Here is a 57,671-nt window from a genome sequence, read left to right on the forward strand (position 1 = left end):
ACGCGATCGTCACCGGCCGACCGAGCGCATCCGCCAGCAGGCGGGCCGTCTTCTGGCAGTGGCAGTGATAGGGGTCGCCCAGCGCCAGCGTCCGCTTCGGCATGCCGTGGAAGCTCGCGATCAGCGTTTCGGGCTCGAAGTCGAGCCGCGCCAGCGACTCCGCGATCGAGGTCTTCAGCGCGCCGATATAGAGAGGATCGTCGTGATAGGGCGGCAGCGTGCGGATCGCCGGTTGCCAGCGCATCGTCGCCAGATGCGCGAACGCCTTGTCGTTGGCGGTCGCAGTCGTCGCCGCGCAATATTGCGGATAGAGCGGCGCGAGCAGGATACGCTCGCACCCGGCATCCTTCATCGCCTGCAACCGCTCGGCGATGGCCGGATTGCCGTACCGCATCGCCCAGTCGACCAGCACGCCCGGCCCGAATGCATCCTTCAGGCGCGCCGCCTGAGCACGCGTGAACGCGGCGAGCGGGGAGCCGTCCTCGCGCCAGACCTGCTGATAGGCGTGCGCAGATTTCTTTGGCCGCGTATTCAGGATGATGCCGCGCAGGATCGGCTGCCACGCGATCGCTGGAATCTCCACGACGCGGCGATCCGACAGGAATTCGCCGAGGTAGCGCTTCACCGACTTGGCGTCCGCCCCGTCGGGCGTCCCGAGGTTCATCAGCAGCACGCCGATGCGCGGCTTCGCGATGGGCGGATGATCGGCGGGCGCGTGGACGGGAGGGTTCATGCTCAGGCTCTTAGCGGCAAGCGGCGGATGCGATAGCCCGTCGCGGCATGCAGCGCGTTGGCGATGGCCGGCGCGACGGGTGGAATGGCGAGTTCGGACACGCCGCCGGGCGCTTCGCCGGAGCGGATCAGCTCCACCGTGATGTCCGGTGTATCGGCCAGTCGCGGCAGCCAGAACCCGTCGAAGCCGCGCGCCGTCGCGAGATTGCGGTCGAAACCGGTCGCCCCGCCCAATGCCTGTGCGAGGCCGACGATCAGCCCGCCCTCGACCTGTTGACGGACGATGTCGGGATTGACCATCCGCCCGCAATCGACCGCCGCCACCAGCCGGTCGACCACCGGGCGGCCGTCGTCCCCCCTATGTGCCTCCGCCATGACGGCGACATAGCTGCCGCGAAACGCGTGCGCGGCGATTCCCTGCCCGCTGCCCTGCACGCCGCCCTCCCACCCGCCGAGGGAGGCGGCGGTCGACAGGCAGCGCGCCAGACGCGGCTCGCCGCCCAGCATCCCGATGCGAAAGGATACCGGTTCGGACCGGCCCGCATGCGCGAGTTCGTCGAGGAAGCATTCGGTGAAGAAGCAGGTCAGCCCATGCGCGCCGCCGCGGAAGTGACCGGTCGGGATGCCGATGTGGGCGGGGTGGTGATCGATGGCGACCACCGGCAGCCGATAGGGTGGCAACGCGCCGCCGACCGCATAGGCGTCCGCCCCGTTCGTCGCCTGTGCGATCCGCGTACCGAGCCCAGGGACGAGACGCCGGGCGAGTTCGACACCGGTCGGGGGCGCGGCGATCTTCGCCTGCCAGCCGAGGATCGCACCGCCCGCGCCGAGCCGCGCCGCCATCCGCGCGACCGCGGGCGGGCGGTATTCGTCGTGCAGCATCGCCTCGCCACGCGACCAGGTCAGGCTGACGGGGCGACCGATCTTCACCGCGAGGACGGCGGCCTGTTCGGCGCATTGCGTATCCAGCCCCTGCCCCACCGACCCGCCGATCTGCATCGGGTGAACTAGCACCGCCTCCTCCGCCAACCCGGCGGCGCGCGCCGCGGCGGCACGGGCGACGCCGGGGGCTTGCGTCGGCAGCCACATCTCCAGCCGGCCATTGTCGTAGTGTGCGGTGGCGGCGGGCGTCTCGATCGCGGCGTGAACGCCTGCTGCGGCACGGTAGGTGGCGGTGAACAGCACCGCGCCCCTGAACACCGCGGACAGGTCTCCGGTCGCGGCCAACCGGTGGCCGTTCCCGTCGAGGGCGGTATCGAGCGCGCGGGCGATCGACGCGTCGTCGATCCGCGGGCCGTGCGTCTCGAACCGGGCGCCGAGCGCCTCCAGCCCCTGGCTTGCGGCCCACCACGTCGTCGCCACGGTGGCAACCCAACGCTGCGTCTCCACCACCGACAGCACCCCGCGCACGCGGTCGGCGGCGGCGCGGTCGACCTTCACCAGCCGGCTGTCGCCCAGCGGTCCCTGACGAATGGCAGCGTGGACCATGTCGGGAAGCCGGATATCCCCCGCGAAGTTGACCGAGCCGTCGACCTTGGCCGGGGCATCGAGCCGGGGCAGGTCCTGCCCCATCAGCTTGCCCGCCCCCTGCACCCCGATCGGCAACGGATCGGGCGGGGTCAGCTTCGCCGCGGCGGCAGCGAGTTCGGCGAAGCGCAGGCGCTGCCGGCCAAGAACGACGAAGCCGGCCGCGGTGCTGCACGCGCGCCAGTCCGCGTCCCAGCGCCGGGCGGCGGCCATGCACAGCAGCGCGCGGGCGGTCGCGGCGGCATCGCGCGCAGGGTCCTCGAAGCGGCGGATCGCGCTGGAGGCGGCGGTGAGCATCGGTGCGGGGTTCGCGGCGGTGACGCCGGTCGGCATCCCCTCCAGCAGGTCGTCCAGCCCCAGCGCGTTGGCGTAGAGCGGGCTGAGCGGTGCGGCCTCCACCGCCACGGTGCGCCAGTCCGCGCCGAGTTCGTCGGCGACGATCTGCGGCAGCGTGGTCCAGATGCCCTGCCCGTGTTCGGCTTGCGGCACGGCAACGGTGATATGGCCGTCCTCGCCGATCTTCAGATACGCACCGAACGGCGTCTCGCCAGCACTGGCGACCAGCGTCGGCGGATAATCGCGCGGCCACAGATTCCACGCGACGATCAGGCCGGTGCCGATGCCGCCGGCGACCAGGAGCTGGCGGCGGTCTATCGGCATGGGGTCGCGGGCGAGGTCATCGGATGGAGTTAGCGGGTTTTCGGGCGCGGCTTAAGTGTTTGCTGCGCCAACTTCACTCCTCCCCTGCAAGGGGAGGTGGCAGGGCGCAGCCCTGACGGAGGGGTGTGCCGCTATCGAGAGGGGTGTCACCCTCCGTCGCTTCGCGCCACCTCCCCTTGCGGGGGAGGAGTGTCACCCCGCCTCCGCCGCCGCGAGGGCGCGGTAGTGGGTTTTGAGGGTGACCTTGTCGATCTTCTCGGTGCCCAGCCGCGGCAGGGGGCCGGCGGCGTACCAGATGCGGGCGGGAATCTTGAACGCCGCGAGGTGCTCGGCGAGGAACTTCGTCAGATCGTCCGGCTCCAGCCCTTCGTCGGCATAGACGACCGCGGCGGGGACTTCGCCGAGACGCGCATCGGGGAGGCCGAACACCGCCGCCTCGTGCACGGCGGGATGGGCGTAGAGCGCCGCCTCGACCTCCTGACAGCTGATATTCTCACCACCGCGGATGATGATGTCCTTCTTGCGGTCGACGATGAACAGGTATCCGTCCTCGTCGAGATAGCCGATGTCGCCCGACCGGAAGAACCCGTCCTGCGTATAGGCCGCCGCGGTCGCCACCGGGTCGCGCCAATATTCGCGGAAATTGGCGATCGAGCGGATTCCGATCTCGCCGCGCTCGCCCTGCGGCAGATGGTGGCCGGCATCGTCGAGGATCGCAAGTTCGACCAAAGGTGGCGAGGCACGACCGGCGGAGGCGGGCTTGGCGACATAGTTCGACCGCCAGTTGCCGGTACCGACGGCGTTGGTTTCGGTCAGGCCGAAGCCGATCAGCGGCGCGGGTCCACCCAGCTCCTCGTCCATGCGGCGGACATGCTCCTCCGGGCGCGGCGCACCACCGGCGGCGAAGTCGGAGACGGTCGACAGGTCGTAGTCCGCACGGTCCGGGTGGTTGAGAATCTCGTAGCTCATCAGCGGCACGCCGACGAAATAGCTGACCTTTTCCTGCTGAATCAGGCGCATCGCCTCGGTCGCGTCCCAGCGCGGCATGATGACCAGCCGGCGGCCGATCGCGAAGCTCTGGAGGAAACAGGGGACTTCCCCCGTGACGTGGAACAGCGGCAGCGTCAGCAGCGTGACATGCTGCGCGGGCGGTGCCTTGCCGTCCTGCGTCGACAGGCCGAGCATGACGACGGCGGAGGCGAGGAAGTTGAAGGTCCCCTGCACCACCGCGCGGTGATCGGACAGCGCGCCCTTCGACCGGCCGGTCGAGCCGGAGGTGAACAGGATCGTCGCGGCGTCGTCCGGCAGCAGATCGGGCAACTCGCCCTCCGCACCCCCGAGCAGCGGCGCGATCGCCTGCGGCAGCGGCAGCGTGTCGTCGAGCACGACGACGGATGTGGTCAGGCCCTGGATCGCGGCGAGGCGCTTGGCGCGCGGCGGATCGGCGAGGATCAGGGCGCAGTCGACGTCGCGGATCGCGACCGCCAGCTCGTCCGCCTGCCACCAGCCGTTGAGCAACGTCGCGACGCCGCCCGCCATGACGATGCCCATGTAGCTGACGATCCACGACGGCGAGTTGCGCGCGGCGATGCCGACCCGGTCGCCCTTGGCGATGCCGCGCCCGGTCAGCGCCTTCGCGACCGATACCGCCGTCTGGAACACCTGCCCGAAGGTCAGCCGCTCCTCGCCCGCGACGATGAAACAGGCGTCGCGGTGCTGTTCGCAGAAATGCGCGAAATAGGCGGCGAGCGTGGGCGGGGCGGCGGCGATCACCGGCAATTGCGTGCCCCAGCGTTCGACCGAGGCCAGCGGCATCATGCCGCCTTCGCCCGTGATCGCCGCGAGCATGCCGTCCATCCGGCCATCCAGCTCCGTCCGCATCGCTCTCTCCACTTGGTCTTGTCGTTTCCGACCTTTATGCAGGCCCGATCCAAGAGGGGGAAGCCTTGATCCTGCCCATTCTCGCCGCGGCCGTCGGCGATCATATCCGTTTCGAATCGTTGGGGCTTCACCCCGATGTCTTCTCGATCGGGTTCTTCACGCTGCGCTGGTACAGCCTGGCCTATATCGCCGGCATCCTGATCGGGTGGTGGTACCTGCTGAAGCTGCTCGCGCAGCCCGGCGCGCCGATGGCGCGGCGGCATGCCGACGATCTCGTCTTCTACGCGACGCTGGGCATCATCCTGGGCGGGCGGATCGGCTACGTGATCTTCTACGCGCCGGAGATGTTCCTGCACCCGCTGCGCATCGTGCGGTTGTGGGATGGCGGCATGTCGTTCCACGGCGGCGTGCTGGGCACGTCGCTGGGGATCATCCTGTTCGCGCGCAAGCACAAGCTCGACTGGCTGCGCATCCACGATTACGTCGCGTGCGTGGTGCCGTTCGGCCTGTTCTTCGGGCGGCTGGCGAACTTCGTGAACGGCGAATTGTGGGGCAAGCCCGCCGACGTGCCGTGGGCGATCATCTTCCCGCACACGGTCCCCTATCCGATGCTCGACCCGGCCCGGCACCCGAGCCAGTTGTACGAGGCCGCGCTGGAGGGCGTGCTGCTGTTCGCGCTGCTCGCCTATGCGTTCTGGCGGACCAGGGCGCGCTATTATCCGGGGCGGCTCGTGGGGCTGTTCCTGGTCGGATACGGCATCGCGCGGTTCACGGTGGAGTTCTTCCGCGAGCCCGACCGGCAACTGGTCGCGTTCGCGGAGGCGACCGGCCTGCACATGGGTCAGTGGCTGTGCGTGCCGATGATCGCGGGCGGCGTGTATCTGGTCATGACATCGACGAAGCGGCGGACGCGGGTCGAGCCGATCGCCGGCGTCGAGAGCGTGGCCTGACGCGTGAGCGAGGACGCCCTGCCCGAACGGCTGGCGCGCGCGATCGCGCTGGCGGGACCGATCCCGGTGTCGCAGTACATGGCCGCCGCCAACGGGCATTATTACGCGACACGCGACCCGCTCGGCACGGACGGCGATTTCGTCACCGCGCCCGAAATCAGCCAGATGTTCGGCGAACTGGTCGGGCTGTGGGGCGCGGACCTGTGGGACCGCGCCGATCGACCCGCCGTGGCGTGGGTCGAGCTGGGACCGGGGCGCGGAACGTTGGCGGTGGATGCGACGCGGGCGATGGCGCGGGCCGGGCTGACGCCGGACGTGCATCTGGTCGAGACCAGTCCGGTGTTGCGGGCGATGCAGGCGGAGCGGCTGCCGAACGCGACCTGGCATGACGCGGTCGAGACGTTGCCGACCGACCGGCCGCTGATCGTCGTCGCCAACGAGTTCTTCGACGCGCTGCCGATCCGGCAACTGGTCAAGGGACCGGATGCGTGGCGCGAGCGGCTGGTCGCGTGTCAGGATATCCTGTTCCTGCCGATCGCGGGCAAGCCGGTGCCGGACGCCGTGATCCCCGAACCGCTGCGCGCGTCGCCGGCGGGGTCGGTGCTGGAGGTGTCGCCCGCAGGCGTAGCGATCATCCGCACCCTGGCGGCGCGGATCGCCAAGCAGGGCGGTGCGCTGCTGGTCGTCGATTACGGGCACGAAGGGCCGGTACTGGGCGAGACGTTGCAGGCGGTGAAGCGGCACGGCTTCGCCAACCCGTATGAGAACCCCGGCGAACACGACCTGACCGCGCATGTCGACTTCACGACGCTGGCCGCCGCCGCGCAGGCGTCGGGAGCGGTCGCTTGGGGACCGGTCGAGCAGGCCGAATGGCTGGTGACGCTGGGTATCGACTCGCGCGCCGCCGCCCTTGCTCGCGCAACGCCCGATCAGGCGGAGCGGATCGCGGCGGACCGGATGCGGCTGGTCGGCGAGATGGGGCGGCTGTTCAAGGTGCTGGCGGTGACCGCGACGAACTGGCCGGTGCCGGCGGCGTTCGACAGAGGATGACATGATCGAATATCGCGATGCCGTGACCGGCGATGCGGCGGCGTTGTCCACGCTGAGCCGACAGAGCTTCACCGACACGTTCGGCCATCTGTACCGTCCGGAAGATCTGGCCGCGTTCCTCGAAACCCTGTCGGAACAGGCCTGGGCAGCACAATTGAGTGATCCCGGTTTCCGCATCCGCATCGCCGAGGACGACGGCGTCGCCGCCGGCTTTGCCAAGCTGGGACCGCCGGCGCTGCCGGTGGAGCGACGCGGACCATCGGCGGAGTTGCGGCAGCTGTATGTGCTGGGGGCGTGGCACGGCACCGGCGTCGCCGCGACGCTGATGGACTGGGCGATCGAAACCTCGCGCGCGGAGGGTGCGCAGGACCTGTACCTGTCGGTGTTCATCGAGAACCACCGGGCGCGACGCTTCTACGAGAAGCGCGGGTTCGAGCGGGTCGGGACCTATACATTCATGGTCGGCGAGCAGGCGGACGAGGACGATCTGATGCGGCTGGCCCTGTGAACGACCGCATGACGGGTGTGGACGTGATCCGGGCGCGGTCGCTGGACGGCGTGGCGCACGGGTTCCTCGGGCGGCGCGGCGGCGTGTCGGCGGGTATCCACGGCGGGCTGAACGTCGGGCTGGGGTCGGAGGACGATCCGGCGGCGGTGGCGGAGAATCGCGCGCGCGCCGTCGCGGCGGTGTTGCCGGGCGCGGCGCTGACCACCTGTTACCAGATCCACTCCGCCGACGCGGTCACCGTCACCGCGCCGCTCGGCGATATCCGGCCGCATGCGGATGCGCTGGTGACGAACCGGCCGGGGCTGCTGCTCGGCATCCTGACCGCGGACTGCGCACCGGTGCTGCTCGCCGACATCGAGGCTGGCGTCGTCGGGGCGGCGCATGCGGGATGGAAGGGCGCGATCGGCGGGGTCACCGACGCGACGATCGCCGCGATGCGCGCGCTGGGCGCGCAGCCGGAGCGGATCGTCGCGGCGATCGGCCCGTGCATCGCCCGGCGCAGCTACGAGGTGGACGACGCCTTCCTGACGCGCTTCGCCGCCGCCGACCGGGCGAACGAGCGCTTCTTTTCGGAGGCGCGGCCGGGGCATTATCGCTTCGACCTGGAGGCGTATGTCGCCCATCGGCTGGCGCAGGCGGGGGTGACGCGGGTCGAGGCGCTGGGGCTGGACACCTATGCCGACGAGGCGCGCTTCTTCTCCTATCGGCGCGCGGCCCACCGCGGCGAGCCCTACTATGGGCGGCAGATCGCCCTTATCGGTTTGTAATTCGGGTTGAACTAGTTTCCCACGATACGGGTTGGCTGATAGCATCCTTCGCAAAGGAGACGGATCGTGCCGAACACCCCTACCCCGCCCTCGACCCCTACCGAAGCCGACCTGACCGGCGTCGAAGCGCGGATCAGCCCCAAGGCCGAGGTCGAGGCGATCGGCGGCCGCAAGCTGAAGCCATCGACGCTGATGATGGGGCATGGCTATGACCCCGCGCTGTCCGAAGGCGCACTGAAGCCGCCGATCTTCCTGACCTCCACCTTCGTCTTCCCCAACGCCGCCGCCGGCAAGCGTCATTTCGAGGGCGTGACCGGCAAGCGGCCGGGCGGTGCCGAGGGGCTGGTCTATTCGCGCTTCAACGGCCCCAACCAGGAAATCCTGGAGGACCGGCTGGGCGTTTGGGAAGAGGCGGAGGACGCGCTGGCGTTTTCCAGCGGCATGTCCGCGATCGCGACGCTGTTTCTGGCCATGACCAAGCCGGGTGACACGATCGTCCATTCCGGGCCGCTGTATGCCGCGACCGAGACGCTGATCGGCCGCATCCTCGGCAAGTTCGGGGTCAAGTGGCTCGACTTCCCGGCAGGCGCGACGCGCGAGGAGATCGACCGCGTGCTGGAGGAGGCCGCGACCGGCAACGTCGCGCTGATCTATCTCGAAAGCCCGGCGAACCCGACCAACGCGCTGGTCGACGTGCAGGCGGTGGCCGCCAGCCGCGATGCGATCTTCGCCGACAAGTCAGAGAAGCCGCCGATCGCGATCGATAATACCTTCCTCGGGCCGCTGTGGCATCAGCCGCTGAAGCACGGCGCGGACATCGTGGTGTATTCTCTCACCAAATATGCCGGCGGCCACAGCGATCTGGTCGCGGGCGGCGTGCTGGGCAAGAAGGAGCAGATCAACACGATCCGCGCGATGCGCAACACGATCGGCACGATCTGCGACCCGAACACCGCCTGGATGCTGCTGCGGTCGCTGGAGACGCTGGAACTGCGGATGAGCCGCGCGGGCGAGAACGCGGCCAAGGTCTGCGCCTTCCTGCGCCAGCATCCGAAGGTCGACAGCATGAGCTATCTCGGCTTCATCGAGGATGCGCGGCAGAAGGATATCTTCGACCGGCATTGCTCGGGTGCGGGATCTACCTTCTCGTTGCTGGTGAAGGGCGGCGAGGCGGAGGCGTTCCGGTTCCTCGACGCGCTCCGGATCGCGAAGCTGGCGGTGTCGCTGGGGGGGACCGAGACGCTGGCGAGCCACCCGGCGGCGATGACGCACCTGTCGGTGCCGGACGCGCGCAAGCAGGCGCTGGGGATCACCGACAACCTCGTCCGCATCTCGATCGGGGTCGAGGACGCGGACGATCTGATCGCCGACTTCGATCAGGCGCTGGCGGCGATCTGATCTGCGCGTCTCCCTTCCCTTGCAGGGGGAGGGAGACGTCCGCGTCACCCCAACAACTGCGGTCGTGTCGTCGCAAGATGCACGATCAACTGCCCGAACAGCCCGTTCGCCCAGGCGAACCAGCTGCGCGTGAAGGTCTTCGGATCGTCCTGATCGAACGATTCGTGCATGAAGCCCGTACCGCCATGCGTCGCCTTCAGCACCGCCAGGCATCGCCGGATCGTCGCATCGTCGGTAGCGGAAAAAGCGCGCATGATGATCGACATGGGCCAGATCTGCCCCTCGCCGACATGCGGCCCGCCGATCCCCTCTCCCGCCTTGCCGCGGAAGAACCACGGGTTCGCGTCGCTCCACGCCGCCGCTGCGGTCGCGCGCCACAGCGGCTCATCGGCGCGGACGCAGCCGAGGAACGCCAGCCCGGACAGCGACGGCACGTTGGCGTCGTCCATGAATGCCGCGTTTCCGAACCCGTCGACCTCGTACGCCCACACCCTGCGCCCGTCGCGCAGCGTCATCGTGCCGTATTCGCGCAGCGCCCGCTCGACCTCGTCCGCCAACGCGCTCGCGTCCGCCGCCAGCCCAGCATCCTGCCGCGCTCCCTGCGCCACCACCGCCAGTTCGCGCAGCGTCGTCACCGCGAACACATTGGACGGGATCAGGAACGGATAGGTGCAGGCGTCGTCGGACGGGCGGAAGCCGGAATGGATCAGCCCGACCTTGCGGGTCGGCGCGCCGTACCCGGCCTGTAGCGTCTCGCTCGGCTGCGGCGCACTGCGCTGGAACCGGTACGGCCCCGGTCCGTCCTTGCGCTGCTGCTCGCGAAACGTGCGGACGATCGCCCGCGCGCTCTGTGCCCAGGTTGCGTCGAAGGGTCGCGGATCGCGCGTCGTCGACCAGTAATCATGCGCCAGCCGCATCGCATAGCAGAGCGAGTCGACCTCCCATTTGCGCTCGCCGACGCCCGGCTTCATGTCGGTCCGGTCCGACTGCGACCATTCCAGATCGCTCTTCGCGGTCGGATCTTCCATGAACGCGTTGGCGTAGGGATCGATCAGGATCGACCGCGCCTGCCGTGCGATCAGGCCGCGGAACAGCTCCTTCAGCTTCGGATCGGTTTTGACGAGGTGCAGATAGGGCCGCACCTGCGCCGCGGAGTCGCGCAGCCACAGGCACGGGATGTCGCCGGTGATGACGAACGCGTCGGGCTTGCCGTCGACGACGACGCCCATCTTCACCGTCGTGTCGAGCGTGTTCGGATAGCAATTCTCGAACATCCAGCGCAGCTCGGGATCGCCGATGCGCCGGCCGACGCGCACGATTTCGCGCTCCACCGCCGGGCTGACGAAGCGGCGGTCCTTCGGTGCCGGGCGCTGGCTCGTCAGCGGCGCGTCGGCCGCCCAGCCCACACGCGGCATCGCGGCCAGCAGCCCGCCCGTCGCCATCACCGCCCGCCGCGTTATCGTCATCGTTACCGCCCTTCGATTGCGAAAGGCTCCATCACCCTTCGCGCCCGAAAAGCCCAGCCCGGTGGAGCGATTCCGTCATTGCGAGCGCCGCGACGGCTTGAGGTCGCCCCCTACCTCACGAACACGGCAGCACCCGGTCCGCGCTCGTCCCCAGCGCGACCCGCGCCAGCGAGAAGGTCATGCGCCCCGTCGTCCGGATCACGAACGGCCGCGTTACGTCGGTCATCGTGCCGAAGCACTTCAACGGAACACCCACCGTCAGCCATTTGCCCACCGGCAGCGTCTTCGGCAGCGCCGCCCCGCCCTTGCACCCACCGCCGCAGTCGGCGACGATCCGCGCGTCGGCGGCGGGGGCGGTGTCGAAGCGGATCGTCGCGACCGTCATCACGTCGCCGTTCGCCTCCCGCGTCAGGTCGCGCGAGCCGGCCGGGCTCAGCGACACTTCCGTCACGCCACCGCCGCGCAGCGCGAACTCGCGGCCACCCTCCTGCACGCGCGCATCGACGGCGCGCACCGTGACGCGTCCGCCAAGCGCCGCCAGCGGCACGCTCGTCACCCGCGTCTGGTCCGCAGCACCGTCGCTGACGTGCAGCGACCAGGCCGCGGACGGGACACCGTCGGCGAAGAACACGCCGCCGTCGTCGACCGCCGCTACCCCGGAGTCCTCGGACACCGGCGTCCACGCGCCCGCTCGCTCACGCCCGGTCATGCCATAGCCGAGCGGGTACAGGACCGGGCCGTCCGCCTTTGCCGACATCGGCCACGGCATCGACAGCCGGCCGGTGAATCCCGCAGAAGACGAGAACAGCCGATCCGCCACGCCCCCGCCCTCGCTGCCCGGCAACCATGCGACGACGAACGCGTCGGCGGTGTTCAGCTCCTCGCCGGTGAACAGCGGTCGGCCGGTCAGCATCACCGCGACCACAGGAATGCCCTGCGCCTTCAGCCGCTTCATCGTCGCGAGGGGTCCGACCTGATCGCTGCGCAACTGCAGCGTCTTCAGGTCGCCCTGAAACTCCGCATAGGGCGTTTCGCCGAATACGACGATCGCAGCATCGGGCCTGGTGGTGAATTTGCCGTCCGGCGCGAGCTGGGCCTTGCCGCCCGCCTTCTTCACCGCGGCGTCGATGCCGCCCCAGATCGACGTCGCACCGGGGAAGTTGGCGTTGGTCAGGCCGGTGCCCTGCCACGTCAGCGTCCACCCGCCCGACTGGCGCGCGATGTCGTCCGCACCGTCGCCCGCGACCAGGATGCTGGCACCCGGCTTCAGCGGCAGCACGCCCTGGTTCTTCAGCAGCACCAGCGACTTGCCGACCGCTTCGCGTGCGATCGCGCGATGCTCCGGCGCGCCGAGCAGCTTATACTGTCCCGACAGTGGCCGCGACGACGGTCTGCCCGCCTCGAACAGCCCCAGCCGCATCTTCACGCGCAAGATGCGCGCGACCGCATCGTCCAGCCGCGCGGCGGGAACGACGCCCGATTTCGCCTGCGCGAGCAGCGAATTGTACAGCGGCTTCCAGCTGTCCGGCGCCATGTACATGTCAACGCCGGCGAGCAGTGCCTGCGGACAACTGGCGTTGGTGCAGCCGGCGACCTGCCCGTGCGCGTTCCAGTCGGTGACGACGAAGCCGCCGAAGCCCATCCGGCCTTTCAGCACGTCGGTGACCAAGCCCTTGTTCCCGGCCATCTTCACGCCCTGCCAGCTCGAGAAGCTGGTCATGACCGTGCCCACGCCGGCGCGGATCACCGGGCCGTAGGGGGCACCGTGGATGTCGCGGAGCTGCGCCTCGGTGATCTTCGCATCGCCCTGATCGCGGCCCTCGAACGTGCCGCCGTCCGCCAGGAAATGCTTGGTGCTGGCGAGCACGTATGGCCCCTTGAGCATCGGCTTGCCGTTCACCGGCCCCTGCAATCCCAGCACCATGCGGTCGGCATAGCGCGCCACCAGCGCCGGGTCGGACGAGTAACCCTCATAGGTGCGCCCCCAGCGTGCGTCCTGCGGCACGGTGATCGTCGGCGCGAAGGTCCACTCCTGCCCGGTGACACGGATTTCCGCCGCGGTCGCCGCCCCGATGCGCTGGATCAGGTCCGGATCGTTCGCCGCGCCCAGCCCGACATTGTGCGGGAACAGCGTCGCGCCGACGATGTTGCTGTGCCCGTGCACCGCATCCGTGCCCCAGATCAGCGGGATGCCGACGCCACCACCGCTACGATCCGTCGACGCGGCGTAGAACGCGTCCGCCAGTTCCAGCCACTTCGGTGCCGGTGCCAGATCGTCGCCATACGGACCGGAATTGCCGCCGTTCAGCACCGAGCCCAAATGATAGCGCTTCACGTCCTCGGGCGTGACGCTGGCGATGTCGGCCTGGATCACCTGCCCGACCTTCTCCTCGACGGTCATCCGGGCGAGCAGGTCGGCGATGCGGCGTTCCGCCGCGGCGTCGGTGCGCACCGGCCAAGCGATCCTGGGCCACGCCTCCGGGTGGACGATGCCGTTCTGCGCCGCCACCAGGCCCGGCGACACGATCGCGGTCGCGCACGCCAGCATTGCAACGATAGGCAACGCGCCTGACCTCATCATCCCCTCCTGTAGCTCTATGGCTCGCGAACGATCCAGCACACCTGTGTCAACGTTGTCAACGTCGGACAGACCGGCGAGCTTCAGGAGCGTGGCGGTGCGGCGGTCGATGCCCGGATCAGCAAGTCGTGGGGATGATCGTGCCGCAGCAGGGGCGGACGATCTTCCAGCTGGGCGATGACCATGTCCGTCGCTTCCCGTGCCATTTCGAAGACCGGCTGGCGAACGGTGGTGAGCGGGGGCCAGCAGATCCGGGAGATTTCGGAATCGTCGAAGCCGACCAGCGTCAGGTCGTCGGGAACCGTCAGCCCCCGCTCGCGCGCCGCGAGCAGTGCTCCGACCGCCATGTCGTCGTTCTGCGCGAGAATGGCCGTTGGCGCTTCGGCCCGCGCCAGCAGGCGTTCGGCCGCGGCATGGCCACTCTCCCGCGTGAAATCGCCCTGCTCGACCAAATCGAGCCGCATCGGCAGTCCCGCTGCGTAGAATGCCTGACTATAGCCCATCGTCCGCGCCTCACTGGCAGCGTGCGACGCATGTCCCTTGATGATGCCGATCGTACGATGACCGAGCTCGATCACATGGGTCGCGATCTCTCGCGCCGCCGTGATGTCGTCGACGATATTGCTCGGTGCCAATTCGATCGCGCGCGACGGCCCGATGCGCGCACACGCGATCCCGGCAGACGCCAGATCGTTCAGGATGCGCAGATCGTCGGCAGCAGGCGGTGCGAGAACGACGCCGTCCAGCCCCGCCGATCGCAGCAATCCCGCGACCTCGCCGCTGCGTTCGATGATCGACGCGATCGGAAACACCACCAGGCGGTAGGGCGTGTCCGCCAGTCGGGTGAGCATGCCGCGCTGAAGTTCGACCACGTAACTCGCCGAAGGATTCTCATAGACGAGCCCGAGCAGCATCGACCGCTGCCGCACCAGGGCACGGGCGAGCATGTTGGGATGGTAATGCAGGCTCGCCGCCGCATCGCGGACACGCTGCTGAACCGCAGGACTGACATGCGGCTCTCCGTTCAGGACACGCGACACCGTCTTGGCGGACACTCCCGCGTGCCGGCCCACATCGATGATCGTTGCCCGTCGGCGCGCCTTTTCCAACACGTGTCCTCGTTAAATGCGGTGGCTGTCGACGATCGGTCGACGGCGGTCAGGGGGTTATCACGGCGTGTCCTGCCGTTGATAACGTACGACAACGGCGCGGGGCTACCGCAGGTGAATAGGAAGGCTGGGTCGAAATTAGTGCCAAGCAGCGGTGCCGCATGGCCAAGTTGAACGATTGCTGCCTCACAATGACAGTTTGCGATCGTCACCGCAAATGTCCGACCAAACCGCGCCCGGCACGGGAATTACGAGCGGCCAAGTCCCGCGCCATTGCCGCCCATGAGGATGTTTGCCGTCGCCGGACCGCCCTAGAAATCACAAAAATACGAGTGCGTTGACCGCGCGCTTCCGAAGGCATATCCATAAGCGAATCATATACGATACGATATGTGATCATAAAGGGGAGTGATATGCGAAAGGGACTGAACCACAGGATCATTGCGTCCGGTGCCGCTCTGGCATTGGCGTTGATGTGGAGCGAAGCCGCACTGGCGCAGGCCGGTGCCCCACAGGCGACCACGCCACCCACACCGGCAGCGGACGAGCAGGCGGAGGAGGATCGCCCCGCCGTCGCGACCCCCGTCGTCAATCCGCAGGACACCGCGGACGGCGGCGGCGCCGACATCATCGTCACCGGCAGCGCCATCCGCGGCGTCGCGCCGATCGGCTCCAACCTCGTCTCGGTCGGGCTGGAAACGATCGAGAAGACAGCACCCGTCAACGCCTCGCAACTCGTCAACACCGTGCCCGCGATCTCGACCGCGGGCTCCGTGTCGCAGGGCGAGAACGGCTTCTCCTACTACGCACCGCAGATCCACAGCCTGGCGGGATCGTCCTCGAACACCACGCTGGTCATCGTCGACGGCTTGCGCCTGCCCGGCGGCGGCACCCAGTTCTCGCAGACCGATCCCAACATCATCCCGATCAGCGCGATCCAGCGTGTCGAGGTGCTCGCGGACGGCGCATCGTCGGTCTACGGATCGGACGCGGTCGCGGGCGTCGTCAACTTCATCACCCGGCGCACTTTCGACGGGCTGGAAGCGAACATCCAGACCAGCTTCGCGGACAATTACCGTGACTTCCAGAGCAACTTCATCTGGGGCAAGACGTGGGAGACGGGCGGCGTCTACGTCGCCGGATCGTACAGCGACCAGTCGAAGCTGCTGAACCGGGATCGCGAATTCGCCAGCCGCGGCGATTACCGCGCGGTCGGCGGCAGCGTGAACCAGAGCTTTCAGTGCAGCCCGGCGACGATCATCGTCCCCGGCGTGTCGGGCGTATTCACCTCTCCCGGCGCCACCACCACGGTCGCCAACACGCCCAGCAACGCGCCGTGCAACAACTCCATCTACGCGACGCTGCTGCCCGCCCAGTTCCGTGCCAATTCGTTCGTGAAGGTCACCAACGACTTCGGCGACCGGCTGACGGTGACCGCGACGATGAACTATAATCGTCAGGAGACGCACGCCCCCAACGGACCAGGCGGGATCAGCAACGCCACGGTGTTCGGTCCGGGATCCGGCCGCGGCGGGCAGATCAATCCGTTCTTCGTCGCCCCCGCCGGCGCGCCGAACGCGACGCAGGAAAGCGTCAGCTTCCTGTTTCCCACCACCGACGGCAATTACGGCGAGACGGAGTCGCAGGCGGACTCGATCTACGCCACCGCCGTCGCCGGCTACAAGCTGACGGAGGACTGGACGATCACGTTCAGCGACGCGTTCGGCTGGAACCGGTCGGCACTGAACACCGTCAACGGCTTCTGCACCTCCTGCGCGCTGCTGGCGCTGAACGGCACCGCGCAGCTCAGCGGCAGCACGACGGCGACCAACATCGCCGGCCAGAACGTCATCGCGCTGAACCTGCCGCTGACCACCGCCAACGCGCTCGACGTGTGGAACGGCCTCGGCACCAATCGCACGCCGGATTCCGTGATCCGGCAGCTGTACCGCGCCAACAGCGAGAACACGAACTACAACACCTTCAACCAGGTGAAGCTGGACCTGCAAGGGTCGCTGTTCGACCTGCCCGGCGGCACGGTGAAGATCGCGGTCGGCGGCGAATATTACTGGCAGGAGCAGACGCAGAAGATCACCGGGTCGAACAACACCGGCCCGACCACCACCGGATCGAACTTCCGCGTCTACAACTACGATCGCGACATCAAGTCGGTGTACGCGGAACTCTACATCCCGGTGATCTCGCCGGAGATGAACATCCCCTTCGCCCACCGGATCGACGTCAGCATTTCCGGCCGGTACGACAGCTACAGCGACGTCGGCGACACCAGCAACCCGAAATTCGCGGCGAACTGGGAACCGTTCGAGGGGTTCAAGCTGCGCGGCAACTATTCGCGCTCGTTCGTGGCGCCGCCGATCGGCGTGATCGGCGATCCGACGCAGGGATACCTCTACGCGTCGGGCAGCGTCGGCGTGAACGGCACGCAGATTTCCGTGCCGATCGCCAACTACCCCGATGTCGCGCAGATCCCGGGGGTGCAGTGCGGCAGCACCACCTGCGTCATCGGCACCTCCGCCATTCAGGGTCTGCGGCGGCAGCTTGGCGGCGGCTTCACCAACGAAGTCCCGCAAAAGGGGCGGAGCTGGTCGGTCGGTGCGGATCTGTCGCCACGTTTCCTGCCGGGCTTCGTCGCGGCGGGTACGTTCTTCCACAATACCTTCATCGGTGGCGTGAGTTCGCCCAGCCCCAGCGCGATCGTCAATTCGGCGGGGCTACGGCCGCTGCTGACGATCTGCCCCACCACCTGCACCGCGGACCAGATCAATAGCTTCGCCAACATCGCGAACGGCGCGTCGATCTCCGGCGCGGTTCCGCCGCAGGTGTATTTCCTGATCGACCAGAGCTCGCGCAATGCCCTGAACCTCGTCGTGGAGGGGATCGACGGCCAGTTCAGCTATCGCACCCCGGCCACCGACATGGGCCGCTTCACGATCGGCAGCGCCTTCACCTACTTCACGAAGTTCAAGCAGAATTTCGGTGGCGGCACGACGTTCAGCATCCTCAACACGTCGGGCTACAACACCACCTTCCCCTCGGTGCAGTTCAAGAACCGTGCGCAACTGGGGTGGGAGTGGAGCGGCTTCTCCGCCGACCTGTTCTGGAACCACACCGGCGGTTATCGCAACTGGATCAGCACCTCGGTCGCGCCGATCACCGTCGATGCGGTGGGCAATCCCACCGGTGGCGGCGACAAGGTCAAGAACAACGACATCTTCGACATCCACCTGCAATATACGTTCGGTGGGGAGAACATGCTGCGCGGCTGGCAGCTGTTCGTCGACATGCAGAACATGTTCGACAAGGACCCGCCCTTCTACAACGGCAACACCAACGGCATTCTGGGCGGGGCATGGGGCTATAACGGCTTCGTGTCGAACCCGATCGGCCGGCTCACGACGCTGGGCCTGCGCATGAAGTTCTGAAGAGCCCCCTCTGCCGCCCCCGCGACCATCCGGTCGCGGGGGCGGTCTTTTTGTATCCGGCTGCTACTGACGTCCGCGCGATTCCAGGCTGTAGCCGTGGAGGCCCGACGGATAGGGATTCACCGCCACGCGCGTGCCCATCTGCCCCTCCGGCCCGCCGAAGCTGGCGCGGTGCCAGCGGCCCTGCTTCGCCGTCAGCACGTCGCCCGGCGACGCCGCCTTGATCAGCGGCTCGCCCTCGATCTGAAGATCGATATTGCCCTCCATCACGAACCAGAACTCGTCATAGCCGACGTGGAAATGGCCGAGGTTGCTGGGCGGTGGCGTCGGTGTCGCCTTGCCGCGGATGTTGTTCACGAACAGGTGCTGTGCCGCGACGAACGCCCCCGCCCGCGCGCCGCCGCCGACCACATCCTTGTAATAGTCGAGGAACGGGCGGTTCTGCGCGTCGTGCGTGCCCGGCCCGCCGGAGATCAGGCGACGCTCGTACTGGAACCCGGCGACGTCCTTCGGCCGGTTCGGCGTGGTGGCAACCGGATGGAGCGGCACGTCGCTGGCGGCATGCACCTCGAACCACAAAGCGGGTTCGTTACCCACCGTCTCCAGCGTGAACGGCACGCGCAGCGGCACGTCGATCTCGAAACCCTTGGTGGCGACGAACGGCTCGACGCCGGCCATATTGACGCGCAACTGCCCGCTCCAGACGATGATCGCAGTGCGGTTGTCGGGATAGGCGAGCTCCGGCGTCCTGCCGCCCGCCGCCTGCTGGTGCCAGTCGGCGACGATATCCTTGTTGCGGATGATCGGCTGCGACCAGTTCGCCTTGCCCTTGTGCATCGCCACCACGTCCGCGAGCTTCCACCACGGCCGGTTCGGCGCGTCATAAGCGGCATAGGGCGTCTTCTTCGGCGTCCACATCTCCACCGGCGGCGGCGGCACGAAGCGGCCGGCCGGCGGCGGTCCAGACGATGCGCCGGGGCCGGGGGCACCGGGGGCTCCCGCCTGCGCCAGCAACGGTGCGGCACAGGCCATGCCCATCGCGAGCGCCGTCGCGCCCGCCAGCAGATAGGTTCGGTCGATCATCATATCCTCATCCTCCACGACGCTCGGACGGCGCCTATCGTTTCCGATAATATAGGATATGATGCAGGCTTGCCGGTCAACCGGATTTGCAACAGACTGGCATCGGTGAGCCGCAACGTCGGCAGGAGAGGATCGCGTATATGATTGTAACTGCCGCTTTCGAAACGGTATCCGCACTTCTCGCCGTGATGTCACCAATAGCCTTGCCAGAACCGCAGGACTGTCGCGCGATCACCGAGCCCTCGAAGCGTCTCGCCTGCTACGACGCACGGAACACGCCGACGGAGCCGGCCGTAGCCCGCCCCCCGGCGGCGGCACAGCGCCGTCCGTCCAGCCCACCCGTCTCCAGCTACGTCCCGCCTGCCGCCAGCATCGTGGCGGATCGCACAGGCCGAATCGTTACCGTCGAGCGTCTGCGCTACGGGCGCTACCGGGTCGCGCTGGACGATGGTCGCGCGTTCCTCACGTCCACCAACACCGCCGCCCCTCCACGCGTCGGCGAAAGCGTCTCGCTGCGCCGTAGTGCGATCGGGACGACCTTTCTGGACATCCGCGGGCGTCAGCCGATCACGGTCCGCCCGACCAAGGCGCGCCAGATGCCATAATATCCTATATGATTCTTGCAAAGGCTTGATATAGTCCCTGCACACGCCGGCACATACCGGCGGCAGACGGGGAGAGTTACGTGGCGCATGCTCGCACAGTCGCGCGATGGCTGGCACTGGTCGGCACCATCGTCGCCGCCGCTCCGGCTGCCGCCCAAGGTTCCCGCACGCTGGCGGAACGTATCGGTCACACCGATCCGGGCAAGTACCGCGAAGCCAGCGGCGTGCATGCCGGCGCGGGATCGATGGCCTTCGCGCCCCTGCTCGGCCCCGACGCACTCAGCACCAATCTCATCTTCGTCCACCGCGGCGTGATCGCCCCGCACAGCGGCATCGGCCAGCATTTCCATAACCAGTGCGAGGAGATGTTCGTCATCCTCGACGGCGATGCCCAGTTCACGATCGACGGGCGCACCGCGACGCTTCCCGGACCCGCCGCGGTACCCGACCGGATGGGTCACGCACACGGCGTCTATAACCCTACCGACCGGCCGATGCAGTGGCTGAACATCAATGTCGGCATGACGAAGCGCTACGATAATTTCGATCTCGGCGATCCGCGTGACACCGCCGCGCTGGATCCCGTGCCGCAGTTCATCAGCCTTCGTCTGGACCGCAGCAAGCTGAAGCCGGTGGAGAGGATGGATGGCGGCACCGGCACGGTCCGGTATCGCCGCACGCTGGAGCCTGCCGTCTTCGCGACGCCGTGGACCTTCGTCGATCACCTGCTGATCCCGCCGGGTGCCTCGGTCGGCACCGCGACCAAGCCCGGCATCAGCGAAGTCTATTATGTCGTGGGCGGCGCCGGCGAGGCGACCGTTGCCGGTCAGACGGCGCCGCTGCGCACCGGCGACGCGCTGCCCGTCGACATCGACCAGCCGCGCGCGATCCGCGCCACCGGCACCGCGCCGCTCGAACTGATGGTCGTGGGTGTCGCGAAAGATCTCGCGGCCAAGGCAGCCTACGCCGCCGCCACCGCTCCACGGCCGCGCTGACACTCGAAGGGGAGAATGCCATGCATCGTCGCAACCTGTTGAAACTCATCGCCGCGGCCGGCTCCGGGCTGGCCATGCCGGCCGTCGTTCGCGCCCAGCGCAGCCGTCGCAAGCCGATCGTCCTCTATTGCGACCTCGCCGTCGATCCGGCGCGCGAGCAGGAGATGCTGGACGCCTTCCACACCCACTTCCTCCCGGCCGCACAGAGTTTCCGCGGGCGTGGGTTCGTCGACCTGAAGATGCTGAAGCTGCGCTCCGTGATCCAGGGCGGCCCCGCGCCGGCGACCGGCATCAACTACCGTTTCCAATTGACCTATGAGAGCGAGGAGCAGCGGCAGGTGTGGATCAAGTCCGACATCCATCAACGCAACTGGCCGCTGATCGAGAACACCGTCCTGAACAAGGATTATCTCGTCCTGCTCACCGACGCCGTCTGACGGGGAGACAAGGATCATGCGCAACACGATCATCGCAGCCCTGCTGGTGGCCGTGGCCGCCCCGGCCGCGGCGCAGGACCTGCGCGTCGAGCGGCTCGACCCGAAGCTCGACGCGCTGATCGCGCCGGGCACCGCGATCGAGCGGGTGGCGACCGGCTTCACCTTCACCGAGGGGCCGATGTGGCACGACGGCCGCCTCTGGTTCTCCGACGTCAACGGCGACAAGATGCGCGCCGTCGACCCGACCGGTAAGGTCGAGGAGCTGATCGCCAATTCGGGCGGCCTGCCCAACCCGCCGGCCGGCAAGAGCATCGGGTCCAACGGCATGGTCACCGACCGTGACGGCACCGTGCTGATGGCGCAGATGGGCGCCCGCCAGATCGCCCGCGTCGGCAGCGACCACCGGCCGGTGGCGTTCCTGACCGATTATCAGGGCAAGCGGCTGAACAGCCCCAACGACCTGGTCTTCGCGCGCGACGGGTCGCTGTGGTTCACCGACCCCCCATTCGGCCTGTTCAACGGCATGGACCGCGATCCCGCCAAACAACTGCCGTACAACGCGGTATTCCGGTACGCGAAGGGCGCGCTGACGCCGGTCATCACCGACCTGAAGCTGCCCAACGGCATCGGCTTCTCGCCGGACGGCAAGACGCTGTACGTCACCGACTATGGCCCTCCCGGCACCATCTATGCGTACAAGGTCGGCGCGAACGGGGCGGTGTCCGATCGCCGCGTGCTGATCGCCTTTCCGGCGAGTGGTGGCGGCGGTGCGGACGGGCTGAAGGTCGATACGCGCGGCAACATCTGGGCGACCGGGCCCGGCGGAATCCGGGTGATCTCGCCGCAGGGCAAGGTGCTGGGGCAGTTGAAGCTGCCGGAGGTCGCCGCCAACCTGGCGTTCGCCGGCGACGGTCGCACGCTCTACATCACCGCGTCGACCAGCGTGTACCGCCTGCGCACCAAGGTTGCCGGGGTGCTGCCGCGATACACGCGGTAGATCAGTCGGGCAGGCGCTCCAGCGCCGTCGCGAAGTGCGCCTGCCGCGTGGCATAGCCCGCGGCGGACGCCTTCAGCCCGGCGATCACCTCCGGCGACAATTCCTTCACCGCGCGCGCGGGCGAGCCGATGATCAGGCTGCCGGCGGGAAAGCTCTTGCCCTCGGTCACCAGTGCGCCCGCGCCGATCAGACAGTCGTCGGCGATCACGGCGTTGTTCAGCACGGTCGCGCCCATCCCCACCAGCACCCGGTCGCCGAGCGTGCAGCCATGCAGGATCGCGTGGTGCCCGACCGTGCAGTCCGCCCCGATCGTCAGCGGCGTGCCGGGATCGGAGTGGAGCATCGCGCCTTCCTGAATATTGGTGCGATCGCCCAGCACGATCGGCGTATTGTCCGCGCGGATCACCGCGCCGAACCAGACGCCCACCTCGTCGCCCAATTGCACATCGCCGATCAGGTCGGCGGACGGCGCGATCCAGCTCGACGCCGGGACCTGCGGTTCCTGCCCGTCGATGCGATAGCGCGGCATCAGTGCGCCGCCGCGCCCGATGCGGCAGGCCCGGCGGCGGCTTTGTCGGTGGCGTAATGCGCGACGAGATAGTCGTTCACGGTCTTCTGCTCCTCCGGCGACAGCTCGGCGCCACGATCGATCATCGACTGGACGATCGCCGGCCATTCTGCCGAAGTCTTGCGCGCCGCAAAGACCTGATTCGTGGTGTGGCAGAATCCGCACCGCTCGTTGACCAGGTCCAGCCCCGGTCCGGCCGGCGGCGGCGCGGCCTGTTGCGGCATCCCCGCCGCCAGCGAGGCGGCCCCGATCATCGCCGCGGCGGCGGTGGTCAGGACCAGGCGATAGGGGCGGGTACGCGACATACGGAACTCCTCAGCGAACGGCATAGGCGACCACCTGATCGCTGGTGGCGGGCTGGAACGCGAAGCCGCCGGTCGCCACGGTCGCCAGCATCTGGCGGCCATCGGCGGCACGGTAGGTCATTGGCGTGCCGTAGTTCGACGCGGGCAGGGTCGCACTCCACAGCAGTGCGCCTGTCCGCGTCTCGAACGCGCGGATCATCGAATCGCGGGTCGCGCCGATGAAGGTCAGGCCGCTGGCGGTGGTGATCGGGCCGCCCGCGCTGATGACGCCGGCGTCCGCGAACAGCGGGTCGTCGTTCTTGCCCAGCACCTTGCGCCACGCGATGTCGCCGGTGTTGACGTTCACCGCGACCAGCTCGCCCCAGGGTGGCTTCTGGCAGGGGTTGCCCGTCTCCGGATCGAGGAAATACGCGTAACCGGCCTTCATTCCCCAGCTTCCGTCCGGCTGCTGCGCCAGTTGCTGCGGGCTGGCGAGGTTGTTGACGTTGATGACGTACAGGCCCTGCTTCGGATCGAAGGCGCCCCCGCCCCAGTCGACTCCGCCCAGGCTGCCGGGGAAGAAGTTGACCGAAGAGTCGGCGCGCAGCGGCTGGAACAACTTGCTGGGCGCGATCTTGAGGTCCGTGACCATCTTCTCGCACGCCGCGCGCAGGGCCGGTGGCCCGGCGACGAGGTCCGCGGCGTCATAGGTCAGGCGGCCGAGCGGCGCCGGCTTCACCGGCATCGGCTGCGTCGGCCAGGGCTGCTCGCCCGCGACATCGGTGTCGGTCGGCACCGGCACCTCGCGCACGTCGTACAGCGGCTTGCCGGTGACGCGGTCGAGGATGAACATCATCGCCGTCTTGTTCATCACCGCAATCGCCGGGATCGTCCTGCCGCCGCGACGCACGTCGATCAGCGTCGCGGTCGGCAGGTCGACGTCCCAGATGTCGTGATGCACCGTCTGGAAATGCCAGAGATACTTGCCCGTCGCCGCCTCCACCGCGACGATCGAGTTGCCGTACAGGTTCGCGCCCTTGCGGTCCCCGCCCCAGCGGTCGAAGGTCGGTGCGCCCACCGGCAGATAGGCGATGCCGCGCTTGTCGTCGACGACGACGAACGTCCAGACGTTGACGCCCGACCGGTTCTTCCAGCTTTCGCCTTCCCACGTCCCGAAATTCGCTTCGCCCGGCTGCGGAATCGTGTGGAACGTCCAGACCAGCTTGCCCGTGCGCGCATCCCAGGCGCGCACGTCGCCCGCCGCGCCCTTGGTGGGCATTTCCTGCACGCGGGATCCGGTGATGATCAGGTCGCGGTAGACGGCGGGCGGACTGCTCAGCCCCAGCGGCGCGCGAGTCCCGTTCATCACCTCCGGCGTCTTCATGTCCACCGCACCGGCCGTACCGAACCCGTCGACCGGCTTGCCCGTCGCGGCATCGAGCGCGAACAGCTTGCCGGTGCGCGATCCGAACACGATCCGCGGACCGACGCCCTTGCCGCCCGGCCAGTAGGCGACACCGCGCGTCGACGGCTGGTCGTTGCCCGGCAACGCGAACACCCACAATTCGCGCCCGGTCGCGGCGTCCAGCGCAACGACCCGGCGATAGGGCGTCGCCAGGTACATCGTCCCCTTCACCACCACCGGCGTGGCTTCGGACGCGGAGAAACCGGTGCGGAACTTGGCCGGCACGCTGTCGGGCATCGGGATGCTCTCGCCCGCGGTGCCGGCGGGGCGCATGTGATAGCTCCACACCTGTCGCAGCTTGCCGACATTGGCGGGCGTGATCTCCGTCAAAGGCGAAAAACGCGCATGACTTTCGTCGCGGCCATAGCTCGACCAATCACCACCGGCCTGCGCCAGCAGCGGCGCGACCGGCAGTGCAGCGATCACGATCGCCGCGACACGCCTGAACCGGCGCGCATCCATCCTCGACAAGCCTACTCTCCCACATCGCTTGGCCGGGCGCGCCTGTTGACGGTCCGCGGCGTTGTCGCCTTACCGGAATGATGCTAGCAAGCTGATCGATCATATACAATATGATCCGTCAGCGGCGGGGATGTCGAACGACGGATCACGTGAGAGGAGTTGACGATGCCGACCTTGCCGCTAGCGGGCCTGAGGGTCCTCGACATATCGCAGGTCATGGCAGGGCCGTTCTGCTGCATGCTGCTGGGCGACATGGGCGCGGACGTCATCAAGATCGAACCGCCGCACACGGGCGATTCGACGCGCCATTCGATGGGGTTTCGCCTGAAGGGAGAGGACAGTCCCGGCTTCCTGGCGCTCAACCGCAACAAGCGCAGCATCACGCTGAACCTGAAGGACGAGGCCGACCGCGAGGTCCTGTACGCGCTGGTCAAGACCGCCGACATCGTGGTCGAGAATGCGCGACCGGGCGTGTCGCAGCGGCTGGGCATCGATTACGACACGCTGTCGGCGATCAATCCGGGGCTGGTCTATGCCAGCATCTCCGGTTTCGGCCAGACCGGCCCGTGGGCGCAGCGTCCCGGCTTCGACCTGATCGCGCAGGCGATGTCGGGTGTGCTCAGTTCCAACGGATTTCCGGGTATGGAGCCGGCGAAGAACTCGATCGCGGTCGCCGATCTCGGCGCCGGCCTGTTCTCCGTCTACGGCATCCTCAGCGCGATCATCGGTCGCCAGACCTCCGGCAAGGGCCAGTATATCGATGCATCGCTGCTGGAGGCGGCGCTGGGTCTGTCGATCTGGGAGACGACCGAGCTTTGGGGCACCGGCAAGCCGCCGACGCCGATCGGCTCCGCCAACCGCATGTCCGCGCCGTATCAGGCGGTGCTGGCATCGGACGGCTGGTTCGTCATCGGCGCGGCCAATCAGGGCTTGTGGCTGACCTTCCTGAAAGTCGTCGGGCGGCCCGAGTTGCAGGAGGACGAGCGCTATTCGACCAACGCCGCGCGGGTCGCCAATCGCCTGCAACTGATCGACGATCTCGCCCCGACCTTCCTGACCCGCACCAAGCAGGAGTGGATCGACGCACTGCTCGCGGCCGGCGTACCCGCCGCCCCCATCCTCGATTACGGCGAAGCGGTGGCGAGCGAGCAATCGGTCGCGCGCGACATGGTCATGCAGGTGCCGCACCCCATCGAAGGCGAGTTCAAGGCGCTCGGTTTTCCCGTGAAGATGCGCGGCACCCCACAAGAGGTGCGGCTGCCGCCGCCGCTCATCAACGAGCATGATGCGGAGATCCGGCAGGAGCTGATCGACAAGGGCCTGTTGCCCGCCCGTGCCGAGGCCGCGGAATGAGCGACGCGCCCGCTTCCTCTCCGGGCCGGATCGTCGTCGAGCGCGACGGCCCCGCCGTGCATGTCCGCTTCGACAACCCGTCCGCCTTCAACGCGCTGACCGGCGAGATGTGGCTGGCGCTCCGCGATGCGGCGCGGGACATCGCCGACGACGCCTCCGTGCGCGTCGCGACGTTTCGCGGCACCGGCGGCAAGGCGTTCATCTCCGGCACCGATATCGCGAAGTTCGCCGACTATACCGACGGCCGGCAGGGTATCGATTATGAGCGCGAGATCGACGAGTGCATGGCCGCGGTCGACGCGATCCCGTGCACCACGATCGCCGTGGTCGAGGGTTGGGCGGTCGGTGGCGGCCTGAACATCGCGTCGTCCTGCGATTTGCGCATCGCCACACCCGACGCGAAGTTCGGCTCCCCGATCGGCCGCACGATCGGCAATTGCCTGTCCGCCGCCAGCGTGGCGCGGATCGGCGGCGCGGTCGGCATCCAGTTCGCCAAGCGCATGGTCCTGCTCGGCGAGTTCCTGACCGCCGACCAGTTGCTGGCCAGCGGATTCCTGCTGAACATCGTCGAACGCGGCGAATTGGACGCGGAGGTCGCTTCGCTCTGCGCACGTGCCGCCGCGAACGCGCCGCTGACGACACGCACGACCAAGGCCACGATCCGGCGCATGACCTACGACGCGCTGCCCGACATCGAACCGCTGATCGCGCAGGTCTACGGCAGCGCCGATTTCCGCCGCGGCGTCGCGGACTTCCTCGCCAAGACCAAACGCGTGCCCGACTGGACGGGCGAGTAGCCGGTCATTTTCGCACCCGCCCGGCGGGCGTGAGCGCGGACAGCCTGAAACTGTCGATATCGACCCAACCCTTGCTGGCGCCGGGTGCGTAGCAGAACAGCGCGAACTGTTCGCCCTGGAAGGTGCCCGTTCGCCACGCGAACGCCAGCGGGAAATCGCCGCCGAGCCCCGTCCAGCGCCGCCCGTCCATGCTGTACGCCACACGGCCGCGATCGGTCGTGAAGTCCATGTCGGTACGCAACCACATGGTGTCGCCGGCGGGCACGGTCGCGCTCGCGCGCACCTCCGTTCGCGCGCCGTCGACGGAGTCTTCCGTGACCTCCATCGTCACGGCGGCGCGGCGGCCGTTGCCGCGCGTCACCGTCAGATTGGCGCTATACTGGCCCAACGTCCCAAAGCCGCATCGATCGCCCGGCGTCAGATGACCGATGTCGAGCTTCACCTCCGCCCGGCTGGCCGGCCCCTGCCCCTTTTGCGTCAGCGTGTTGCGGGCGGTCCAGAACCGCTCGGCCGGGGTCGGCCGCAGCCGCAGCCAGCCGGGACGCTCGGCCAGCGACCAGCGCGTCGGATCGGGGTTGTGGTTCCATTGCCATTGCAGCCCCAGTCGTCGTCCTGTGAAACCGTCGGACGTCGCTGGTTCGGCGAACGGAGCACCGGCGATCGGCTTCGCCGCACGCGCGGGCACCCGACCGGGCGCCGCCGGCGTGCCCCAGACCGGCCAGTCGTCCTGCCAGAAGACGGGGCTGATATTGGTCATCCGGCCGATCGCGCCGCTGTCCTCCATGACGAAGCCGAACCAGCCGCCGTCGGGCAGGTCGACCAGCGCACCCTGATGCCCGCCGGTCTTGTCGTCGATCTGGTCGCGCGTCTCCCACGGGCCGAACAGGCTGCGCGCGCGCGACACGGACAGCGCCAGCCGCGGCGGCAGTGCGTTGAACATGTAGTAATAGGCGCCGCGCCGGATGATCTTCGATCCCTCCGCGCCCTTGATATAGTGGATCTTCCGCGCATCGGTGACGTGGGCCAGCGCGGCGTCCAGCGTCAGCAGCGTGATCGTCCCGTCCGCCGTGCTGGCCGTCGCCAGATAGGCGCGCCCGTCCGGCTCGATGAACAATCCGGGATCGAACGCCTCCCGGTCCAGTTCGTGGAAGCGCCACGGCCCGCGCACGTCACGGGCGTACCAGATGCGTGTCTTCTGCCCGACCGGCGTGTTCGCGAGGTAATAGGTACCACGGTGATGGCGCAGGCTGGAGGCGTAGAGCCCCTTCCGATACGCCGTACCGCCCGTCAGGTCGTATTGCGGCAATCCTTCCAGCCGGTTGGCGAGATGCGACGCGATCGTCCAGTTCACGAGGTCGCGGCTGTGCAGGATCGTGATCCCCGGCACGTTCGCGAAGGTCGTGCTCGCCATATAGTAATCTTGCCCGACCCGGATGACGTCTGGGTCCGGATAATCCGCGTACAGGACGGGGTTGCGGAACGTCCCGTCGCCCTGATCCGACCGCCAGACCTGCGCCGATGCCGATGCGGCGACCATGAGGGCGGCAAGGCTCGCGGTCCGCGCCCTCACCGCGCGAACGCCAGCGCGCGCGAGAAGAACGGCAGCATGTGATCCTGAACGCGTCCGGCGACGCCGCTCGTATGATCGCCCGGATAGACCTGAAAGCTGTTGGCGATGCCGTAGCGGTCGAGCCCGGCGTGCAGCTTCTCGGCATCGTCCTTCAACCCGTCGCGGTCGCCGACGTCGATGCCGATCGCGGCGTAGCGCTTCAGATTGGCCGCATACTGGTCGAGCATCGCCAGCGGTGCGTTGGCGGACCAGCGGGCCAGCACGTCGGGCTGCGGCTGGCCATCCTTGATCGGCAGGTCGAGATAGAGCGGCGGCGCCTTGGGGTTCGGCGACCACGCAGCCGCGGTCGCCAACTGCGCGCGCAGGCCCCAGGACAGGCTGGCACTGTCGGCCGGCGACTTCAACGCACGTAGCGTCGCCTCCGTCGTCGCATCGGGCGTGCCGAGCGCGCGCGTCGAGAGGCAGCACGGGCTCATCATGTACAGCGCGCCGAACACGTCCGGATGCTTCATGCCGATGCGCGCGGTGCCGTATCCGCCCATCGAATGCCCGGCGAGGCCGCGGCTGCGCCGGTCGGCAATCGTCCGGTAATGCCCGTCGATATGGGCGACGAGGTCGCGCGCCACGAACGTTTCGAAATCGCCGACCGTCACGGAGCTGGAGTAGAAGGAGCCGTTATGCGCGGTCTTGCTGTCCGGCAGCACCACGATCACCTCGCGGGCGCCCTTCGCGAACGCGCCCTCGATCGTCTGCGGCACGTGGATCTCACCCACCCACTGCTCCGCACCGATCGAATAGCCATGCAGCGCGTACACCACCGGATAGCGCCGCTTCGCCTCGGTGCGATAGGACGGTGGCAGCACCACCAGCACGGCGCGATCCGGGCTCTCGCCCTCCAGATTGCCTTCGATCGCGGGGGAGTGGACGGTGATCCGCTCGATCGTGACGGGCTTCGCGCCCGCGACCGGGGGCGGTGCGGGCGTCTTCACCTGCGCCGATGCCGAACCAGCGAACGACAGGGCGAGCGCGACCACCAGCAACTTCATCATGATACCATTCCCCTATATCAGATCGGAACCGCGCACCCGAACGGCACGGCCCGGTGTCAGCGTTATCGTCTTGGTCCGCGCGCCCAGCCGAACGGTGCGCCGCCCGGCGATGTCGCCGCGGATCGATGCCTCGAGCAGCGTGCCGTCCTGCCAGTGCACGTCGACGCTGCACCGCCCACGCGCGCGCAGGCCGGTGATCGACCCGCGGGGCCATGCCTTCGGAAGCGCCGGCAGCAGCAGGATGTCCTCGCCGTGGCTTTGCATCAGCATCTCCGCCATCGCCCGCGCGCCGCCGAAGTTGCCGTCGATCTGGAACGGCGGATGCGCGTCGAACATGTTGGGATAGGTCAGCTTCGGCCCCAGCAGCAGTTCGATGATGCGATAGGCATGCTCCCCGTCTCGCAACCTGGCCCACAGGTTCGCACGCCACGCCGTCGCCCAGCCGGTCGACTCGTCGCCGCGAATGTCCAGCGAACGCCGGGCCGCCTGCGCCAGTGCCGGCGTCCGCTCGACGTCGATCTGGTCGCTGGGAAACAGGCCGTACAGGTGCGAGACGTGACGGTGATGCTGTTCGGGGGCCGCTGCGTCCCAGTCGGCCTGCCATTCCTGCAACTGGCCGTGCGCGCCGATACGATCCGGCGGCAGCCGCTTGCGCGCGGCCGCGACCTCTGCCGCGAAGGCGCGGTCGGTGCCGAGCAGCGCCGCCGCCCGCCCGACCTGATCGAACAGGTCGCGCAGGATCTGCATGTCCATCGCCGGGCCGGCGCAGATCGACGCGCCCTTGGGGTGGATGTTCTCCGGCGACAGCGACGGGTTGGTGACCAGCGCGCCGGTCTTCGGATCGGTCTGGAGCGTGTCGAGGAAGAACAGCGCCGCGCCGCGCATCACCGGATAGACCGACCGGAGATACGTCAGGTCCCGCCCGTAATCGTAATGCTCCCACAGATGCGTGCACAGCCATGCGCCGCCGGTGGGCCACAGGCCCCACTCGGCACCGTCGATCGGCCCGGTCGCCCGCCAGAGATCGGTGTTGTGGTGGCACACCCAGCCGCGCGCGCCGTACATGCGCTTCGCGGTCACCGCTCCGGTTTCTGCGATCTCGCGCACCATCCGCACCAGCGGCTCGACGCACTCGGGCAGCGCCGTGACCTGCGCCGGCCAATAGTTCATCTCGGTGTTGATGTTGACCGTGTACTTGGATTCCCAAGGCGGCTTCACCTGGTCGTTCCAGATGCCCTGAAGGTTGGCCGGCTGACTCCCCGCGCGCGACGACGCGATCAGCAGGTATCGGCCATAATCGAAGTACAAGGCCGCCAGCGCTGGATCGTCGCCCAGCCGGTCGGCGCGGATACGCTCGTCGGTCGGAAAGTCGGCTGCGGCAGACCTTCCGAGATCGAGGCGGACGCGCCCGAACAACGCCTGATGCGCGGCGACGGCATCCGTCCGCATGCGATCGAAATCGCGACGCGCGGCGCGATCCAGCACGGCCAGCGTATCGGCCTCCGGATCGCCGCCGGTATCGTCGAAGCGGCGGAAGCTCGTCGCCATCGCCACGAGGATCGTCACCGATCGCGCGCCCGTCACGCGCAGTCGGTCGCCCGTTGCGACGACCGTGCCGCCATGCGTCGTCACGAGGGCTCGGGCGGCGAAGCGCAACTTCGCAGCGATGCCCGCCTGGTCGCGGTTGCGCCCGGTCAGCGTCAGCATCCCCGCCGCGACGGCGACCGTGACGTCGGCCTGCGGAGAGGTCAGGCCGACGATCAGGTCGAACGGCCTGTCGCCGTGGAGTTGCACCGCGATCACCTGATCGTCGGGGGAGGCGAATACGTCCCGTGAGTAACGCGTGCCGCCGGCGACGAAGTGGGTCGTCGCGGTCGCCGTATCCAGATTCAGATGCCGGCTGTAATCGTTCACGGCCCCGGTCGCGCCGGGCAGGTCGAGGATCAGGTCGCCGACCGGTTGATACGCCATCTGCTTGATCGGCACCGCCATCACCCTGGCATTCGCCAGCGCCTGCGCCGCCGCGAACTCGCCCGCGTCGATCAGCCGGCGAACCTCTGGCAACGCCGCCCGTGCGTTCGGGTTGATCGGGTCATAGGGACCGCCGGCGTAGAGCGTGTCCTCGTTGAGTTGCAACCGCTCCTGCGCAAGGCCGCCGAACACCATCGCGCCCAGCCGGCCGTTGCCGATCGGCAGCGCCTCCGTCCAGACTTTGGCCGGCTGCCGATACCAGAGCTGCCGGTCGTTCGGCATCGGCACGGCGGAAGCGGGGATCGGCAGCGATACGACGGCGGCGATCGCCGCGCCGCCCTCCAGCAACTGGCGGCGTGTCGGCTGGTGCGCGCGGCTATGGAACGTGTCCATGCTCTCCCTTCGCGCACCCTCCGTCCGGGGTCCGCAATGTTGTTATCGTTAACAGCTACCGTATCGGTGTGGACCGTCGGGCGTCAACGACGAAGCGGGGGATCCTGACGGCATTGCCCGCATGGTTACCGCTACCGGCCTGCACCCGCTCAGGTAATCAGAGGCATCAACGTGCCTGCGCCCAACGATCTCCGCCACTGGCGCCGTTCCGTGTTAGCGCTATAGTCACCTTCATACAGGCGCGGACAGCGTCGCGAACGACGAAGAGAGGGTGACGATGGCGGTCAAGATCGCATGCGGCATGATGGCGATGCTCCTGACGGGCGCGGGTGTCGCCGGGGCACAAACCGCGCCGCGAGCCGCACCGGCGATGACGCTCGGCACAGCGGGCTATTACGAAGTGCCTGCCGCGAACGTCCTCGTCTTCTCGAACTGGTATGACGGCCTGTTCGCGGATTCGAAGATCAGCGGCGTCGAGATCATCCAGCAGGGCACGCGCATCGCCACGAATGGCGACGTGCGGCTCTCCTCCACGCCGGGACAGTGGGACGCAATCGGGCGGCTTGTCGACCGCAAGGTCGATGCGGCGACCGGCACGATCACCGTGACGCTGGAGTATCCCGACTATAACTGGCGCTATCGCATCCGCTCCGAACGGCGCGATGGGGCGGTCGCAGTGGCGGTGATCCTCGATGCCCCCGTCCCCGCGGCGCTGGCGGGCAAGGCCGGCTTCAACCTGGAATTCCTGCCGACCGCCTATTTCCACCACAGCTATATGGCGGACGGACGCACCGGCACATTCCCGATCTACCCCTCCGACGCGATGACCGCGACGCAGGAGCGCAACGCCGCCAGCGGCCGTAACGAGGGTCCCGGCGCGGAGCCGACCGCGATCGCGCAGGGCAACCGCTTCGTACTTGCGCCCGAAGACGCGGCACGGCGTGTCACGATCTCGTCCACCGCGCCGGTGCAACTCTTCGACGGCCGGAATCAGGCGCAGAACGGCTGGTTCGTGCTGCGATCGCTGCTGCCGACGGGCCGGACCGGCACCGTGCTGGAATGGACGATCCAGCCGAACAGCGTCCCCGGCTGGCTGCGGCCACCGGTGATCGCGCACTCGCAGCTCGGCTACGCCCCGACCGCGCGCAAGATCGCGACGATCGAGCTCGACCGCAACGACCGGCGCACGCTGCCCGCGCGCCTGCTGCGCATTGGCGACGACGGGCGGATGACGCCGGTCCGCACCGCGCCTGCGAAACGCTGGGGCGAGTACCTGCGCTACAGCTATCTCCAGCTCGATTTCAGTGCGGTCCACGATCCCGGCCTGTACGTACTCGAATACGGACCCACCCGCACCGCGCCGTTCCGCATCGCCACCGATGCCTATGCAGGCGCGTGGCACCCGACGCTCGACGTGTATTTCCCCGTCGCGATGGACCACATGTTCGTCAACGAAGGCTACCGCGTCTGGCACGGCGATGCGCACCGCGACGATGCGCGGCAGGCGCCCGTCGATCACGAACATATCGACCTCTATCGACAGGGGCCGACCACCGACACCCGCTTCAAGCCGGGCGAGCACATCCCCGGCCTGGCGATCGGCGGCTGGTTCGACGCGGGCGATTTCGACATCCGCACCCAGTCGCAATATCAGGTCGTGCGTTCACTGGTCGATACGTGGGAACGCTGGCGGCCGACGCGCGACACGACCGCGGTCGACTGGACGCGGCGGCGAACCGAGATGCATGTGCCGGACGGAACCCCCGACCTGCTCCAGCAGATTCGGCACGGCGCGCTGCAACTGGTCGCGCAATTCGATGCGGTCGGTCATGCCATCCACGGCATCGTCGAGCCGGATGTCGCGCAATACACGCACCTCGGCGATGCCTCGACCAAGACCGACGGCCTCATCTACGATCCGTCGCTGAAGATCGGCGAGGAGAAGCATGGGCGCAGCGGGACGCCCGACGATCGCTGGGCCTTCACCAGCAAGGTTTCGGCGCTCAACTACGGCTCGATCGCTGCGCTGGCCGCGACGTCCCGCGCGCTGGCGGAGATGGACCCGGCGCTGTCGAAGAAGGCGCTGGGCATCGCCACCAAAATTTGGGCGGAGGAACAGGGCCACGCCCCCGATCTCTACAGCCACGGCAACACCACCGGTGGGCCGCTCGACTCCGAACGGTTCGCCGCCGCGGTCGAACTGCTGCGCACCACCCGCGATCCGCGCTATGCGGCGGCGGTGCAGTCGCTCTGGCCGTCGATCGAGGCGAAGTTCGGCGCCCATCTGCGCGATGCGGTGGCGGCGATCCCGGCCATGCCCGCCAGCTACCGCGACGCGATGATCCCTGCCGCCCGCGCCTATGCCGCGGCCGTCCAGAAGGACGCCGCCGCCAACCCCTTCGGCGTGCCGATCACCACCGGTGGCTGGGCCGGCAGCGGCACCGTGCTCGGCACAGCGCTCAACGCCTATGCACTGCACAAGGCGTTCCCGGACATCATGCCCGCCGCCCCGGTGCAGCGCGGGCTGGAGTTCCTGCTGGGTCATCATCCCGGCTCCGACATCTCGTTCGTGTCCGGCGTCGGCACGGTGTCGAAGGAGGTGGCATACGGCAACAACCGGGCCGATTTCTCCTTCATCGCCGGTGGCGTCGTGCCGGGCGTGCTGGTCATCAAGCCCGACTTTCCGGAGAATCACGAGGACTGGCCGTTCTTCTGGGGGGAGAACGAATACGTCATCCCGGAAGGCGCGATGTGGATCGAACTGGCGCACGCCGCGCAGGATCTGACGGGAGAGACGAAATGATGCTGCGTATTCTGGGGCTGATGCTCGCGGGCGCGTCCGTCACCGCAACCGCCTCCGAGCCCGCGCGGTTTGGTCGGTTCACCTACGAGGGGCGCAGTGAGGAACGCAGTGCGGCGGGGCCGGGCGAATATCGCAACCCGATCCTGTCCGGCTATTACCCCGATCCGTCGGTGACGCGGGTGGGCGAGGATTACTATCTCGTCAACTCGTCGTTCGCGCACTTTCCCGGCCTGCCGGTCTTCCATTCGAAGGACCTCGTCCACTGGACGCAGATCGGCAACGCGATCGATCGCCCCGGACAGCTCGACTTCATCGGCCGCAAGACGTCGGAGGCGGTGTTCGCGCCCGATATCTCGTTCCACGACGGCGTCTTCTACATCGTCAACACCTGCGTCGCCTGCAAAGGCAATTTCGTCATCACCGCGAAGGATCCCGCGGGGCCGTGGTCCGACCCGATCTGGCTGCCGTTCGAGGGGATCGATCCGTCGATCTACTGGGAGGGTGACAAGGCCTATATCGTCAACAACCGCGCGCCGGACGAGCCCCCGCGCTACGACGGGCACCGCGCGATCTGGGTGCAGGAATATGACTGGCGCGCGGGCAAGATGGTCGGGGAGAGCACGCAACTCGTCAACGGCGGCGTCGACATCAGCAAGAAGCCCGTCTGGATCGAGGGTCCGCACATCTTCCGGAAGGACGGCTGGTATTACCTGACCGCTGCAGAGGGCGGCACCAGCGTCAACCATTCGCAGGTGGCGCTGCGCTCGCGAGCGCTGCGCGGGCCGTACGTGCCGTTTGCCGGCAACCCGATCCTGACGCAGCGCGATCTCGATCCGGCGCGCGCGCATCCGATCACCTCCGCCGGCCATGCCGAACTGGTGCAGACGCAGAATGGCGACTGGTGGGCGACCTTCCTCGCGGTGCGACCCTATGAGGGCGATTACTACAATATCGGGCGCGAGACGTTCCTGTTGCCCGTGACGTGGAAGGACGGCTGGCCGATCATCCTGCCCAAGGGCCAGGCGGTGCCCTTCACCGCGAAGGCGCCGAGCCTGCCGGCCTCGACCGCAAAGCTGCCGACCGCCGGCGACTTCGCCTACACCGACGAATTCGCGGGCGACCGGCTGGCGATGCAGTGGATCGGTATCCGCAACCCCGAACAGGCGTTCTACCGCGTCGCGGGCGGCGACCTGATCCTCCCGCCGGGGCCACGGATCGGCGACCTGGCCAGCGTTCCGGCCTTCGTCGCACGCCGCCAGCAGCACCACGTCGCAACGGTATCGACCACGGTCCGCTTCTCACCCGACGCGGATGGCGAGCGCGCGGGGCTGGCCGCGGTGCAGAGCGACGAGAACTACCTCGTGTTCGGGATCACGCGCATCGCGGGGAAGCCGGTGGTCGCCCTGTACACGGCCGACAAGGGACGCGAAACGCTGGTCGCCTCCGCACCGATCGCGGCGGGCGGCCCGGTGACCCTGACGATCCGCGCCACTGGCGGCACGATGGCGTTCGACTATCGGAGCACCGCGGGTTCGCGCACGCTGGCGAGCAACGTCGACGCGCGTTTTCTCAGCACCAAGTCTGCGGGCGGCTTCGTCGGAACGCTGATCGGCCCTTACGCCGCCCGACGCTAGAGTGGGTTCCGATCGTGGTGCATCATCGGCACGGAAGCGACTTCGCCCGCCGCGTATCGAGCCGCAGAAGGGCGACGCCGGTGCAACATGGTCGAAAACCGTCCTAGGCCATCGCCGCGCGCAGCCGTTCCGCCATCCCCTCCAGCGTGACCCCGGCGAGACGCGTATCCGTCTCGTCGCGGTTGCGCAGCAGGTCGGCGACCGCAAGCTGGATCTGGGTGATGTGGTCGACCTTTTGCAGGCTGGCCATGTGCCGACGCAGCGTGGCCTCGTCACTCCCCAAATCATAGGCGAGGTCGTTGAGCATGCGGGATGCGAGGACGAGCTCGTCCGCCAGCGCGTCGGCGAGCGGAATGATGGCCGGCGCGACCATGCTCATTTCGAACACATCTTGAGGATTCCTCCCGGCAACGCATCGCGCGTCGTCGGCTGGGTCACCATGTTGCGCGCGAGCGTGTAGCCGCCGCCCTCGCCTGCGGGCGAGAACACATAGGTGCCTGCGCCGAGCATCGCCTTCATCCCTCCACCGCCATCCTCGCTGCCGTCGAGCAGCAGCACGCCGACCGCATTGGCGCCGGCCGCCTTCGCCACGGCGGCGAACAGCAGCGAAATCGATGGCCGCTCTCCCGCCACCGGATCGCGCGGCAGCAGGCGCAGCTTTCCCGCCGGCCAGCTGTCGACGATCAGATGGTGATCGCCGGAGGGCGCGAAATAGATCGTGCCCTGTTCGATCGCCATGCCATCGGTGGCCACGACGACCTTCGGCGCGACCTTTTCGTCGAGCTGTGCGACCATGCTCTCGACCAGACCCGGACCGAGGTGCTGGACGACGACGGTGGGCGGACAATTGGCCGGAAACGCCCCGAAAATCTCGAACAGTGCCGCGGTGCTCGATGCATCGCCGCCGACGGCGAGCAGCCGCCCGTTCCAGTCGATCGGTCCGGCGGCGACCGGAACGGCAGGGGCTGCCGTCGCCGACCGCAGCGCCGCCGTACGCGCCGCCTTCAGCCGCTTGCCCAGCTTGGCGATGATGACGTCGAGTTCGGCCGGCGCCGCGACGCGCGGCTTGGGGAAGCAGTCGATCGCCCCGAGCCGGAGCGCCTCGATCGACTCCGCCGCACCGTCGGTCGTACGCGTGGAGAACATGATGACCGGCATCGGCCTGGTCGACATGATCTCCGCCAGATATTCGATCCCGCTCATTCCGGGCATCTCGACGTCGAGCGTCATGACGTGCGGCTTGAGCTGCTCGACCATCGCCCGCGCTTCCGCCGCGCCGTCCGCGAGCCCGACGACCTCGACATTGGGGATCCGTTCGAGCGCGCCGGAGATGAGCGCACGCATCGTGAGAGAGTCGTCGACCACGAGAACCTTGGTGGTGGCAGCCATCGCGTTGATCTTTCCTGTCGGGGCAATAATCGGGTGGAGTTCAGGCGGCGTCGGCGAGTGCGACGGTGTCGACCAGCCGATCGAGCGCGAGGACGAGGATCATGCGCTGTTCGATCGTCGCCAGCCCTTCGAGGAAGCGCGAGGCGTCGGCGTCGCCCATTTCCGGCAGCGGCTGCATATCCTCCGCCGCCACGGTGACGATGTCGTTGACGGCATCGACGATGATGCCCTGCAACTGCTCGCCGATGCGGACCACGATGATGACGTGGCGCGCGCTGGGATCGGTCGTGCCCCAGCCGAGCCGGCAACGCAGGTCGAGCACCGGCAGCACGACGCCGCGCAGGTTGACAACGCCGCGGACATGGGCGGGAACATTGGGCAGCGGCGTCGCCGGCGACCATGCGCGGATCTCGCGGATCGCCATGATATCGACGCCGAGGACCTGGTCGCCCAGCTGGAAGGTGATGAGTTGTCGGGACATCGCGGTCGCCTTTCTTGGATCGGGATCAGTGCAGCACGCGCCGGATGGCGGCGGCGAGCTTGTCGGGGTGGAAGGGCTTGACGATCCAGCCGGTCGCGCCGGCGGACCGCGCGCGCTGCTTCTTCTCGTCGGAACTCTCGGTGGTCAGGACCAGGATCGGCAGATTGCGGCGGCCGCCCTCGCGCACCTCGGCGATCAGGCCGAACCCGTCCATCCGCGGCATGTTGATGTCGGTGATGAGCAGGTCCGGCTCCGGCGACGCCGCGAGCGTTTCGAGCGCATGGACGCCGTCCTCCGCTTCGATCACCGTGTAGCCGAGGTCGGTGAGTGCCGCGCGCAGCAGCATCCGCATGCTGGGCGAATCGTCGACGGTCATGATCGTCTTGGGTGCGATATCGGTCATCAGAAGAACTCCACGTCGCCGATGGCGGCAGGTGCTGGCAGGGGTGCGGGACGCCGTACGACGGCGGTCGGCGGGGCGTCGTTGACGGTGGTGCAGCGCGCCAGCCCCAGTGCGGCGCGGAATTCGACCCGGCGTGCGCCGGTGCCGCCGACATCCTCGCCGACCAGCGGGATGCGCTCGTCGCGCAGGAACGCGCGGGCGAAGGCGATGTTGGTGCCGCCGATGTCGCGAAAGCCGCTGCGCATCGTCGCGCCGCCGAAGATGCGCGCCTTCAGCCGGTGCCGCGAAGCGCCCATCGCGAGCATCGCGTTGATGAGCACTTCCATCGCATAGACGCCGTAACGCTGCATCGATCCGGTATCGGTGGAGGTGCCGTCGGCGAGCAGATAATGGTTGATGCCGCCGATCTGTTCGATCGGATCGTAGAAGCACGCCGCGATGCAACTGCCGAGTACCGTCGTCATCACGACATCCTGTTCGTCGGACACCCGCGTCTCGCCCTGCGCGACGGTGATGCGGCGAAAGCCGCCGCGGGCGACGGGTCGGAGCGCCGGGCGGATCATGCCCGGCACTCCGCGATCAACCGCGCCGCGATCCGGCCGAGCGGCTGTTGCTCGCTCACCGCGCCGATCCGGTGCGCGACCGCGGGCATGCCGTAGACGACGCAGGTCGCCTTATCCTGTCCGATGGTCACCGATCCTGCATCCCTCATCGCCTTCAATCCTTCCGCTCCATCGCCGCCCATGCCCGTCAGGATCACGCCCACCGCATCGGCCCGGGCAAGGCGCGCGACCGAGTGGAACAGGCGATCGACCGACGGCCGGTGCCCGCTGACCTTGTCACCCTCGACCAGACGGCAGTGCCGCTTGTCCCCAACGCCCGCGATCTCCAGATGCCGGTCGCCGCCGGGCGCGAGGTAGACGGTGCCCGCGACCAGCGGCGCACCCGCGCGCGCTTCCTCGACCCGGGGCGGACAGAGCCGATCGAGCCGGGCGGCGAAGCTGGCCGTGAAACTGGTCGGCATGTGCTGGACGATGACCGTCGGCGGGCAATTGGCAGGAAAGTCGGTCAGCAGTGCGATCAGCGTCTCGACGCCGCCGGTCGAGGCGCCGATCGCGATCATGCTGCGGGGCTTGGCGCGGAACGCCTCGGGCTCGGCATGTCGATAGGACACGATCTCCCGGCGCCCGGTCGCCGCCGGCCGGGACTGGGCCGCGGCGCGGATCAGGTCCGCGAGGCCCGGCGCCCCGGTCGGATCGACCGCCAGCGGCAGGGCCGCCTTGTCGAAACAGTCGAACGCGCCGAGTTCCAGCGCGGTCAGGCTGACCTCCGCTCCGTGCGACGTCAGCGTCGACAGCATGACGACCGGCGTCGGCCGCAGGCGCATCAGCCGTTCGAGGAATTCCAGCCCGTTCATGCCGGGCATCTCGATATCCAGCGTCACGACGTCGGGATCGAGCGCCTTGATCTGCGCGCGCGCCTCGTCCGCCGAACTCGCGGTGCCGACCACCTCGATCATGGGGTCGGCATCCAGCTTGCGCCGGATCACCGCCTGCATGCTGGCGGAATCGTCGACGATCAGGGTCCGAATGGTCATGCCGACACCTTCAGATAGGCGGTGCGGCCGACACACTCGAACCGTTGGGCGACATCGCCGACCAGCCGTTCGGAATGGCCGATGTACAACATCCCGCCGACGTCCAGCCGGTCGGCGAGCCGCGACTGGAGCCGCGCCTTGGTCGGTTCGTCGAAATAGATCATCACGTTCCGGCAGAAGATCGCGTCGAAGCGACCCTTGATCGGCCACTCGCCCAACAGGTTCAGCGGTCGGAAGGCGATGGCGTCGCGCAGCATCGGGTCGATCGTCAGCGTGTCGCCGCTGCCCTGGACCCAAGCGGCGCGCAGGGCGGACGGGACCGTCGCGAGCGTCGCCTTGCTGTATCGCCCGTCGCGCGCCGTCTTCAGCACGCTGGCCGACACATCCGTCGCCAGCATCCGCAGGTCGCCGCCCAGCACACGCTGCGCCTCCGGCCGGTTGCTGCCGAGCGCGGCCATCAGCCACGTATAGGGCTCTTCGCCGCTGGAGCAGGCCGCCGACCAGAGGCGGACACGCCCCCCCTTCGCCAGCCTTGCCGACAGAGCGGGCCAGAGGCGCGTGCCGAAATCGTCGAAATGATGGCTCTCGCGGAAGAAGCTGGTGTGGTTGGTGGTGAGGGCGTCGATCGCGCAGGCACGCTCGCCGGCATCATTCCCGATCAGCGCGATATAGTCGGCGACGCTGGTCAGACCGCAGGCACGGACACGCGGAGCCAGCCGGCCGTACACGAGTTGCGCCTTGCCGTCGGGCAGCAGGATGCCGACCTCGTCATAGACCAGCGCCGAAATCGTCCGGTGGTCGGCGGCGGAGAAGGCGAACTCACGCGCCCGGTCGGTGCTGCCGGGACGCGGCGCGGGGGACAGCGCGGCCATCATGCCGCCTCCGCCAGCGGGATGCGCACGGGCCGGCTGCGCGCCGTCAGCGTATCGATGTCGACGATCAGCGCGACGCGGCCGTCGCCCAGGATGGTCGCACCGGCGACGCCGTCGATCTCCTGATAATTGGCCTCCAGGCTTTTCACGACCACCTGTCGCTGGTCGCGGATCGTGTCGACGAGCAGCGCCGCCTGGCCGTGATCGCCTTCGACGACGATCAGTACCGCCTTGGTCGGGTCGCGCTCCGCATCGGCGATGCCGAGATGGTCGGCGAGCGGGAACACCGGCACATAGGCTCCGCGCACGTCGAGCAGGGCGCCGTCGAGGCCGAACCGGTTCAGCGTCTCGCCGGTCGGGCGCAGGCTTTCGACGATATGGCTCAAAGGGATCACGAACGTCTGTTCGCCGATCGTGACGATCATCCCGTCCAGCACCGCCAGCGTCAGCGGCAAACTGAGCGAGAAGCTCGACCCGACGCCTTCGCGCGACTGGATGCTGATGCGTCCGCCGAGCGCCTGGATGTTCTTGCGCACGACATCCATGCCGACGCCGCGGCCGGAGACGTTGGAGATGGTGGCGGCGGTGGAGAAGCCGGGTGCGAAGATCAGGTTGTCGATCTCCTCGTCGGTCAGGATCGCGTCGGGCAGGATGATGCCCCGCTCGATCGCCTTGGCGCGGACGCGGGCGCGGTTGATGCCCTGGCCGTCGTCGGACACGGTGATGACGATGCGGCCCGAATGATGCGCGGCGGACAGCCGCACGACCCCCTCCGGCGACTTGCCGGCGGCGATGCGACCCTCGGTCGATTCCAGCCCGTGATCGACGGCGTTGCGGATCAGGTGGGTCAGCGGTTCGCCGATGCGCTCGACCACGGTCTTGTCGACCTCGGTCATCTCGCCCTCGACCTCCAGCCGGACGCGCTTGCCGACCTCCCCCTCGAGTTCGCGGATGATGCGCGGCACGCGGCTGAACACGGTCTTCATCGGCTGCGCGCGGATCGCCATCGTCGATTCCTGAAGATCGCGCGTCAGGTGTTCGAGATCGCTGAGTTCGGAAATACCGCCCATCTGGCATTCGGTCAGCCGCTGCGCGAGCATCGACTGGGTGATGACGAGTTCGCCGACGAGGTTCACCAGCCGGTCCAGCTTGTCGAGGTCGACGCGGATCGTCTGCGCGGCCGGGGGAACGGGGGCGCCCTTCGCCGCGGACTTCGGGTCGTCGATCGGTGGAGCGGCGGATGCGACCGGATCTGCGGCCGGGGCAGGCGTCGCGTCCGCGGCGTCGACCTGCACCGGATCGGTCGGCGTCGGCACCGGCGCGGTGGCGACGGCGTCGCGGGTCAACGCGATGGCGCAGGCGTCGGTGAACTCGAACACCGCGAGGATGTCCTCCTCGCTCGCCGTACCGGGCAGCGCGATGGTCCAGCCCAGATACGCACAATCCGGATCGATCGCGTCGAGCGACGGCAGGGCCGTGACATCGCAGTCCACCACCGTACCACCCAGCATCGCCAGTTCGCGCAACAGCAGCAGCGGCTCCGCACCATGATCGAGCGCGTTGGCGGTAGGCCGGTAGACGAGCTTCCAGCCCGCCGGCGCGTCCGCTTCGACGCCCGGTACGGCCGGCGGCGAGACGTCGCCGAGCATCGCCATGAGGTCGTCGAAATCATCGCCGACCGTGGCGGCCGGTTCGGAAACGGTCGCGGCAGGCCCAGCAGGCCCAACACGCGCTGTCACCGTGGAGCCACCACCCGCGGCCGCTTCCAGCCGGGCGAGCATCGCGGCGTCGGCGGGAACCGCGCTGTTGTCGCGCGCCGCCGCGACATGGTCGGACAGCATATCGAACGCGCCGATGACGATGTCGAGCAGGGCGGGCGTCAGATCGAGGCTGCCGTTGCGGATCAGGTCGAGCAGCGTCTCGTAATGATGGGTATAGGCTTGCAGCCGTTCGTGCCCGAACGCGCCGGCGCCGCCCTTGATCGAGTGGACGCAGCGGAACACGCCGTTGATCGTCTCCGCATCGTGATCGCCGTCGCGAAGGATCGCGAAGGCGGCTTCCATGCCGGCGAGACCTTCGTCGCACTCCTGGAAGAACATCTGCTGGATGGCATTGAGGTCCACGGGAACGCTCCTGGTTCAGGCGGTGACGGGGACGTGATGCCCCGTGGCGGCGGCGGGAGCGTCATGCCCCGCCAGCGGCACGAGGGTGTCGAGACCGGCGAGCGCGATCATGGCGGTCAGCGGCGGGCCGGCCGGATCGATCCGGAACACGGTACCCCCCTGCGCTGCGGCGGAGCCCGCTGCCGCCAGCACCTGAAGACAGGCGAGGCCCGCCCGTTCGACGCCGCTGCCGTCGATCAGCAGCGGTTCCGCCCCGCCAAGCGCCTGTTTCAGCGCCTGCCGCAGCGGTCCTGCGGCGGGGGTGTCGAGTATTGTGGCGAGGGTCATGGGCATGCGACGGCTCCAGGTCGAGCGAAGTGAAGGCAGGCGGGGTTGGTCAGAATTCCGACCAGTCGCTCTCCGCCGCCACCGCCGCATTGCCACCGCCTGCCGAACGCCGCCGGACGGTGCTCCGGGCGATCTCGCGCCCGGCCTGTGCCGCGCGGGCCTGCAAGGTGTGGACGACGGGTACGCTGGACGGAGCCGCGACCGACCGGGGCGCACCGCCGAGCGTGAAGCGCGCGACTTCGCGGGCCAGCTGATCCGCCTCTTCCGCCAGGCTGCGGGCTGCCGCCGTCGCTTCCTCGACCATCGCCGCATTCTGCTGCGTGACGCCGTCCATCTCCGACACTGCGGTGTTGACCTGCTGAAGCCCTGTGGCCTGCTGTTCCGCGGACGTCGCGATCGTGCCGACCAGCACACTGATCTCGCCGATCCGGCCGATGATCCGCTGCAGGGCCTTGCCCGTCTCGCTGACCAGTTCCACGCCGACCTCGACCTGTTCGGACGAGGCCATGATCTTGGCCTTCACGTCCTTCGCGGCGTCGGCCGAGCGCTGGGCGAGCGCCCGGACTTCGGACGCCACGACCGCGAAGCCGCGACCAGCATCGCCGGCACGCGCCGCCTCGACGCCGGCGTTCAGCGCCAGCAGGTTGGTCTGGAATGCGATACCGTCGATGACGCTGATGATCTCGCTGATCTCCGCGGAGGCGCGCTCGATCCCGCTCATCGCCTCGACCGCGCGGCGGACCACGTCGCCCGACTGCTCGGCCTCGGTCCGGGCTTCGCCGACGACGGCATTGGCGCGGATCGCGCCGGCGGCGGTTTCGCGTACCGTGCCGGTGATCTCGTCCATCGCCGCGGCGGTTTCCTCCAGGCTGGCCGCCTGCTGCTCGGTGCGCTGAGACAGGTCGTCCGACGCTTGCCGGATATCGCTGGCACCGTTGTTGATGCCGCTGCTCGCATCGCTGACCGCCGTCAGTGCCGCCCCTACGGCGTCCATCGCGCGATTATAGTCGATCCGCAGCCCTTCGTAATCGGCCGGGAAAGGTTCGACGATCCGGTGGCTGAGATCGCTGATCGCCACCCTCGCCAATCCGGTGCCGAGCGCACCGACGACCAGTTCCTGTGCCTTGCCCGCCGCCTGGACCGCCTCGCCGTTCTGGCGAAACACTTCCATCGCGCGGGTCATGCGACCGACGCAGTCGGTGAATTCCGTATGCGCGATCGGCGAGATGAGGTCGCCCGCGGCCAACCCCTCCATCCGCACCACCGTGCCGACATAGGGGTCGCAGATCAGACGCTTGGCGGAGATCGCGACGATCGCCACCATCATCAGCGCGGCCGTGGCCGTACCCAGCAGCACGGTCGAGCTCTGCGCCCCGGTCAACGCCAGTGCCGTCGTCGCGACCGGTATCGCGGCCAGCGTGACATAGGTGACGAACAACACGTCGAACTTGCGGCGGATCGGTGCGTCGGCGCGGAACCAGGCGATCATCTGAACATCTCCTTGATCTGGAGCGACCCGGTGCAGAACGTCAGCAACCGGGAGGCTTATTCTCGCGATCTGATTAGTGGCAGCGGTGCTAACGAATGCTTAATTCGCAAGTTACTTTCAGGTGTGCAACCAAAGGGTAGCCTTATCATCGGCTTAGCTGGCGTGCGCGGAGGCTGGGATTGGCTGCTTCCGTCGTGACGGCCGGTCGGGGCGCAAACGAGCGAGTCGCCTCGTGCAGGATGGAGGTCTCTGGCCGCCGTGCCGACGCACGTCCGCGTCCCCGGTCATCAACGACACGCCGCGGGGTTATTCCACCGACGAAAATTACGCGGCGAACTTTTTGCTCCGCATCATTCAAAAAGGGGCTTTCGAATGGTTAAGATACTGTTAACATAGCTCTTATCGGGCCGAAGCGGGAATAAATGCTGCAACGCCCATAGGTTGGATAAGGGGAAAGTCGTGATCCGTAAGCTACTCGTCGGCGCCGCCATGGCGACCGCATTCGTGGGCGGCCAAGCCCAGGCCGTGACGTTCAATCTCGTGAATACGGGTGGAGCGGAAGTCGGCACGCAGGCTCGTCTCGGTTTCGACATCGCCGCCGCCTATTGGTCGTCGGTCCTGACCAACGACTCCGTCGTCAACCTCAACATCGGCTTCCAGTCGCTCGCCTCCGGCGTGCTGGGGTCCACCGGCAGCACGCGGGCCGATGTCCGCCTGTCGACGGTGCAGAACGCGCTGCGCAACACCGGAACGTCCGCGCTCGATCGTCAGGCGATGTCGGTGCTGGACAGCCAGATCACCAACGGTGCGATCTCCGCGATCACCAACGGCCCCGGCGCCGCGAACGGCAACGGCGTGAACACGGCGACGCTGGAATGGGATAACGACGGCAGCGAGAACAACCGTTACATCTATGGCAACACCTCGCTCTATCGCGCGATGGGCCTGACGACGGACGAGTATCAAAACACCAGCTTCGCCGACGTGTCCGACGGGTCGGTGACGTTCAGCTCCAACTTCTCGTTCGACTTCGATCCGACCGACGGCCTGACGGCCAATTCGTTCGACTTCATCGGCGTCGCCGTGCACGAGATCGGTCACGCGCTGGGCTTCGTCAGCGGTGTCGACCTGTACGACGTCTATGGCGGCCCGAACGGCCCGTCGGCCGCCAGCGGCCGGACCTTCTCGTTCGACAATCCGGGCGGCGGCCTGATGTCGGTCCTCGACCTGTTCCGCTACAGCGCCGACGTTCGCGGCGTCGCGCCGGGCAGTGGCCCAGCGCTCGACTGGTCGGTGACCAACGCGAACACCATCGCGCTCGGCGGCAACCCGTACTTCTCGATCGACGGCGGCGCGACGCAGTTGTTCGGCGATTCTCGCTACTCGACCGGCCGCTACAATGGCGATGGTCAGCAGGCGTCGCACTGGAAGGACAAGGGCGGCTGCACCGGCCAGATCGGCATCATGGACCCGAACTTCTGCCGCCAGCAGGACGGCGAAGTGACGGCCAGCGATCTCGCCGCGTTCGACGCGATGGGGTGGAACATCAACTTCGACGTGCTCCGCAACCCCGGCTATCTCGCCACCACCGCCGACATGTACCGCGCCTTCAACAGCGCGGTGCCGGAACCGTCAACCTGGGCGATGATGATCGGCGGGTTCGGCATCGTCGGCGGTGCGATGCGCCGCCGCCGGTCCACGACGACGGTCACGTTCGCCTGATCTGAGCGAAACCTGAAAAAAGCCGTCGATCGCCCGATGCGATCGGCGGCTTTTTTCATGCGCGGCGACAAGGCGCTTGCACGGCTTGGCGCTCGTCGTTAGGCGCGCAGCTTCCAAAGCGCCCGTAGCTCAGCTGGATAGAGCATCAGACTACGAATCTGAGGGTCGGACGTTCGAATCGTTCCGGGCGCACCACTTCCCTTTGAAGCATAAATCGGCTCGTTAAGCAGGCATGTCGCCAGCGGCGGCGAGTTCATCGATCACGTCCCGATCGCCGGTCTGCGCGGCCCAGATCGGTCGGACCCGTAACCGGACCATCACGACCCTTTTCCCGCTCCCCGGCTTCGGACGCTCATCTATGGATTTTCGGCGTCCCGACCATCGGTCGGTATCCGAAATTCAAAGCGGCAGAAGATAGCGGCCGGCTCTTTCCGTGAATGAACCGGATGATGAGCGAGGAGAGGGAGTTCGCATGACCGACCCGAGGGCCACGACGCTTTCCCTGCTCGCGCGCCGGGAATCGGACGCGACCATCTGCCCGAGTGAGGTGGCACGGGCGATCGCATCGGATTGGCGCAGCGCAATGCCCGCGGTTCACGCCGCGATCGATGGGCTGGTGCATGACGGGCTGGTGCGGCTGAGCTGGAAGGGACGATCGATGGCGACGCGGTCAGGACCGTACAGGATCGGCCGTCGCGGCGACGATTGACCCCCGCCCCCTCCCATGTCCGTCGCCGCTCCGCTATCGCGCGGCAATGGCGAGGAAGAAGCGCTACCTGACCGCGACGATGGCCGACGGTTATGTGAAGACGATCGGCCCAACTGCCGCGCCGTTCACGCATTACTGGCGGATCGTCGCGCATCTGCACGACGGCAAGACCGAAATATTCTGGGGTCACGCCACCTCCAGAAAGGAGGCTGCCGGCAAGGAGGCACTGACAGCACAGGCGGCCCGCCGGCACGGGTGGAAGCGGTTCGACTTCGAAGTCGTCGAACTCACCGAACACTGACTTCCCCGCCCTGCTGGCAGTTCGATGCGGGCGGCAAGCCGACGCCTGGACCTTCAGGTTGAACTCGCCGGACCCGTTCAGGCATGTTCGGAAGATTGCGGAAGGCGCGGAGCGGCCGAATAGCGGCGAATGCGACCACCAAGGGGGGGGCTACCACCGTCAGCCGCTTGTTGATCCCTTCGCGGCCGCCGCGGCGAGTTCCTCGAGGTCGAGGTCATGTTCGAGGTCGTGGAGCGTCTCGTCGTCGACACGCCCGGCGCGGTGCAGGCGGACCAGCTCAGCGCGGCCGGCCCTGACCGCGGCGATGATGACGTCGAAATGGCTGGCTATCGCCTCGTTGCGCTCGTCCGCCGTGCCTTCGAACGCATCCGCTGCCGTCGCGCGGGTCCGGTACCGGCGCAACAATTGTGGGTGGATGATCGTACCATCGGCCGCCACCGCCTCGCGCTCCACGGCGGCCAGCTGCGCCCGGAACAGCATCGTCTCGGCGGCATGAAGATCGAGCGGCGGTCGCGTGCTGGCGTCTTCGGATGGCTTCACCCACCGAATGACCCAGCCGAGCGACGTGCCCTGCACCAGCACGGTTACCAGGATCACTGTGAAGGCGGTGACGAGCATCAGGTCCCGCGCCGGCATGGTTTCGGGCAACGAGAGCGCGACGGCCAGCGTGACCACGCCGCGCATCCCCGCCCAGCTCATCACGACCGCCGCGCGCGGCCCAAGCGGTTGCTGCCGTGTCCAACCCATGCGGCGAACGGCCGCGACGCCGGCATCGACGCCGAAAACCCACAGGAAGCGCGCGACGACGACCGCCGCGACGATGAGCAGCACGGGTTGTGCCATCGTGTCCACCACCGTGCCGAGTCCGCCGACACGGTCCAGCAATCCCCGGAGCGACAGGCCGATCAGCAGAAAGACGGCGGCTTCGAGCAGGAACACCAGCACCTGCCAGAACGCCAGCGCCCGGATGCGGACGCGCGCGTTGAAGACGACGTGCTGATACCAGCCGCAGGTCAGGCCCGCGGTAACGACCGCGATGACGCCGGAGACGTGCAGCAGCTCGCCCGCGATATAGGCGCTCCAGCAGACCAGCACGGTGGCCGCGATCATCAACGTGTCGTCGCCCAACCGGCGAAGCAGGACCACCCATAGCCCGCCGATGGCCGCTCCCACCGCGATACCGCCCGCGACCAGCAGGAAGAAGGTGCCGGTCGCCGCACCCGGATGGAAGCTGCCGGTCAGCACCGCCGCCACCGCAAACCGGAACAGGACGAGCCCGGCGGCATCGTTCAACAGGCTTTCGCCTTCGAGCAGCGTCGTCAGCCGACGCGGCAGTTTGACCCGCTGCAGAACGGCGCGGGCTGATACGGCGTCAGGCGGCGACAGGATTGCACCCAGGGCAACGCAGGCAGCCCAGGGCAACTGGGGCATCAGCAGCCTGGTCACGATCGCCACGATCGCGGTGGTGAAGAAGACCGCGCCAACCGCCAGCGACAGAATGCCGGCCATGTGCCGTCGGAACGGCGCGATGGCGGTGAACCACGCGCCGTCCATCAACAGGGGCGGGAGAAAGAGGACAAGAACCAGTTCCGGATCGATCGCGATGCCCTGCACGCCGGGCACGAAGGCCACCGCGCACCCACCGACGATCAGCGCGGCTGCGGGCGGCAGGGACAGGCGACGGGCCAGATAGTGAAGTCCCAGCACCACCAGGAACATGCCGATGATCAGCTCGAAATTCGCCGCTGGATGCACGAAGCCGCCCTTTTCCTGCTCGTCCGATCGTCCTGTGCAATTTGCCCCCCTCCATCGTCAACGTGAGCGCGGAGCATATCGGGGCAGATTGCGCATCTCGTGATCGCGACATGTGAGCCGGTGCGACGGGCGCAAGCTCGCCATCCACCAGAACCGAAGGTCCATTCCTCTACTGTTTCTGGGTCGGCTCCGACATGCTCACGCGGTTCCGGACGCTCGGGCGCTCCTGCATGCGTGCATACCAGGCGAGCAGCGCCGTGCAGTCGCCGGGTATCGGCAGATCGACGAGCCCGGCGAAGATGAGACCTCCGATCACCGTGATATCGGCCATGGAGAACGTCTCCCCGGCGACGTAGGGCTGGTCCTGAAGAACGCCATCGAAATACTGCATGCCGCGAATGGCCTTATCGCGCTGCCGGAACCCCCATTCGGCGTTCTGGTAGAGCTCGACATTGGGACCAAGCCCCGGCGTCGCGTGGTGGAAATAGACGCTGACGGCGTCCAGCAACTCGATCTCTGCTCGCTTGCTCATCATGTGGATCACGCCTTTGTCGCGCGCCGACCCGCCGGTCAGGGTGGGAACGCCATCAAGCGCGTCGAGATATTCGGTGATTGCGGTGCATTCCGCGATCAAGGTTCCGTCGTCGAGTTCAAGCACGGGGAGCGTGCCGGAATAGTTCTTGGCGAGAAACGCCGGCGTCTTGTGCTCGCCCTTCCAGAGATCGACGGAGACGAACTCGACCTCGGACCCCAGCGTCTTCTCCGCGAGGGCGATGCGGACTCGCGCGGGGTAAGGCCCGGTAGGCCAATCATATATTTTCATGCTATCTCCTATCATCTACCTGCCAGTTGATAGGTTCGCCTACGACTTTCATTCTCGTCGAGCAAGGCCTATCTGCCAGTTGGCAGGTAAAAGGTTGGAGGGTAGGTTTGAGCACAAGCGCCAAAGAGGCGATCCTCGCGGCAGCCCGCAGTGCGGCGCAGGCCCACGGCTATGGGGGCCTGAATTTCCGCGACCTCGCAACAGCCGTGGGTATCAAGGCCGCGAGCATCCACTATCATTTCCCGAGCAAGGCTTCCCTCGGGGCGGCGGTGGCGCGACGCTACTGGGAGGACACGGCTGCGGAACTGGAGGCCATGTCCGCCGGATCAGCCGAGCCGGCCGACGGCCTCAGGCGATATCCGGATATCTTCCGCCGATCGCTGGAGAGCGGTAACCGCATGTGCCTGTGCAGCTTCATGGCTGCTGAATTTGATGATTTGCCGGACGCGGTGAAAACGGAAGTTCAAACCTTTACCGATATCAATGTGGCATGGCTGGCGAAGGCTTTGGCCGGAAAAGGCTTGGCCGGCGCCGACGACAACGAACGGCAGGCGCGTGCAATCTTCGCCGCCATCGCCGGCGCGCAGCTGGTCGCGCGAAGCCGCGCGGACATTGCTCTCTTCGACGCGCTGATCGCCAGCTACCGCAAGGCAGGCCTTCTGCCGGAGTGATCGCATGTCGAGCAATTCACGGCGCCGTTGGATTCCGTAGGGGAGAGGATCCAGACGCCGCGATTTCGCGCCCTCACCGCACGGCCGAACCGCAAGCATTCGCTCCCATCGGCTCATCGAAGGCGAGAGAACAGCTGGCAAAACGCGAAACGGCAGGACGTGGGGACGTCTCTGTCGCTTCCTGCCGCAGTGGGTGACGTCCTCGCCAAGCCGGTCGATCATGGCGGATTGGCGTCAGCCGGCCATTGGCTTCGATCGCTTGCTGGCGGCTGCCATCGTTTGCTGGTGACGATCCTGCCGCGACGGACGGCGCGTGCTCCTCAGCGATAGCGGATCAGTGACATGGCGATCGACAGCCGCAGAGAATAGCGGAAAAAAACTCGCGTCGGCCTGAACCCGGCAAGGTAAACTACCGCTGCCCGCGAAAGTACGAGTACGCGAAAGGGCCTCCCGAAAACGTCAAGGACCGCCCCATCCGGGTCATGCTAGTCGCGCAGATCATGGGCGGGTCGACTGGGCGCCCATCGTGCCGGTGACCACGCGGCCGGCTGCCCCCTAAACAACTCGCGATCGAGATGCGCGACGCGGTGCGGCTCGACCTCAAGCCATTGGCCGACCGGTCGTGGACCATCATCACCAAGCGGACTCGCTACGCTTAGCAGCGCCTCTCAGCGTGGAGTCCGGCCTGTATATGCTGGGCCGCGGGAACGAAAATGCTCCCGCGGCCCAAGCTATCAAACAGAGTAATGGAATGACATGAAAACCGCTCGTACCAATTCAGTGGCCGATTGGCACATCATGGATTGCACGGACGTGGCTGGTCGGTGTTGCCGTTGAGCGTGTAGTTTACACCCCAAGTGCCAGACCTCGACTCCAGGTCGCACGCCCGAACATCGGTCACGCGTGGAACGGCGCCTTCGAGCTTGATCGAATAGGGGAACTTCGTTCCCTTCACGGGCTCCCCGAGAGTCTGCCAGCCGTTACTTTCGTAGCGATACGGCGTGGCCGTGACGGCCAGATACAGTTTCGCGTCGGTGGGCACGCCGAGTGATATGGTGCCGCTGCCCCTTCCATCGGCCCGACCGAGCGTGGAATAGCTGGTAGTGTCGCCTCCGCGAACCGCGACGATGCTGAAGCGCCACGCCGCCGAGTTGGCTGTCGTCCTGCCGGTCAGCGTCACCTTGACGGTCGATGCGTTGCTCGACAGCGGGATCAGATGGGTCCCCCATTGCAGCAATGGTCGCTCGTTTGGCGACGTATAAACGGTCGCGTCGGCAGCGTCACGCACCAGCGGTGTGTAGAAATGGCCCATATTGTGGGTGTCGCGGGTCCAGCGAAAAGCGTCGCGCAGCAACCGTTGACTCTGGAAATCCATCGTCACCAGACGCGCACCGTACCAGCCCATGTCGTTCGCAAAGGAAACGAAGCCCTCGGGGTAAGCGCCGCTAACCCGCCCTGCTTCCACCACCATCGGAAAATAATCCTTCTGAAGAGAAGACCAGGCACCCTGTCGCGCCCCAGGCTTCCAAACCCCGAACACGAGATCACGGGTGCGATCCTGTTCGAACAAAAACGACATGAACGGGTAGCTGGCATAGCGAGACACCGACCAGGTCGGCCCATTTTCAAGATTGTCGAAATAGGAATAGGCGTTGTTGATGCTGGGATTGACTTCGGCAGAATTCCAGTTCGCACCCATCTCCCAGATCGGACCCGCGTTGCCGCCCTGAAAGCCGCCGGTGTAAAACTGTATGACATGGCCGAATTCATGCGTGATGACGCCGGATCCCTTGGCCATGGCCCATGCCGAGATGCCGATGAAGGCGGCAGCCGATGCTCCGCACCCTTCGCGATCGCCACCGATGTTCGGACGCCCGGTACCGCACAGGAAGACGTTGATCTTCTTTTTGTCGGTGCTGTTGGCAAAAGGCATCGGGGCACCGACGATATCCCGATTGATATACCAAAGGCGCTCATACCATTCGGCGGTTTCCTGAAGCACCTGCTGCATGGTCCGCCCTTGCCGGGCTATGTCGCGCGCGAATTCGTAACTCTGATCCGTGCCGTTGCCGTACCAGAAGGCGAAATGCGGCGTTTCCAGAAGGTTCAGCTCCCCGCTCGCCACCAGTTCCGGCGACGTCGTACCGTTCGGCTGGTATTCGATGCGATAGGTCGCGGGATCTGGTATCGTCGGGTGCTTCGCCAGCTCGCTATCCAGGAAACTATTGTCGGCCTCGGACAGCGATTGGGTCTTGAACTTGCGGCGGCAACCATCCTCCAGTTCCAGGGTGACAGAACGGCGGGCTTCGCCATAATCCGCTCCGTATGCCTGAACCAGCCTGGCCGAGAAGGGGGCACCGTAAGCCGAACCGGGAGATACCGATGGGTTGATCGGCTGCATCGCCTCGCGCGGGGTCCATGTCCGCAGCTCCATGCGCCCCCACGGGAAACGCGCCGATCGGCTCTGACAGCCGACGGCGGTGGCATTCGGGGCAGCCTGCGTAAATGCCGCCAAGCTGGCGGAGGCCAGTTCCCTCGGCGTCTCCATGTCACAGCCCGTCAGGCTCAAAGCTGCAAGCGAACACGTAGCGGACAAAAATGCTTTCACGCCAACCTCCCGGTGATGATTATTATGACGCGCAAGACCGTTAAGTCGCTGAGATACGACGCAAAAGATCAGGCGCAGGTGCGATATTAGGCAGGACGCGGATACGATCTTGAAATTACGAAGCCCGAAAGCAGAGAGCAGCAACACTGCTCCCCGATAATCCACTCAGTAAATCAACGTTTATATATGGTATACTATTCATTACGCGACGAAGATGTCAAGCGACGATTTCAAATCGGAAAAACGCTGCGTTCGACACAGCCGAAGACGGCGTCATCCACGCCTTCATCAGAGAAAATACCCGTGAAGGCAGTACTTTAGCTACACCGATGAAGACGTAATCGGTCCGCGACATTTGACGCTCGCTATTTCCCGCTGTTGGGTCGGGCATGTCCGCAGGTCGCAGCGGTGATGACCTGCGCGCGTTCGGCCGCCGACGTCGCCCCTTTAGATGGCCTTCTATGGACTTGCGCGATTCTCCCGGCCTTCATGGACGAATCGGGTCGCGACGGGAGCCGCAGCCAGACGCGCGGCGCCCTTCGAAATCGTCACGATCGAGCGCGAGGACGTGATCGAGATCGGCCTCGTCGCCAGCGACGACCCGGCATCCGGTGATCGGCCGATTCTTCCATGACCTCGGTGCCCCGCTTCGCTATGGCCCGGCACACTATCGGACACGAACGACGGGTTCGACGAGGTCGGGGGCGAGATGGACAAGAGCTGGGGCGCATCGCCGACGAGCGGCTTCCGCATCCGCACCAACGCCAGCCCCGAGGATCGGGCGGCCGAACGCGCAAAGGCGCGGGAGGAACGCGCCAAGGATCGCGCCACCTTTGCCACACAGCAATCCGAGGCGCGTGCCGCCAGCCGCGATGCCGACCTGCGCGCTCGCGAGCAGGCGCGGATCGAACGCCGGGAGCAGGAGCAGCAATCGGCCGCGGGCGATCCGCACAAGGCGGCGGCGCAGCGGCACCGGTCGTCCGGTCGCAAGGATGTCGTCCGCGAACAGCGTGATACGCGGTCCTACACGACGGTCGTGGATGTCGCCCGCATGCGCGAACTGGCGAAACGCGGCGCGTCGGTATGCGGTCTGGCCGGCGCGTTCGGCATCACGACCGACGAGGTCGAGGCGGCGCTGGCGCAGGACGGACCCCGGCCGGGCGCGGTGCCAACGGCGTGCCCGCAGCGGCACAGACATAGGTCGCCAGATCCTCGCGCAGCGGCAGCCCCTCGATCGACCGCAATGGACCGTCATAGGCGATCGCGGTCTCCGCGAACGACCGGCGGTTGCCCACGCCCAGGATGTGGAACAGTCGCCCTTCGCAGTTCACGCCGACGCGCGCATAGGCGACCCGGCCACCGCGTTCCTGCCGGATCACGGCGACCAGCTTGCCGGCCATCAGCGGCTTGCGCTGCCACAATAGGAAATAGCGCGACTGCGTGTCGGACGGTGTCGGGATCAACGTGCCGATATCGTCCCCGCGCGCCGGGGCCGACGTCGCCGCCGTCAGGTTGCGCAGGGTCACGCGCGGCGTGGCATCGGTGTCGTTGCCGAACGTGTCGCCGCTGGAACACGCGGCCAGAAACAGGAACGCGGCCGGGACGATCCGCGCCGACGATATCGGCATAACGTGTACTCTAACGCGGGTTAAGGGAGGGCGGCGATACCGGGCGAGTGGTAGACCGGCAAGCATGACGCTGCGGTGAACCCGTCCGGTTCGGCCGAATTCGGGACTGACCGCGTGTTGCCGACAGGCGTTGTGCCCGCGCCCGTCCCCCTAAACCTCGATCCCCTCGTCAACGTCCGCCTCGTCCTCCGCGCCGACGCCCCGCTCCAGCCGCGCCTCGTCCGCGGCATAGGCTCCGGCGTCCTCGGCGGTGATGCCGAAGCGCGCCGCGACGTCGGGGGCGAACCGCAACAGGTCGGGGCGGAGCCGCAACAGGCTCAAATCCTTGGACTTGCCCTCCATCATCACGTCGAAGACCAGTCCCTCGGCCATACGCATGAAGGTGGCGAATTCGAACGGGTTGGTGAAGTCCGCGTGCCCCGTCCAGATCGGCGGGCGGAGCACCGTCTTGACCCGCGCGGTCGGCTTGACCGGAGCCTTGAGCAACTCGCCGGGCTTGCCCTTCTTACCCGCCTGCGCCGCCGCGCGCTGCTTCGGCGTGATCTTCTGCTTGATCTCCCGCAGCTCGGTGCGCGGCGACGAGAAGTGAATCTTCGGCCGCACCCCCGCCGGCCACGTCGCCAGAAACCGCTCCAGCGTGTCGCGCATGTCCAGCCGTTCGGGGTTCAGGCACCAGAAATGCTGGTAGTCGAAGATCAGCCGCACGCCGGTGCGCTCATGGATCCACAGCGCGTCGGCGGCGGAGAAGCGAACGTCGTCATTCTCCAGCACCAACCGCCGCCGGACATGCTCCGGACACTGTTCCCACCCCGCGATCCAGCGGGCACGGCTGGCGTCGTGATCGTCATAGACGCCGCCGACATGCGTGATCATCACCGCCTCGTCGTCCAGTTCCATCCGGTCCAGCATCTCCGCCTGCGACGACAGGTCCCAGATGCTCTTGCGCGTCAGGTCCGGGTTGGGCGCGTTCAGCAGCACATATTGCGACGGGTGGAAGGACAGGCGAATGTCGTATTCGCGCGCCTTTGCTCCGAACGCGCGCAGTTCCGCATCGCTTTCGGCGACCATATTGTGAAACTGCGGCATGTCGGGATGCGTCGCGTACGGCGCGATGTCCGACGACAGCCGGTACATATCCAGCCGCTCCGATCGCAGATAATCCAGCACCCCGTCGAGCAGCTCAAGCGAGCATTTCAGGTGCGGGTTCTTCTGCCAGCGGCGCGTGTCCTGCACCTTCAGATCGGGTCGCCCCATCACCTTGACGGGGAAACCGAGGCGCAAAGGTCGTTCGTTCATAAAGACATAACGACGCCGACCCGGACAGGCTCCACCCTTAGCTGGCGATCACCGCATTCTCGACATCCTCCTCGCGCGGTGCGGTGCCGGCATAACGCTGCGCCAGATTGGCGCAGACCAGCAACTGCAACTGGTGGAAGATCATCAGCGGCAGGATCACCGCACCGACTTCCGCCGACGAGAACAGCACGCCCGCCATCGGCACGCCCGCCGCCAGGCTCTTCTTCGATCCACAGAACAGGATGGCGATCGCGTCGGCACGGTCGAACTTGAGCCGCTTGGTCACGAACCGCGTCGTCAGCATCGCCGCCGCGAGGAGCACCGCACAGAACAGGAAGACCAGGGCGAGCTGCCACACCGGCACGCGCGTCCACAATCCCTCGACGACCGCGGCGCTGAACGCCGTGTAGACGACCAGCAGGATCGATCCGCGATCGACATAGGACAGCATCGCCTTGCGCCGCTCCACGAACCCGGCGGTCAGCGGGCGCGACAGATGCCCCGCTACGAACGGCACCAGCAACTGGAACACGATCGTCCATACCTCGCCGCCAGAGACGCTCCCATGCCCGCCCATCAGCAGCGCGACGAGTGCGGGCGTGAACAGGATGCCGAGCAGATTGGATGCCGACGCGCTGCACACCGCCGCGGGCACGTTGCCGCGCGCGATCGAGGTGAAGGCGATCGACGACTGCACGGTCGAGGGCAGCAGAGTCAGGAACAGCAGGCCGCTCGCCAAAGACGGCGCAAGCAGCGGCATCGCCAGCGCGTGTGCCGCCAGCCCGAACATCGGAAACAGGCAGAAGGTGATCGCGAGCACCAGCAGGTGCAACCGCCAGTTCGTCAGCCCCTGCACGATCGCCGCCCGCGACAGCTTCGCGCCGTGCAGGAAGAACAGCAGCGCGATCGCGCCCTCCGTCGCATAGCCCAGGATCGTCGCGG

The 57,671-nt window shown here is 67.4% G+C and carries 49 protein-coding genes and 1 tRNA gene (2 of these 50 running past the window's edge); 20 read left to right on the forward strand and 30 right to left on the reverse strand.

All coding sequences use genetic code 11. The features are described from left to right. From hemH to ILT43_RS16435, 3 genes are all read right to left on the reverse strand, one after another. A protein-coding gene (gene hemH, locus ILT43_RS16425; protein WP_204200068.1) for a ferrochelatase crosses the window boundary here: on the reverse strand, positions 1–733 show its 5' portion. The gene continues 287 nt to the left of window position 1, outside the view; only the first 733 of its 1,020 coding nucleotides appear in the window; it begins with the start codon at positions 731–733; its stop codon lies beyond the left edge, outside the window. A 2-nt stretch (positions 734–735) separates the two neighbouring features. Continuing rightward, positions 736–2,919: a xanthine dehydrogenase family protein molybdopterin-binding subunit gene (locus ILT43_RS16430; protein WP_204200069.1), complete on the reverse strand. Its 2,184-nt coding sequence runs from the start codon at positions 2,917–2,919 to the stop codon at positions 736–738. A gap of 192 nt (positions 2,920–3,111) precedes the next feature. Beyond that, positions 3,112–4,800 carry a class I adenylate-forming enzyme family protein gene (locus ILT43_RS16435; protein ID WP_204200070.1) on the reverse strand — a complete coding sequence of 563 codons (1,689 nt, stop codon included), beginning with the start codon at positions 4,798–4,800 and terminating at the stop codon, positions 3,112–3,114. Positions 4,801–4,865: 65 nt separating this feature from the next. Between ILT43_RS16435 and lgt the strand changes: the two genes are divergently transcribed. The 5 genes from lgt (at position 4,866) to ILT43_RS16460 (ending at position 9,473) form a co-directional block, all read left to right on the forward strand. Next, entirely contained in the window at positions 4,866–5,750 is an 885-nt protein-coding gene (lgt, locus tag ILT43_RS16440) for a prolipoprotein diacylglyceryl transferase (RefSeq protein WP_204200071.1), read from the forward strand. Between the two features lie 78 nt (positions 5,751–5,828). Then, the gene (locus tag ILT43_RS16445) at positions 5,829–6,800 is read left to right on the forward strand and encodes a class I SAM-dependent methyltransferase (protein WP_211534577.1); all 972 of its coding nucleotides are present in this window, start codon (positions 5,829–5,831) and stop codon (positions 6,798–6,800) included. 1 nt (position 6,801) lies between these two features. After that, complete coding sequence (locus ILT43_RS16450; protein WP_204200073.1) at positions 6,802–7,308, forward strand: GNAT family N-acetyltransferase; 507 nt, start codon at positions 6,802–6,804, stop codon at positions 7,306–7,308. A gap of 8 nt (positions 7,309–7,316) precedes the next feature. Further along, positions 7,317–8,075 carry a peptidoglycan editing factor PgeF gene (pgeF, locus tag ILT43_RS16455; RefSeq protein ID WP_204200074.1) on the forward strand — a complete coding sequence of 253 codons (759 nt, stop codon included), beginning with the start codon at positions 7,317–7,319 and terminating at the stop codon, positions 8,073–8,075. A gap of 66 nt (positions 8,076–8,141) precedes the next feature. Then, a complete protein-coding gene (locus tag ILT43_RS16460) occupies positions 8,142–9,473 on the forward strand; it encodes a cystathionine gamma-synthase family protein (RefSeq protein ID WP_204200075.1) in 1,332 nt (443 codons plus the stop codon). A gap of 44 nt (positions 9,474–9,517) precedes the next feature. On the opposite strand, the gene ILT43_RS16465 is transcribed toward ILT43_RS16460, so the two are convergent. The 3 genes from ILT43_RS16465 to ILT43_RS16475 all read right to left on the reverse strand — a co-directional run bounded on the left by ILT43_RS16465 (position 9,518) and on the right by ILT43_RS16475 (position 14,626). Next, positions 9,518–10,939, reverse strand: coding sequence for a glycoside hydrolase family 125 protein (locus ILT43_RS16465; RefSeq protein WP_204200076.1), 1,422 nt, complete (start codon positions 10,937–10,939; stop codon positions 9,518–9,520). Between the two features lie 115 nt (positions 10,940–11,054). Then, on the reverse strand, positions 11,055–13,502 hold the full coding sequence (locus ILT43_RS16470; protein ID WP_204200077.1) for a glycoside hydrolase family 3 protein: 2,448 nt from the start codon (positions 13,500–13,502) through the stop codon (positions 11,055–11,057). 98 nt (positions 13,503–13,600) lie between these two features. Then, positions 13,601–14,626: a LacI family DNA-binding transcriptional regulator gene (locus ILT43_RS16475; RefSeq protein ID WP_204200078.1), complete on the reverse strand. Its 1,026-nt coding sequence runs from the start codon at positions 14,624–14,626 to the stop codon at positions 13,601–13,603. Between the two features lie 413 nt (positions 14,627–15,039). Here ILT43_RS16475 and ILT43_RS16480 point away from each other — a divergent pair, with 413 nt between their 5' ends. Continuing rightward, complete coding sequence (locus ILT43_RS16480) at positions 15,040–18,069, forward strand: TonB-dependent receptor domain-containing protein (protein ID WP_204200079.1); 3,030 nt, start codon at positions 15,040–15,042, stop codon at positions 18,067–18,069. Positions 18,070–18,132: 63 nt separating this feature from the next. Here ILT43_RS16480 and ILT43_RS16485 read toward each other — a convergent pair whose 3' ends face one another. Next, positions 18,133–19,155 (reverse strand): cupin domain-containing protein, encoded by a 1,023-nt coding sequence (locus tag ILT43_RS16485; protein ID WP_204200080.1) that lies wholly within the window; start codon positions 19,153–19,155, stop codon positions 18,133–18,135. Between the two features lie 137 nt (positions 19,156–19,292). On the opposite strand from ILT43_RS16485, the gene ILT43_RS16490 reads away from it, so the two are divergent. The 4 genes from ILT43_RS16490 to ILT43_RS16505 all read left to right on the forward strand — a co-directional run bounded on the left by ILT43_RS16490 (position 19,293) and on the right by ILT43_RS16505 (position 22,186). Beyond that, positions 19,293–19,757 carry a hypothetical protein gene (locus tag ILT43_RS16490; protein WP_204200081.1) on the forward strand — a complete coding sequence of 155 codons (465 nt, stop codon included), beginning with the start codon at positions 19,293–19,295 and terminating at the stop codon, positions 19,755–19,757. An 80-nt stretch (positions 19,758–19,837) separates the two neighbouring features. Beyond that, a complete protein-coding gene (locus ILT43_RS16495; protein ID WP_204200082.1) occupies positions 19,838–20,752 on the forward strand; it encodes a cupin domain-containing protein in 915 nt (304 codons plus the stop codon). A 20-nt stretch (positions 20,753–20,772) separates the two neighbouring features. After that, positions 20,773–21,189 (forward strand): 3'-5' exonuclease family protein, encoded by a 417-nt coding sequence (locus tag ILT43_RS16500; protein WP_204200083.1) that lies wholly within the window; start codon positions 20,773–20,775, stop codon positions 21,187–21,189. A gap of 16 nt (positions 21,190–21,205) precedes the next feature. Further along, on the forward strand, positions 21,206–22,186 hold the full coding sequence (locus tag ILT43_RS16505; RefSeq protein ID WP_204200084.1) for an SMP-30/gluconolactonase/LRE family protein: 981 nt from the start codon (positions 21,206–21,208) through the stop codon (positions 22,184–22,186). Position 22,187: 1 nt separating this feature from the next. Here ILT43_RS16505 and ILT43_RS16510 read toward each other — a convergent pair whose 3' ends face one another. The 3 genes from ILT43_RS16510 to ILT43_RS16520 are packed head-to-tail and all read right to left on the reverse strand — an operon-like array spanning position 22,188 to position 24,965. Next, positions 22,188–22,715, reverse strand: coding sequence for a gamma carbonic anhydrase family protein (locus tag ILT43_RS16510; protein WP_204200085.1), 528 nt, complete (start codon positions 22,713–22,715; stop codon positions 22,188–22,190). Beyond that, entirely contained in the window at positions 22,715–23,059 is a 345-nt protein-coding gene (locus ILT43_RS16515) for a hypothetical protein (protein ID WP_204200086.1), read from the reverse strand. Before ILT43_RS16515 ends, ILT43_RS16510 begins: the two co-directional genes overlap by 1 nt. 10 nt (positions 23,060–23,069) lie before the next feature. Then, positions 23,070–24,965, reverse strand: a complete 1,896-nt coding sequence (locus tag ILT43_RS16520) for a pyrroloquinoline quinone-dependent dehydrogenase (RefSeq protein WP_239474960.1) — start codon at positions 24,963–24,965, stop codon at positions 23,070–23,072. Between the two features lie 165 nt (positions 24,966–25,130). Here ILT43_RS16520 and ILT43_RS16525 point away from each other — a divergent pair, with 165 nt between their 5' ends. Together ILT43_RS16525 and ILT43_RS16530 are read left to right on the forward strand one after the other, a co-directional pair. Beyond that, positions 25,131–26,318: a CaiB/BaiF CoA transferase family protein gene (locus ILT43_RS16525; protein ID WP_204200088.1), complete on the forward strand. Its 1,188-nt coding sequence runs from the start codon at positions 25,131–25,133 to the stop codon at positions 26,316–26,318. Next, positions 26,315–27,115 (forward strand): enoyl-CoA hydratase, encoded by an 801-nt coding sequence (locus tag ILT43_RS16530; protein WP_204200089.1) that lies wholly within the window; start codon positions 26,315–26,317, stop codon positions 27,113–27,115. The genes ILT43_RS16525 and ILT43_RS16530 overlap by 4 nt, the downstream gene beginning before the upstream one ends. 4 nt (positions 27,116–27,119) lie before the next feature. Here the strand turns inward: ILT43_RS16530 and ILT43_RS16535 are convergent, their stop codons facing one another. The 3 genes from ILT43_RS16535 to ILT43_RS16545 are packed head-to-tail and all read right to left on the reverse strand — an operon-like array spanning position 27,120 to position 32,098. Continuing rightward, positions 27,120–28,685: a family 43 glycosylhydrolase gene (locus tag ILT43_RS16535; RefSeq protein WP_204200090.1), complete on the reverse strand. Its 1,566-nt coding sequence runs from the start codon at positions 28,683–28,685 to the stop codon at positions 27,120–27,122. Further along, complete coding sequence (locus ILT43_RS16540; protein ID WP_204200091.1) at positions 28,682–29,734, reverse strand: alpha/beta hydrolase; 1,053 nt, start codon at positions 29,732–29,734, stop codon at positions 28,682–28,684. The genes ILT43_RS16535 and ILT43_RS16540 overlap by 4 nt, the downstream gene beginning before the upstream one ends. Before the next feature lie 12 nt (positions 29,735–29,746). Continuing rightward, the gene (locus ILT43_RS16545) at positions 29,747–32,098 is read right to left on the reverse strand and encodes a glycoside hydrolase family 95 protein (RefSeq protein WP_204200092.1); all 2,352 of its coding nucleotides are present in this window, start codon (positions 32,096–32,098) and stop codon (positions 29,747–29,749) included. A gap of 277 nt (positions 32,099–32,375) precedes the next feature. Here ILT43_RS16545 and ILT43_RS16550 point away from each other — a divergent pair, with 277 nt between their 5' ends. Beyond that, on the forward strand, positions 32,376–34,901 hold the full coding sequence (locus ILT43_RS16550) for a glycoside hydrolase family 9 protein (RefSeq protein WP_204200093.1): 2,526 nt from the start codon (positions 32,376–32,378) through the stop codon (positions 34,899–34,901). Then, complete coding sequence (locus ILT43_RS16555; protein WP_204200094.1) at positions 34,898–36,535, forward strand: glycoside hydrolase family 43 protein; 1,638 nt, start codon at positions 34,898–34,900, stop codon at positions 36,533–36,535. The genes ILT43_RS16550 and ILT43_RS16555 overlap by 4 nt, the downstream gene beginning before the upstream one ends. Before the next feature lie 103 nt (positions 36,536–36,638). Here the strand turns inward: ILT43_RS16555 and ILT43_RS16560 are convergent, their stop codons facing one another. Genes ILT43_RS16560 through ILT43_RS16605 form a run of 10 tightly spaced genes read right to left on the reverse strand, consistent with a single transcriptional unit; the run spans position 36,639 to position 45,216 of the window. Beyond that, positions 36,639–36,914, reverse strand: coding sequence for a hypothetical protein (locus tag ILT43_RS16560; protein WP_204200095.1), 276 nt, complete (start codon positions 36,912–36,914; stop codon positions 36,639–36,641). Then, positions 36,911–37,924, reverse strand: a complete 1,014-nt coding sequence (locus ILT43_RS16565; RefSeq protein ID WP_204200096.1) for a chemotaxis protein CheB — start codon at positions 37,922–37,924, stop codon at positions 36,911–36,913. Before ILT43_RS16565 ends, ILT43_RS16560 begins: the two co-directional genes overlap by 4 nt. 40 nt (positions 37,925–37,964) lie before the next feature. Further along, positions 37,965–38,405, reverse strand: coding sequence for a chemotaxis protein CheW (locus tag ILT43_RS16570; RefSeq protein WP_204200097.1), 441 nt, complete (start codon positions 38,403–38,405; stop codon positions 37,965–37,967). A gap of 25 nt (positions 38,406–38,430) precedes the next feature. Beyond that, a complete protein-coding gene (locus ILT43_RS16575; RefSeq protein WP_204200098.1) occupies positions 38,431–38,808 on the reverse strand; it encodes a response regulator in 378 nt (125 codons plus the stop codon). Next, entirely contained in the window at positions 38,808–39,371 is a 564-nt protein-coding gene (locus tag ILT43_RS16580; protein ID WP_204200099.1) for a chemotaxis protein CheD, read from the reverse strand. The genes ILT43_RS16575 and ILT43_RS16580 overlap by 1 nt, the downstream gene beginning before the upstream one ends. Continuing rightward, the gene (locus ILT43_RS16585; protein WP_204200100.1) at positions 39,368–40,405 is read right to left on the reverse strand and encodes a protein-glutamate methylesterase/protein-glutamine glutaminase; all 1,038 of its coding nucleotides are present in this window, start codon (positions 40,403–40,405) and stop codon (positions 39,368–39,370) included. Before ILT43_RS16585 ends, ILT43_RS16580 begins: the two co-directional genes overlap by 4 nt. Continuing rightward, the gene (locus ILT43_RS16590) at positions 40,402–41,280 is read right to left on the reverse strand and encodes a CheR family methyltransferase (RefSeq protein WP_204200101.1); all 879 of its coding nucleotides are present in this window, start codon (positions 41,278–41,280) and stop codon (positions 40,402–40,404) included. Before ILT43_RS16590 ends, ILT43_RS16585 begins: the two co-directional genes overlap by 4 nt. After that, on the reverse strand, positions 41,277–43,400 hold the full coding sequence (locus ILT43_RS16595) for a chemotaxis protein CheW (RefSeq protein WP_204200102.1): 2,124 nt from the start codon (positions 43,398–43,400) through the stop codon (positions 41,277–41,279). The genes ILT43_RS16590 and ILT43_RS16595 overlap by 4 nt, the downstream gene beginning before the upstream one ends. A 15-nt stretch (positions 43,401–43,415) precedes the next feature. Beyond that, entirely contained in the window at positions 43,416–43,733 is a 318-nt protein-coding gene (locus tag ILT43_RS16600; protein ID WP_204200103.1) for an STAS domain-containing protein, read from the reverse strand. 43 nt (positions 43,734–43,776) lie between these two features. Then, on the reverse strand, positions 43,777–45,216 hold the full coding sequence (locus ILT43_RS16605; protein WP_204200104.1) for a methyl-accepting chemotaxis protein: 1,440 nt from the start codon (positions 45,214–45,216) through the stop codon (positions 43,777–43,779). Positions 45,217–45,675: 459 nt separating this feature from the next. On the opposite strand from ILT43_RS16605, the gene ILT43_RS16610 reads away from it, so the two are divergent. The 4 genes from ILT43_RS16610 to ILT43_RS16625 all read left to right on the forward strand — a co-directional run bounded on the left by ILT43_RS16610 (position 45,676) and on the right by ILT43_RS16625 (position 47,948). Then, positions 45,676–46,938, forward strand: a complete 1,263-nt coding sequence (locus ILT43_RS16610; RefSeq protein WP_204200105.1) for an NF038122 family metalloprotease — start codon at positions 45,676–45,678, stop codon at positions 46,936–46,938. Between the two features lie 118 nt (positions 46,939–47,056). Further along, positions 47,057–47,133, forward strand: a tRNA-Arg gene (locus ILT43_RS16615). 277 nt (positions 47,134–47,410) lie between these two features. Next, positions 47,411–47,647, forward strand: a complete 237-nt coding sequence (locus ILT43_RS16620; protein ID WP_204200106.1) for a DUF3253 domain-containing protein — start codon at positions 47,411–47,413, stop codon at positions 47,645–47,647. 46 nt (positions 47,648–47,693) lie between these two features. Continuing rightward, entirely contained in the window at positions 47,694–47,948 is a 255-nt protein-coding gene (locus ILT43_RS16625) for a hypothetical protein (RefSeq protein WP_204200107.1), read from the forward strand. A 159-nt stretch (positions 47,949–48,107) separates the two neighbouring features. Here the strand turns inward: ILT43_RS16625 and ILT43_RS16630 are convergent, their stop codons facing one another. Next, complete coding sequence (locus ILT43_RS16630; RefSeq protein WP_204200108.1) at positions 48,108–49,703, reverse strand: Na+/H+ antiporter; 1,596 nt, start codon at positions 49,701–49,703, stop codon at positions 48,108–48,110. 169 nt (positions 49,704–49,872) lie between these two features. Continuing rightward, positions 49,873–50,526, reverse strand: coding sequence for a glutathione S-transferase (locus ILT43_RS16635; protein WP_211534568.1), 654 nt, complete (start codon positions 50,524–50,526; stop codon positions 49,873–49,875). A 107-nt stretch (positions 50,527–50,633) separates the two neighbouring features. On the opposite strand from ILT43_RS16635, the gene ILT43_RS16640 reads away from it, so the two are divergent. After that, complete coding sequence (locus ILT43_RS16640) at positions 50,634–51,197, forward strand: TetR/AcrR family transcriptional regulator (RefSeq protein WP_204200110.1); 564 nt, start codon at positions 50,634–50,636, stop codon at positions 51,195–51,197. A gap of 796 nt (positions 51,198–51,993) precedes the next feature. Here the strand turns inward: ILT43_RS16640 and ILT43_RS16645 are convergent. Next, positions 51,994–53,952, reverse strand: coding sequence for a DUF6055 domain-containing protein (locus tag ILT43_RS16645; RefSeq protein ID WP_204200111.1), 1,959 nt, complete (start codon positions 53,950–53,952; stop codon positions 51,994–51,996). A gap of 304 nt (positions 53,953–54,256) precedes the next feature. On the opposite strand from ILT43_RS16645, the gene ILT43_RS16650 reads away from it, so the two are divergent. After that, entirely contained in the window at positions 54,257–54,439 is a 183-nt protein-coding gene (locus ILT43_RS16650; RefSeq protein WP_204200112.1) for a hypothetical protein, read from the forward strand. Positions 54,440–54,472: 33 nt separating this feature from the next. On the opposite strand, the gene ILT43_RS16655 is transcribed toward ILT43_RS16650, so the two are convergent. The 4 genes from ILT43_RS16655 to ILT43_RS16670 form a co-directional block, all read right to left on the reverse strand. After that, positions 54,473–55,003 carry a hypothetical protein gene (locus ILT43_RS16655; protein WP_204200113.1) on the reverse strand — a complete coding sequence of 177 codons (531 nt, stop codon included), beginning with the start codon at positions 55,001–55,003 and terminating at the stop codon, positions 54,473–54,475. Continuing rightward, a complete protein-coding gene (locus tag ILT43_RS16660; protein WP_204200114.1) occupies positions 54,915–55,433 on the reverse strand; it encodes a hypothetical protein in 519 nt (172 codons plus the stop codon). The genes ILT43_RS16655 and ILT43_RS16660 overlap by 89 nt, the downstream gene beginning before the upstream one ends. Before the next feature lie 150 nt (positions 55,434–55,583). Continuing rightward, complete coding sequence (gene uvsE / locus ILT43_RS16665; protein ID WP_204200115.1) at positions 55,584–56,714, reverse strand: UV DNA damage repair endonuclease UvsE; 1,131 nt, start codon at positions 56,712–56,714, stop codon at positions 55,584–55,586. A 52-nt stretch (positions 56,715–56,766) separates the two neighbouring features. Continuing rightward, positions 56,767–57,671, reverse strand: partial view of a bile acid:sodium symporter family protein gene (locus ILT43_RS16670; protein ID WP_204200116.1) — the 3' portion only. 82 nt of this gene lie beyond the right edge of the window; 905 of the gene's 987 nt are visible here — the last part of the coding sequence; its start codon lies beyond the right edge, outside the window — the gene reads right to left on this strand; the stop codon is at positions 56,767–56,769.

Origin of the sequence: Sphingomonas longa (assembly GCF_016892685.1) — a bacterium.
GTDB classification, from domain to species: domain Bacteria; phylum Pseudomonadota; class Alphaproteobacteria; order Sphingomonadales; family Sphingomonadaceae; genus Sphingomonas; species Sphingomonas longa.

Excerpts from the sequence above, each read along its gene's own strand:
- ILT43_RS16635 (WP_211534568.1), bottom strand. The coding sequence starts at position 50,526 with ATGAAAATATATGATTGGCCTACCGGGCCTTACCCCGCGCGAGTCCGC.
- ILT43_RS16485 (WP_204200080.1), bottom strand. The coding sequence starts at position 19,155 with ATGATGATCGACCGAACCTATCTGCTGGCGGGCGCGACGGCGCTCGCG.
- ILT43_RS16445 (WP_211534577.1), top strand. The coding sequence starts at position 5,829 with ATGGCCGCCGCCAACGGGCATTATTACGCGACACGCGACCCGCTCGGC.
- ILT43_RS16625 (WP_204200107.1), top strand. The coding sequence starts at position 47,694 with ATGGCGAGGAAGAAGCGCTACCTGACCGCGACGATGGCCGACGGTTAT.
- pgeF (WP_204200074.1), top strand. The coding sequence starts at position 7,317 with ATGACGGGTGTGGACGTGATCCGGGCGCGGTCGCTGGACGGCGTGGCG.
- ILT43_RS16515 (WP_204200086.1), bottom strand. The coding sequence starts at position 23,059 with ATGTCGCGTACCCGCCCCTATCGCCTGGTCCTGACCACCGCCGCCGCG.
- ILT43_RS16660 (WP_204200114.1), bottom strand. The coding sequence starts at position 55,433 with ATGCCGATATCGTCGGCGCGGATCGTCCCGGCCGCGTTCCTGTTTCTG.
- ILT43_RS16480 (WP_204200079.1), top strand. The coding sequence starts at position 15,040 with ATGCGAAAGGGACTGAACCACAGGATCATTGCGTCCGGTGCCGCTCTG.
- ILT43_RS16530 (WP_204200089.1), top strand. The coding sequence starts at position 26,315 with ATGAGCGACGCGCCCGCTTCCTCTCCGGGCCGGATCGTCGTCGAGCGC.
- ILT43_RS16510 (WP_204200085.1), bottom strand. The coding sequence starts at position 22,715 with ATGCCGCGCTATCGCATCGACGGGCAGGAACCGCAGGTCCCGGCGTCG.
- ILT43_RS16490 (WP_204200081.1), top strand. The coding sequence starts at position 19,293 with ATGATTGTAACTGCCGCTTTCGAAACGGTATCCGCACTTCTCGCCGTG.
- ILT43_RS16650 (WP_204200112.1), top strand. The coding sequence starts at position 54,257 with ATGGCCTTCTATGGACTTGCGCGATTCTCCCGGCCTTCATGGACGAAT.
- ILT43_RS16555 (WP_204200094.1), top strand. The coding sequence starts at position 34,898 with ATGATGCTGCGTATTCTGGGGCTGATGCTCGCGGGCGCGTCCGTCACC.
- ILT43_RS16545 (WP_204200092.1), bottom strand. The coding sequence starts at position 32,098 with ATGGACACGTTCCATAGCCGCGCGCACCAGCCGACACGCCGCCAGTTG.
- ILT43_RS16590 (WP_204200101.1), bottom strand. The coding sequence starts at position 41,280 with ATGATGGCCGCGCTGTCCCCCGCGCCGCGTCCCGGCAGCACCGACCGG.
- ILT43_RS16585 (WP_204200100.1), bottom strand. The coding sequence starts at position 40,405 with ATGACCATTCGGACCCTGATCGTCGACGATTCCGCCAGCATGCAGGCG.
- ILT43_RS16500 (WP_204200083.1), top strand. The coding sequence starts at position 20,773 with ATGCATCGTCGCAACCTGTTGAAACTCATCGCCGCGGCCGGCTCCGGG.
- ILT43_RS16435 (WP_204200070.1), bottom strand. The coding sequence starts at position 4,800 with ATGCGGACGGAGCTGGATGGCCGGATGGACGGCATGCTCGCGGCGATC.
- ILT43_RS16570 (WP_204200097.1), bottom strand. The coding sequence starts at position 38,405 with ATGTCCCGACAACTCATCACCTTCCAGCTGGGCGACCAGGTCCTCGGC.
- ILT43_RS16430 (WP_204200069.1), bottom strand. The coding sequence starts at position 2,919 with ATGCCGATAGACCGCCGCCAGCTCCTGGTCGCCGGCGGCATCGGCACC.
- ILT43_RS16465 (WP_204200076.1), bottom strand. The coding sequence starts at position 10,939 with ATGACGATAACGCGGCGGGCGGTGATGGCGACGGGCGGGCTGCTGGCC.
- ILT43_RS16450 (WP_204200073.1), top strand. The coding sequence starts at position 6,802 with ATGATCGAATATCGCGATGCCGTGACCGGCGATGCGGCGGCGTTGTCC.
- ILT43_RS16565 (WP_204200096.1), bottom strand. The coding sequence starts at position 37,924 with ATGGCTGCCACCACCAAGGTTCTCGTGGTCGACGACTCTCTCACGATG.
- ILT43_RS16605 (WP_204200104.1), bottom strand. The coding sequence starts at position 45,216 with ATGATCGCCTGGTTCCGCGCCGACGCACCGATCCGCCGCAAGTTCGAC.
- ILT43_RS16525 (WP_204200088.1), top strand. The coding sequence starts at position 25,131 with ATGCCGACCTTGCCGCTAGCGGGCCTGAGGGTCCTCGACATATCGCAG.
- ILT43_RS16520 (WP_239474960.1), bottom strand. The coding sequence starts at position 24,965 with ATGGATGCGCGCCGGTTCAGGCGTGTCGCGGCGATCGTGATCGCTGCA.
- ILT43_RS16580 (WP_204200099.1), bottom strand. The coding sequence starts at position 39,371 with ATGATCCGCCCGGCGCTCCGACCCGTCGCCCGCGGCGGCTTTCGCCGC.
- ILT43_RS16540 (WP_204200091.1), bottom strand. The coding sequence starts at position 29,734 with ATGATGAAGTTGCTGGTGGTCGCGCTCGCCCTGTCGTTCGCTGGTTCG.
- ILT43_RS16560 (WP_204200095.1), bottom strand. The coding sequence starts at position 36,914 with ATGAGCATGGTCGCGCCGGCCATCATTCCGCTCGCCGACGCGCTGGCG.
- ILT43_RS16505 (WP_204200084.1), top strand. The coding sequence starts at position 21,206 with ATGCGCAACACGATCATCGCAGCCCTGCTGGTGGCCGTGGCCGCCCCG.
- ILT43_RS16600 (WP_204200103.1), bottom strand. The coding sequence starts at position 43,733 with ATGCCCATGACCCTCGCCACAATACTCGACACCCCCGCCGCAGGACCG.
- ILT43_RS16550 (WP_204200093.1), top strand. The coding sequence starts at position 32,376 with ATGGCGGTCAAGATCGCATGCGGCATGATGGCGATGCTCCTGACGGGC.
- ILT43_RS16620 (WP_204200106.1), top strand. The coding sequence starts at position 47,411 with ATGACCGACCCGAGGGCCACGACGCTTTCCCTGCTCGCGCGCCGGGAA.
- ILT43_RS16575 (WP_204200098.1), bottom strand. The coding sequence starts at position 38,808 with ATGACCGATATCGCACCCAAGACGATCATGACCGTCGACGATTCGCCC.
- ILT43_RS16655 (WP_204200113.1), bottom strand. The coding sequence starts at position 55,003 with ATGTCTGTGCCGCTGCGGGCACGCCGTTGGCACCGCGCCCGGCCGGGG.